Origin of the sequence: Rhizobium sp. Root1334 (assembly GCF_001426665.1) — a bacterium.
In the GTDB taxonomy this organism is placed as follows: domain Bacteria; phylum Pseudomonadota; class Alphaproteobacteria; order Rhizobiales; family Rhizobiaceae; genus Pararhizobium.
In genome coordinates, this window is record NZ_LMEY01000001.1 from 284,378 (window position 1) to 340,085 (window position 55,708).

General features: G+C 60.5%; 57 protein-coding genes (1 of these 57 only partly in view). 22 read left to right on the top strand and 35 right to left on the bottom strand.

Features of this window, described 5'->3' with window-relative positions; translation table 11 throughout:
• Nucleotides 1-38 precede the first annotated feature (38 nt).
• The gene (locus tag ASD36_RS01350) at nucleotides 39-221 is read right to left on the bottom strand and encodes a hypothetical protein (RefSeq protein WP_112834541.1); all 183 of its coding nucleotides are present in this window, start codon (nucleotides 219-221) and stop codon (nucleotides 39-41) included.
• 388 nt (nucleotides 222-609) lie between these two features.
• The gene (locus ASD36_RS01355) at nucleotides 610-897 is read right to left on the bottom strand and encodes a hypothetical protein (RefSeq protein ID WP_060503675.1); all 288 of its coding nucleotides are present in this window, start codon (nucleotides 895-897) and stop codon (nucleotides 610-612) included.
• A gap of 338 nt (nucleotides 898-1,235) precedes the next feature.
• On the opposite strand from ASD36_RS01355, the gene ASD36_RS01360 reads away from it, so the two are divergent.
• Together ASD36_RS01360 and ASD36_RS01365 are read left to right on the top strand one after the other, a co-directional pair.
• A complete protein-coding gene (locus tag ASD36_RS01360; RefSeq protein WP_060503676.1) occupies nucleotides 1,236-2,015 on the top strand; it encodes an SH3 domain-containing protein in 780 nt (259 codons plus the stop codon).
• Between the two features lie 374 nt (nucleotides 2,016-2,389).
• Nucleotides 2,390-3,472 carry a DUF2336 domain-containing protein gene (locus tag ASD36_RS01365; protein WP_060508682.1) on the top strand — a complete coding sequence of 361 codons (1,083 nt, stop codon included), beginning with the start codon at nucleotides 2,390-2,392 and terminating at the stop codon, nucleotides 3,470-3,472.
• A gap of 12 nt (nucleotides 3,473-3,484) precedes the next feature.
• Here ASD36_RS01365 and ASD36_RS01370 read toward each other — a convergent pair whose 3' ends face one another.
• From ASD36_RS01370 to ASD36_RS01385, 4 genes are all read right to left on the bottom strand, one after another.
• On the bottom strand, nucleotides 3,485-3,832 hold the full coding sequence (locus ASD36_RS01370; protein WP_060503678.1) for a DUF1491 family protein: 348 nt from the start codon (nucleotides 3,830-3,832) through the stop codon (nucleotides 3,485-3,487).
• Between the two features lie 70 nt (nucleotides 3,833-3,902).
• Nucleotides 3,903-5,354 carry a methyl-accepting chemotaxis protein gene (locus ASD36_RS01375; protein WP_060508684.1) on the bottom strand — a complete coding sequence of 484 codons (1,452 nt, stop codon included), beginning with the start codon at nucleotides 5,352-5,354 and terminating at the stop codon, nucleotides 3,903-3,905.
• 94 nt (nucleotides 5,355-5,448) lie between these two features.
• Nucleotides 5,449-6,429: a peptidoglycan-binding domain-containing protein gene (locus ASD36_RS01380; protein WP_060503680.1), complete on the bottom strand. Its 981-nt coding sequence runs from the start codon at nucleotides 6,427-6,429 to the stop codon at nucleotides 5,449-5,451.
• Entirely contained in the window at nucleotides 6,401-7,999 is a 1,599-nt protein-coding gene (locus ASD36_RS01385) for an ATP-binding protein (protein WP_164491953.1), read from the bottom strand. The genes ASD36_RS01380 and ASD36_RS01385 overlap by 29 nt, the downstream gene beginning before the upstream one ends.
• Before the next feature lie 552 nt (nucleotides 8,000-8,551).
• Here ASD36_RS01385 and ASD36_RS01390 point away from each other — a divergent pair.
• Together ASD36_RS01390 and ASD36_RS01395 are read left to right on the top strand one after the other, a co-directional pair.
• Nucleotides 8,552-9,001, top strand: coding sequence for a DUF5330 domain-containing protein (locus ASD36_RS01390; protein WP_060503824.1), 450 nt, complete (start codon nucleotides 8,552-8,554; stop codon nucleotides 8,999-9,001).
• Nucleotides 9,002-9,159: 158 nt separating this feature from the next.
• On the top strand, nucleotides 9,160-9,582 hold the full coding sequence (locus ASD36_RS01395) for a SufE family protein (RefSeq protein WP_082512073.1): 423 nt from the start codon (nucleotides 9,160-9,162) through the stop codon (nucleotides 9,580-9,582).
• Here ASD36_RS01395 and ASD36_RS01400 read toward each other — a convergent pair.
• The 10 genes from ASD36_RS01400 to ASD36_RS01445 form a co-directional block, all read right to left on the bottom strand.
• Nucleotides 9,579-10,424: a DUF6456 domain-containing protein gene (locus tag ASD36_RS01400; RefSeq protein ID WP_060503683.1), complete on the bottom strand. Its 846-nt coding sequence runs from the start codon at nucleotides 10,422-10,424 to the stop codon at nucleotides 9,579-9,581. The two genes, ASD36_RS01395 and ASD36_RS01400, sit on opposite strands and share 4 nt — an antisense overlap.
• Complete coding sequence (locus tag ASD36_RS01405; protein ID WP_060503825.1) at nucleotides 10,417-10,695, bottom strand: helix-turn-helix domain-containing protein; 279 nt, start codon at nucleotides 10,693-10,695, stop codon at nucleotides 10,417-10,419. The genes ASD36_RS01400 and ASD36_RS01405 overlap by 8 nt, the downstream gene beginning before the upstream one ends.
• Nucleotides 10,696-11,112: 417 nt before the next feature.
• Nucleotides 11,113-11,544, bottom strand: a complete 432-nt coding sequence (locus ASD36_RS01410; protein ID WP_060503684.1) for a MucR family transcriptional regulator — start codon at nucleotides 11,542-11,544, stop codon at nucleotides 11,113-11,115.
• Between the two features lie 609 nt (nucleotides 11,545-12,153).
• Nucleotides 12,154-12,501 (bottom strand): monovalent cation/H(+) antiporter subunit G, encoded by a 348-nt coding sequence (gene mnhG, locus ASD36_RS01415; protein WP_060503826.1) that lies wholly within the window; start codon nucleotides 12,499-12,501, stop codon nucleotides 12,154-12,156.
• 17 nt (nucleotides 12,502-12,518) lie between these two features.
• Nucleotides 12,519-12,893, bottom strand: coding sequence for a cation:proton antiporter (locus ASD36_RS01420; RefSeq protein ID WP_060503685.1), 375 nt, complete (start codon nucleotides 12,891-12,893; stop codon nucleotides 12,519-12,521).
• Nucleotides 12,890-13,366, bottom strand: a complete 477-nt coding sequence (locus ASD36_RS01425; protein ID WP_060503686.1) for a Na+/H+ antiporter subunit E — start codon at nucleotides 13,364-13,366, stop codon at nucleotides 12,890-12,892. The genes ASD36_RS01420 and ASD36_RS01425 overlap by 4 nt, the downstream gene beginning before the upstream one ends.
• The gene (locus tag ASD36_RS01430; protein WP_060503687.1) at nucleotides 13,363-14,922 is read right to left on the bottom strand and encodes a Na+/H+ antiporter subunit D; all 1,560 of its coding nucleotides are present in this window, start codon (nucleotides 14,920-14,922) and stop codon (nucleotides 13,363-13,365) included. Before ASD36_RS01430 ends, ASD36_RS01425 begins: the two co-directional genes overlap by 4 nt.
• Before the next feature lie 5 nt (nucleotides 14,923-14,927).
• The gene (locus tag ASD36_RS01435; RefSeq protein ID WP_060503688.1) at nucleotides 14,928-15,305 is read right to left on the bottom strand and encodes a Na+/H+ antiporter subunit C; all 378 of its coding nucleotides are present in this window, start codon (nucleotides 15,303-15,305) and stop codon (nucleotides 14,928-14,930) included.
• Entirely contained in the window at nucleotides 15,305-15,724 is a 420-nt protein-coding gene (locus ASD36_RS01440; RefSeq protein WP_060503689.1) for a Na(+)/H(+) antiporter subunit B, read from the bottom strand. Before ASD36_RS01440 ends, ASD36_RS01435 begins: the two co-directional genes overlap by 1 nt.
• Entirely contained in the window at nucleotides 15,721-18,081 is a 2,361-nt protein-coding gene (locus tag ASD36_RS01445) for a putative monovalent cation/H+ antiporter subunit A (RefSeq protein ID WP_060503690.1), read from the bottom strand. Before ASD36_RS01445 ends, ASD36_RS01440 begins: the two co-directional genes overlap by 4 nt.
• 258 nt (nucleotides 18,082-18,339) lie before the next feature.
• Here ASD36_RS01445 and msrB point away from each other — a divergent pair, with 258 nt between their 5' ends.
• From msrB to ASD36_RS01465, 4 genes are all read left to right on the top strand, one after another.
• On the top strand, nucleotides 18,340-18,747 hold the full coding sequence (gene msrB / locus ASD36_RS01450; RefSeq protein WP_060503691.1) for a peptide-methionine (R)-S-oxide reductase MsrB: 408 nt from the start codon (nucleotides 18,340-18,342) through the stop codon (nucleotides 18,745-18,747).
• A gap of 29 nt (nucleotides 18,748-18,776) precedes the next feature.
• A complete protein-coding gene (locus tag ASD36_RS01455) occupies nucleotides 18,777-19,292 on the top strand; it encodes a hypothetical protein (protein ID WP_060503692.1) in 516 nt (171 codons plus the stop codon).
• 31 nt (nucleotides 19,293-19,323) lie between these two features.
• Entirely contained in the window at nucleotides 19,324-19,869 is a 546-nt protein-coding gene (locus ASD36_RS01460; protein ID WP_060503693.1) for an AAA family ATPase, read from the top strand.
• Between the two features lie 185 nt (nucleotides 19,870-20,054).
• On the top strand, nucleotides 20,055-20,924 hold the full coding sequence (locus ASD36_RS01465; RefSeq protein WP_060503694.1) for a DUF4118 domain-containing protein: 870 nt from the start codon (nucleotides 20,055-20,057) through the stop codon (nucleotides 20,922-20,924).
• A 34-nt stretch (nucleotides 20,925-20,958) separates the two neighbouring features.
• Here ASD36_RS01465 and ASD36_RS01470 read toward each other — a convergent pair whose 3' ends face one another.
• Entirely contained in the window at nucleotides 20,959-21,618 is a 660-nt protein-coding gene (locus ASD36_RS01470) for a hemolysin III family protein (RefSeq protein ID WP_060503695.1), read from the bottom strand.
• Between the two features lie 182 nt (nucleotides 21,619-21,800).
• Complete coding sequence (locus tag ASD36_RS01475) at nucleotides 21,801-22,709, bottom strand: LysR family transcriptional regulator (RefSeq protein WP_060503696.1); 909 nt, start codon at nucleotides 22,707-22,709, stop codon at nucleotides 21,801-21,803.
• A 131-nt stretch (nucleotides 22,710-22,840) separates the two neighbouring features.
• Here ASD36_RS01475 and ASD36_RS01480 point away from each other — a divergent pair, with 131 nt between their 5' ends.
• From ASD36_RS01480 to ASD36_RS01490, 3 genes are all read left to right on the top strand, one after another.
• On the top strand, nucleotides 22,841-23,236 hold the full coding sequence (locus ASD36_RS01480; RefSeq protein WP_060503697.1) for a cupin domain-containing protein: 396 nt from the start codon (nucleotides 22,841-22,843) through the stop codon (nucleotides 23,234-23,236).
• A 15-nt stretch (nucleotides 23,237-23,251) separates the two neighbouring features.
• The gene (locus ASD36_RS01485) at nucleotides 23,252-24,241 is read left to right on the top strand and encodes an aldo/keto reductase (protein WP_060503698.1); all 990 of its coding nucleotides are present in this window, start codon (nucleotides 23,252-23,254) and stop codon (nucleotides 24,239-24,241) included.
• Nucleotides 24,242-24,458: 217 nt separating this feature from the next.
• On the top strand, nucleotides 24,459-25,385 hold the full coding sequence (locus tag ASD36_RS01490; RefSeq protein ID WP_244482054.1) for a sterol desaturase family protein: 927 nt from the start codon (nucleotides 24,459-24,461) through the stop codon (nucleotides 25,383-25,385).
• Nucleotides 25,386-25,629: 244 nt separating this feature from the next.
• Here the strand turns inward: ASD36_RS01490 and ASD36_RS01495 are convergent, their stop codons facing one another.
• The gene (locus ASD36_RS01495) at nucleotides 25,630-27,252 is read right to left on the bottom strand and encodes an arylsulfatase (RefSeq protein WP_060503700.1); all 1,623 of its coding nucleotides are present in this window, start codon (nucleotides 27,250-27,252) and stop codon (nucleotides 25,630-25,632) included.
• Between the two features lie 188 nt (nucleotides 27,253-27,440).
• Nucleotides 27,441-27,866 carry a universal stress protein gene (locus ASD36_RS01500; protein WP_060503827.1) on the bottom strand — a complete coding sequence of 142 codons (426 nt, stop codon included), beginning with the start codon at nucleotides 27,864-27,866 and terminating at the stop codon, nucleotides 27,441-27,443.
• 339 nt (nucleotides 27,867-28,205) lie between these two features.
• On the opposite strand from ASD36_RS01500, the gene ASD36_RS01505 reads away from it, so the two are divergent.
• Together ASD36_RS01505 and ASD36_RS01510 are read left to right on the top strand one after the other, a co-directional pair.
• Complete coding sequence (locus ASD36_RS01505; RefSeq protein WP_112834566.1) at nucleotides 28,206-29,069, top strand: VOC family protein; 864 nt, start codon at nucleotides 28,206-28,208, stop codon at nucleotides 29,067-29,069.
• A 149-nt stretch (nucleotides 29,070-29,218) separates the two neighbouring features.
• Complete coding sequence (locus ASD36_RS01510) at nucleotides 29,219-31,399, top strand: right-handed parallel beta-helix repeat-containing protein (RefSeq protein WP_162252437.1); 2,181 nt, start codon at nucleotides 29,219-29,221, stop codon at nucleotides 31,397-31,399.
• Between the two features lie 59 nt (nucleotides 31,400-31,458).
• Here the strand turns inward: ASD36_RS01510 and aztD are convergent, their stop codons facing one another.
• The gene (gene aztD, locus ASD36_RS01515) at nucleotides 31,459-32,664 is read right to left on the bottom strand and encodes a zinc metallochaperone AztD (protein WP_112834567.1); all 1,206 of its coding nucleotides are present in this window, start codon (nucleotides 32,662-32,664) and stop codon (nucleotides 31,459-31,461) included.
• Nucleotides 32,665-33,263: 599 nt separating this feature from the next.
• Between aztD and ASD36_RS01520 the strand changes: the two genes are divergently transcribed.
• Nucleotides 33,264-34,298: a glycosyltransferase family A protein gene (locus ASD36_RS01520; protein ID WP_060503703.1), complete on the top strand. Its 1,035-nt coding sequence runs from the start codon at nucleotides 33,264-33,266 to the stop codon at nucleotides 34,296-34,298.
• A 50-nt stretch (nucleotides 34,299-34,348) separates the two neighbouring features.
• Complete coding sequence (locus tag ASD36_RS01525; protein ID WP_156393793.1) at nucleotides 34,349-35,050, top strand: sugar transferase; 702 nt, start codon at nucleotides 34,349-34,351, stop codon at nucleotides 35,048-35,050.
• A gap of 20 nt (nucleotides 35,051-35,070) precedes the next feature.
• On the opposite strand, the gene ASD36_RS01530 is transcribed toward ASD36_RS01525, so the two are convergent.
• Nucleotides 35,071-35,889 carry a nickel-binding protein gene (locus ASD36_RS01530; RefSeq protein WP_060503705.1) on the bottom strand — a complete coding sequence of 273 codons (819 nt, stop codon included), beginning with the start codon at nucleotides 35,887-35,889 and terminating at the stop codon, nucleotides 35,071-35,073.
• Between the two features lie 361 nt (nucleotides 35,890-36,250).
• Here ASD36_RS01530 and ASD36_RS01535 point away from each other — a divergent pair, with 361 nt between their 5' ends.
• The gene (locus ASD36_RS01535; RefSeq protein WP_060503706.1) at nucleotides 36,251-37,033 is read left to right on the top strand and encodes an alpha/beta hydrolase; all 783 of its coding nucleotides are present in this window, start codon (nucleotides 36,251-36,253) and stop codon (nucleotides 37,031-37,033) included.
• Between the two features lie 113 nt (nucleotides 37,034-37,146).
• Here ASD36_RS01535 and ASD36_RS01540 read toward each other — a convergent pair whose 3' ends face one another.
• Entirely contained in the window at nucleotides 37,147-39,072 is a 1,926-nt protein-coding gene (locus ASD36_RS01540; protein ID WP_060503707.1) for a methyl-accepting chemotaxis protein, read from the bottom strand.
• A gap of 309 nt (nucleotides 39,073-39,381) precedes the next feature.
• Between ASD36_RS01540 and ASD36_RS01545 the strand changes: the two genes are divergently transcribed.
• The 3 genes from ASD36_RS01545 (at nucleotide 39,382) to ASD36_RS01555 (ending at nucleotide 43,637) form a co-directional block, all read left to right on the top strand.
• Nucleotides 39,382-41,475: a S9 family peptidase gene (locus tag ASD36_RS01545; RefSeq protein ID WP_060503708.1), complete on the top strand. Its 2,094-nt coding sequence runs from the start codon at nucleotides 39,382-39,384 to the stop codon at nucleotides 41,473-41,475.
• An 81-nt stretch (nucleotides 41,476-41,556) separates the two neighbouring features.
• Nucleotides 41,557-42,021, top strand: a complete 465-nt coding sequence (locus ASD36_RS01550; RefSeq protein WP_060503709.1) for a hypothetical protein — start codon at nucleotides 41,557-41,559, stop codon at nucleotides 42,019-42,021.
• Between the two features lie 110 nt (nucleotides 42,022-42,131).
• On the top strand, nucleotides 42,132-43,637 hold the full coding sequence (locus tag ASD36_RS01555) for a protein adenylyltransferase SelO (protein ID WP_060503710.1): 1,506 nt from the start codon (nucleotides 42,132-42,134) through the stop codon (nucleotides 43,635-43,637).
• A 312-nt stretch (nucleotides 43,638-43,949) separates the two neighbouring features.
• On the opposite strand, the gene ASD36_RS01560 is transcribed toward ASD36_RS01555, so the two are convergent.
• Nucleotides 43,950-44,189, bottom strand: a complete 240-nt coding sequence (locus tag ASD36_RS01560; RefSeq protein ID WP_060503711.1) for a hypothetical protein — start codon at nucleotides 44,187-44,189, stop codon at nucleotides 43,950-43,952.
• 356 nt (nucleotides 44,190-44,545) lie between these two features.
• Here ASD36_RS01560 and ASD36_RS01565 point away from each other — a divergent pair, with 356 nt between their 5' ends.
• Complete coding sequence (locus ASD36_RS01565) at nucleotides 44,546-46,888, top strand: glucose/quinate/shikimate family membrane-bound PQQ-dependent dehydrogenase (RefSeq protein WP_060503712.1); 2,343 nt, start codon at nucleotides 44,546-44,548, stop codon at nucleotides 46,886-46,888.
• Between the two features lie 127 nt (nucleotides 46,889-47,015).
• Here ASD36_RS01565 and dmeF read toward each other — a convergent pair whose 3' ends face one another.
• From dmeF to bla, 3 genes are all read right to left on the bottom strand, one after another.
• Nucleotides 47,016-48,047, bottom strand: a complete 1,032-nt coding sequence (gene dmeF / locus ASD36_RS01570) for a CDF family Co(II)/Ni(II) efflux transporter DmeF (RefSeq protein WP_060503713.1) — start codon at nucleotides 48,045-48,047, stop codon at nucleotides 47,016-47,018.
• A 32-nt stretch (nucleotides 48,048-48,079) separates the two neighbouring features.
• The gene (gene dmeR, locus ASD36_RS01575) at nucleotides 48,080-48,352 is read right to left on the bottom strand and encodes a Ni(II)/Co(II)-sensing transcriptional repressor DmeR (protein WP_060503714.1); all 273 of its coding nucleotides are present in this window, start codon (nucleotides 48,350-48,352) and stop codon (nucleotides 48,080-48,082) included.
• A gap of 408 nt (nucleotides 48,353-48,760) precedes the next feature.
• Nucleotides 48,761-49,645 (bottom strand): class A beta-lactamase, encoded by an 885-nt coding sequence (gene bla, locus ASD36_RS01580; RefSeq protein ID WP_060508688.1) that lies wholly within the window; start codon nucleotides 49,643-49,645, stop codon nucleotides 48,761-48,763.
• A 375-nt stretch (nucleotides 49,646-50,020) separates the two neighbouring features.
• Here bla and ASD36_RS01585 point away from each other — a divergent pair, with 375 nt between their 5' ends.
• Complete coding sequence (locus ASD36_RS01585; protein WP_060503716.1) at nucleotides 50,021-50,524, top strand: GNAT family N-acetyltransferase; 504 nt, start codon at nucleotides 50,021-50,023, stop codon at nucleotides 50,522-50,524.
• Between the two features lie 85 nt (nucleotides 50,525-50,609).
• On the opposite strand, the gene ASD36_RS01590 is transcribed toward ASD36_RS01585, so the two are convergent.
• The 5 genes from ASD36_RS01590 to ASD36_RS01610 form a co-directional block, all read right to left on the bottom strand.
• Entirely contained in the window at nucleotides 50,610-50,951 is a 342-nt protein-coding gene (locus ASD36_RS01590; RefSeq protein WP_060503717.1) for a type II toxin-antitoxin system HicB family antitoxin, read from the bottom strand.
• Entirely contained in the window at nucleotides 50,948-51,202 is a 255-nt protein-coding gene (locus ASD36_RS01595) for a type II toxin-antitoxin system HicA family toxin (protein WP_060503718.1), read from the bottom strand. The genes ASD36_RS01590 and ASD36_RS01595 overlap by 4 nt, the downstream gene beginning before the upstream one ends.
• A 40-nt stretch (nucleotides 51,203-51,242) precedes the next feature.
• Nucleotides 51,243-52,160, bottom strand: a complete 918-nt coding sequence (locus ASD36_RS01600; RefSeq protein WP_060503719.1) for a cytochrome c — start codon at nucleotides 52,158-52,160, stop codon at nucleotides 51,243-51,245.
• Between the two features lie 87 nt (nucleotides 52,161-52,247).
• Nucleotides 52,248-52,685 carry a cytochrome c gene (locus ASD36_RS01605; RefSeq protein ID WP_060503720.1) on the bottom strand — a complete coding sequence of 146 codons (438 nt, stop codon included), beginning with the start codon at nucleotides 52,683-52,685 and terminating at the stop codon, nucleotides 52,248-52,250.
• A 175-nt stretch (nucleotides 52,686-52,860) separates the two neighbouring features.
• Nucleotides 52,861-53,499: a LysE family translocator gene (locus ASD36_RS01610; protein WP_060503721.1), complete on the bottom strand. Its 639-nt coding sequence runs from the start codon at nucleotides 53,497-53,499 to the stop codon at nucleotides 52,861-52,863.
• A gap of 138 nt (nucleotides 53,500-53,637) precedes the next feature.
• Here ASD36_RS01610 and ASD36_RS01615 point away from each other — a divergent pair, with 138 nt between their 5' ends.
• Nucleotides 53,638-54,348 carry a YafY family protein gene (locus ASD36_RS01615; RefSeq protein ID WP_060503722.1) on the top strand — a complete coding sequence of 237 codons (711 nt, stop codon included), beginning with the start codon at nucleotides 53,638-53,640 and terminating at the stop codon, nucleotides 54,346-54,348.
• Nucleotides 54,349-54,357: 9 nt separating this feature from the next.
• Here ASD36_RS01615 and ASD36_RS01620 read toward each other — a convergent pair whose 3' ends face one another.
• The 3 genes from ASD36_RS01620 to ASD36_RS01630 form a co-directional block, all read right to left on the bottom strand.
• Nucleotides 54,358-54,588, bottom strand: a complete 231-nt coding sequence (locus ASD36_RS01620; RefSeq protein WP_060503723.1) for a hypothetical protein — start codon at nucleotides 54,586-54,588, stop codon at nucleotides 54,358-54,360.
• Nucleotides 54,589-54,679: 91 nt separating this feature from the next.
• Nucleotides 54,680-55,534 carry a metallophosphoesterase gene (locus ASD36_RS01625; protein WP_060503724.1) on the bottom strand — a complete coding sequence of 285 codons (855 nt, stop codon included), beginning with the start codon at nucleotides 55,532-55,534 and terminating at the stop codon, nucleotides 54,680-54,682.
• Between the two features lie 146 nt (nucleotides 55,535-55,680).
• On the bottom strand, nucleotides 55,681-55,708 hold the 3' portion of the coding sequence (locus tag ASD36_RS01630; RefSeq protein ID WP_060503725.1) for a superoxide dismutase. It continues 572 nt past the right edge of the window; 28 of the gene's 600 nt are visible here — the last part of the coding sequence; its start codon lies beyond the right edge, outside the window — the gene reads right to left on this strand; the stop codon is at nucleotides 55,681-55,683.

The window sequence follows — 55,708 nt, forward strand, 5'->3', positions numbered from 1 at the left end:
GCCAGTCCTCACCGTGAGGTTTCAAACCGGAAAGAATATCAATGCTTCTTTGCCCGGCTGGGGGCTGGTTTCGCCGGCGTGTTGTCCGGGTGACCATCCAGCCGCTCGTAGCGGATGCCGGTAAACAACAGGATCAATGCCTTGCTGGGGACAATCGGCCCCATGGATGGTTTTGGCGGTGCCCGCACAAGGCGGTCCTCCAGTCTGATAATTTCTGCCATGCTCGTCTCCAAAAATGGTTGAGACGGATGAACTACCGTACTGATTTCACCCTGCCCGCTTTGCGGGCCGGCGCGTCCCATAGCCTTTCAGCTTCGGGCATCTGCGCCTTTCTCGTTGCTCCTTCTTCCGGGATTTCCGGATGTCATGCCAGTCTACATGCGAGAATGCCGATGGTATCCACCATCCGCTGTCCGATTGAGCCACACGATAGTTAACAGCTCCTTAACGGTCGCAATCTCAAGTCACGCGAAAAAATCGCCCGTGCCGGCCTCCTCTCAAACGGACATGTCCGGCGCCATCGCACCGGACAATCTTCCTGCCTGCAGGAACCATTATGGACGAACCCCGACCCCGCGGGAGTTTCGAAGGGAACACCCCGTGGCGCTTCTATCTTCGGGCCAGCAGGCCGATCACAAAAGAAACACCGGCAATCGCCAGGAGTGTCGACACGGGCTCCTCGCGAATGCGGTCACGCAGGCGTTCCGTCATTACCTCGACCTCCGAAGCCGCCACCGCCTTGGCGCTACTGCCGATGGCGCTGACCGATTCGGTCAGGCGGGCAATCTCGGCGCGCAGCTCGGCCAGCTGGTTTTCGAGATCGGCTTTTGCCGTACCGGCTTCGATCTCGGCGACATTGGCATCGTTGGAAACAGCTGCGAATTTCTTTTCGACCATGGTCTGGGCTCCTTTTTCAATGTTCCCACAACGCATAAGCCCGGATTTGGTTCCCCTGTTGATCGCACCAAACCACGGCTTCCTGCCGCCCGACCGGTCTTCAATTCACTAACTCCCGCCGCCCGCCATCACGGTGCTGCGCGCCCTTCCCGGCCAAGCGCGGAACGAAGCACGAGCCTTGCGCGTTCCATGGCACGGAACATAGAGCCGGACGCTCCAATCACCTCAAAAAAGACACAAAAACAACGGTGTTTGCAGGAAACCGCGCGCTTGCACTGACCAGCGTCCGCCGGATCGATAGGGATGGAAAACCGATGACACTACCGCGACGATATTCATTGAAATCAGCACTCATGGCGATAGCCGCCACGGCGGCGGCTTTTCTGTTGCCCGCTGCCGCTCAGGCGGCTGAAGGTTTTGCGACGGCGAATGTCAACATGCGCTCCGGTCCCAGCACCCGCTACCCCGCTGTCACCGTCATTCCGGTTGGAACTCCGGTCGAAATTCACGGCTGCCTTGCCGACACGCCGTGGTGCGACGTCTCCTTCTATAACGGCCGCGGCTGGGTCGCTGGCCGTTATGTTCAGGCGCAGTACCAGCAGCGCCGCGTTTACGTCGAGCCGGACTATTACGGCACGCTCGGCATTCCGCTGGTGACCTTCGAAATCGGAAACTACTGGGATCGGTACTATCGCAACCGTGACTTCTACAGGGAGCGGGATTACTACCGCCGCGACCGCGACAGGGACCGCTACAATCCGGATCGCCGGCCACGCCGTGATTACAACACGTACGAGCGCCCGCGTTACAACAATACCGACGGCATCGTCATTGAACGTCCGACACGCGACCGTGACCGGGAACGCATCGAACGCCGCCGTGAGGACAACGCCCGGCAGTTCGAAAATGAACAGAACAATCGGCGGGAACGCGATCGCGAGCGCATTGAGCGCCGCAACTATAATAGCCAACAACAGTTCGAGCGAAATAACAACAATCAGCAGCGGATCGAACGCCGTAATAATAGTCAGCAGCAGATCGAACGCGGGAACGACCGGCCCAGATATCGTGGCGATGGCGGCGGAGGTTGCCGTCCGCGCGACGTGAACTGCAACTAGTTCAATCTAAACGACGACAGAACGGGCGGCATTGCCGCCCGTTCCTGTATTCCCCGGCAACATTGGAACTGAAGAGCGCCCAACCACGCACGCCAATTGTACGGGGATAACCGTGCTTCTCTCCTCCGGTAAACGATATATTAACCACGTCATCCTAATCTCGGATCATCATTCAGCCATGATCGGCAGGGTCGGCATGCTTTCGTCGGCACCAATGTTTTCAGCGCCTTAGCGTCGATGATACTGGTAGCGCCAGCGGCGTTCGAAAACGTCCCCTCCGTCCGTGTCTGAAATTTCGCCACCCTTTCGGACAAGCGGCCATGCCGGCTGTTCGAAATCGGGACAATGTGTTGTGCGTATGAGTGGGTGTATCCGTGGCGGACCGGTTTCGTGAGTTGGAAAGACCGCAGGCAGGGCGGCTGAAGGACGTGGTCCTGATGGCGACCGTGACCGGTTTTGAAGGACTGCGCCGCCCCCGCCGGACCGACCTCAAGCAATTCTCCGAACTGTTCGATCCGCTGTTTTCCGCCTCCAGCGACGAGGCGCGCCGTCAGGCCGCCGCCGCCCTTTCCCAATGCCAGCACGTACCGCCATCGGTGGCATTGCAGATCGGCAATGCACCGATTTCCATTGCCGCGATCTTTCTCACCCGCTCCGCCTCGATCGATGATGCGACACTGCTGCAGGTCATCCGCACCCAGGGGCAAGCACACGCTACCGCCATTGCGCGGCGCGACAATCTCTCGGTTCATGTGGTCGATGCGCTCGTCGAGCGCCGCCAGACCGCCTCTGCCCCGGCAAAGGCAGCAGTTCCTGTCCTGCCTGCCTCTCCCACCCCGCGCACTACAGAAGTATCGCAGCGCCAGCCGGAAGCGACAGCCCAGGACATGACCGCGGCCAAATTGCTGCGCGAGGAAAAGCTGCGCAACGACCTGAAGTCGCTGGCCCGGGCGCCCCAGAAAACCACCGCAGCCCTGCCGGTCATCGAGCCGGTGGATTCCCTGCATGAGGCGCTGCTCGTTCGCTTCGCCCGCTCCGGCGAGGCCAATCTTTTTGCCGCCAGCCTGTCGGCGGCGCTGCGCTCGACCGCAGAATTGGGTGAGCGGATTCTGCTCGATATATCCGGCCAACAGCTCGCCACGACGTTGACGGCGCTGGACATGCACGCCGATGACAGCCTCTTCGTGCTCTGCGCCTTCTACCCGGACCTGACCGAGCGTCTCGGCGGCACCACGCGCGGCGAAGCGCTGCTTGCCTCGCTGAGCTTGGAGACCTGTCGCGTCCGCGTCCAGGCTTGGCTACAGTCGGACCAAAAGGATACCACCGGCCCGGCCGGACATCAGGCCTACCTGTCGCCGGATCGTGGCAACGATCCGCGCCAGACATCTTCGCGGCAGGACCCGGCCCGCGCTTCCGCCGATACCCAGCAGAAGCGGACCTTCGGCCGCGGCCGCTGAGTTTTTACAGGGTCAATTCGGTTTTTCGGTCACAACATCGAACAGATCGCCGCGCGCATCCACTTCGATCTCCACCACCCAGCAATCCGGATCGAACCGGATCTCCCGGGCAATCGCCTGATCGACCGCATCGGCGTCGGCCTCTTCTAGCCGGATCTCAAATAGCCGGCCTGGCGCCGGGTCATCGAAGAAGCTCTGCGGTGCTGGCGCATAGAACGTCTCAGTGCCAATGCGTGACCGCTGCCGGATGAAGATCGCACCGGCTTCGCCTGCCCCCTTGCGCAGCACGGCGGCATAACCGCCAAGGCCAAAGACCCGGCGAACAAGGGCAGACACAAAGATTTCTGATTTCAGGCGCATACACGGCTGATACACTCCACGGAGCCTGGGCGCAAACTCCCCCTGCTCCGCTTACCCGCTCGTCCCGCGCCTAGACCCGGATCGCCAGCCGCAACCCGCCCCAGTGGCGGCCGTTGACGAAGATCGGGGCAGAGATATCCTTCATCAGCACGAAATTCCCGGCCCCCATGTCACGCCGGTAGGTCTGCACCAGAAAAGGCTCGGTACTGCGGCCCGCGGCAAGCCCGACCCGGTCGTTGAACATGCGGCGATTGCGGCAGTTTGCGGTGTTCCAGTCCGTGTCGCCTGCGCGCTGCGGATGGGAAAATTTGCGGTTGTGGGTCGGAAGATAGCCATTCTCGTCGATCGGTGCACAGAAGGCGATGCGCTCGTCGGACGTGGCGACCGGTTCAAGGATGGCCGGCAGAACTCGATCGGTAAACTCGGTAAAGCGAGTGGTCATCTGAGGCGGATTGCTGCCCGCAATCTGCCGGTACTGCCGATCAAACAGCGCATCCATGCTGATACTGCCGGACGCGACATGCCGCTCGAACACCTCTGAAATCGTCGCTGCGACAGCGCAGGCGGTGCGGATATGGGGGCTGTCAGGCGTTTCAAGCCCGGCGCTCGCCGTTACCTGGATGATCTTCTCAGACACCGAAACGACGGCATCGACGCGGGCCGACGCCGTCTGCAGCGCGCCGCTCGACGTATGGATCTCGCCAGCGATATCCGTCAGTTGCTCGGCAAAGGCGGCATATTGCCGGTCAACGGCATCGGTCGTTCCGGTCACAGAGGATGCGCTGTCGAGGATCGCCGACATGACCTGTTCCATGCTGGCAAAGGAGCCTTGGATCTCGCCTGCCTTTTCCTTGACGCCCTTGGCTGAGGCCGAGGCCTGCTCACCTGCCGACGTCAACCGCACGATGCGGCTGCGCAGTTCGCCAAGCGTCTTCTGAATCGAGGCGGTGGTCTGCGATGTCTGCAGCGCGAGGGCGCGCACTTCGGCCGCGACCACGGCAAAACCCTTGCCGGCGTCGCCTGCCCGCGCCGCCTCGATCGCTGCGTTCAGCGCCAGGAGGTTGGTCTGACGGGCGATCGTGCTGATCTCGCCGGCAAAGCGGTCGACTTCCGACAACGCGCCGGAGAAAGACGAGATTTCCGCGCCGATTTCCCGCGTCGTCGCGACCATGTGGTCGATTTCGGCTAGCGAGCCTTGCAGCCGCTGACCCTGCTCGCCCAGCACCGTGCGGGCGCTGGTGGCCGAAGCGTCGGTTTCACGCAGCGAGCGGGCGACCTCGCCATTGGCGGCGGCAATCGAGCGGGCGGTGGCGGTAACGCTGGAAAAGATATCGACATGGCGGGCAGACAGCGCCGCGGCATTCTGGATCGCCCCGGCAATATCGACAAGATCGATGCCAAGACCGGCGGCTTCGCGCGCCAGATCGGCGATGACGCGCCCGAGGCCACTGGCGCCCGTATCGCTATCGTCCGCGCCCGGCTGAATTCCGGACACAGGTATGCGCAAAGCCGTCGTCACCATCCCAATTCTCTCCTCAACCCCGCTACAACCTATGCGAACAGGGTTAACGAAGCAAAAACGGGAATTTTAGAGGCATGCAACGGACACGGGAAATTCAGAGAGCGCCGATTTCCTTCATTTTTTTCAGCACCTTGTCGCTTGGCTGGCCGGTTTCGGGCAGCCGGTAGTGCTTTTCGAAATGGCGGATGGCCGAGCGGGTCTGCTCACCGGCGACACCGTCGATCGACACGTCGCTATAGGCAAGGTTGGTCAGACCCTTCTGGATATTCATCACCAGTTCGCTGGAGGCAGGAATATCGACCTTGGGGATATATTGCGGATCGATCTCGGCATTGCGGATTGCCGCTGCGACCGGATCGAGTTCACCCTTGCCACCCTTGACGTTCTCATAGGGCCGCTGCGCGGGTTTTGCCGCGGAAGCCGTCTTGCCACCCGTCTGCTGTGCATTGCCCTGTGCGGCGCCTTTTGCCTGCAAGGCTGCCAGCAGCGTTGCGTTTGCCGAGCCCGTCTCCGGACGGCCCGCCTGTTTTTCAAAGCGCAGGATCGCCGCCGAGGTTTTCGGGCCGGTCTTGCCGTCGGCGGGACCGTCGTAGAAGCCCCGGCGCGCCAGTTCCTTCTGGATACCGGCCACAAGCGCTCCGTCGGCCGCAGGTGTCGCTGCAGGCGCAGACTGGATAATCCCGGAAACGGTTTCAGCTTCCGGCTCCGGTTTCGGCTGGTCGATGCTGGCCGTCTGCTCCCCCTCTTCCTCACGCTGGATGACGAAGGTCGTCACCTTACGGGGTGAAAGGCCATCCTCCTCGGCCGCCGCCTTTGCGGTTTGCGGATCGACAAACGGCAGGCGTGTGCGCATGAAGGGTGAAGGATGCGCGCCCGGCTGGTACCACATGGCATTGGCGGCGACGAAACTGAAGGCAACCGCAAACGCCAGCGAGCCGCCGAAGACGCGCGGATTGCGCGACGCCAGGCGGCCGGCGAAGGTCAGGCCGCGCATCGCCAGGCCCGCGGCCATAAGGCCCGCGCCGCGCTGCGCTTTCTTTTTCTTCTCAGGCTGTTTTCGCTTGCGAGCCGTCATGACCAGCACCCCCGTTCATTCCCTCGGCATCCCTCCGGCTCGCTTCCGGAAAGGACTTGCCGTTCGTCTTTACCCGCGTACGCTCCTTCAGGCGCGGCGGAAACTCCACCATTGTCTGTTCCACAGGTTCCTGCTCGTCGATGCCGACAATGCCGGAACCGTCGAGCGCGATCGTTACCGTGATGACGGTGCCCTCGCCCGGACGGCTGCGGATGTTGAATTCTCCGCCATGCAGCGCCACCAGTCCCTTGACCAGCGACAGGCCAAGGCCGGTCCCCTCGTATTTGCGGGTATAGTCGTTCTGGATCTGCACGAACGGCTGTCCGAGCGACGACAGCTTGTTCTCGGCGATGCCAATGCCGGTATCGCTGACGATCAGGTTGAGATTGCTGCCGGCAATTTCTGCGTCGATGGTGACGAGACCGCCGCGATCGGTGAACTTGATGGCATTGCCGACCAGATTGATCAGGATCTGCTGGATCGCACGCTGGTCGGCATTAACCTCTGCAACATTGCGCATGATCCGGCTGGTCAGCTGCACGCCCTTTTCGCGCGCCTGCAGGCCCAGCATCGCTTCGCAGGCGCTGACGGCATCGGCGACCCGGAACGGTTCCGGCATCAGTTCATAGCGGCCAGCCTCGATCTTGCTCATATCGAGCATGGTGTTAACGACCGATAGAAGATGGGCGCCCGACTGGTTGATCAGCGAGACATATTCGCGCTGCCGGTCGTTTTCGAGCTTGCCGAAATATTCCCCCGACAGGATGTCGGAAAAGCCGAGAATGGCATTGAGCGGCGTGCGCAACTCATGGCTGACCGCCGCCAGGAAACGGGTCTTGGCATCGTTGGCGGATTCCGCAAGCCCCGTCTTGTAGATGGCTTCGGCACGCAGCCGCGCCTCTTCGGACACGTCGCGCGACTGGACGAGGATGGCGAATTCGCCGTCGACCTCGCCAAGCGCCGTCATTTCGCAGCGCATGTGGACGAACTGCTCGCCGCCGGCAAAGACGTTGGGATGCTCCAGCCGGATGTCGATGGTCGCCTGGCGATTGCCCTGGCGCAGCGTATCGATGGCCTGCAGAAACAGGATGCGATCGGAGACGTGGATCTGTTCGATGAACCCCCGGCCGCAGGGATTGCGCATCCAGGCCAGATAGGATTCGGCGTCGCGGCCATGCACGGATGTGACCGAGCCGCGGATGTCGTGGATCGTCACCAGACCGGCAAAACAATCATAATGGCGGGCGCCATTATCGATGGGCATTTCCCGGATTTCGACGGCGGCAGGCGTGCGGCCTCGTTGATAGGCAATACCGCCGACGGTTGCGATCAGTGCCGCAGCACCGACTGAAGCCGCGCCGACCGGCAGGGCCAGCGAAACCGGCAAGACAACAGAGAGCGCGAGGGGAACCGTCGGGAACGCAACGAGAGCCGTGGCTGCGACCGCCCGGATAACGGCGAATTCGCGGCTTGCCTCCGGCTCTCCCGCCACCTGGCGGGGCAGCCAAAGGCGCGCGACGTCATCGACACGCGACGCCATCCTGCCAGCAATGTTACGCAATACTCTCAACGTCTGACCCTGTACGCTCGTTCTTTTCCGGAGCCCGTCATGGCTCCATTCTTTATAAGCAAATCATCATGCACGACCGGAAACGGTTTCATTGAACGATCATCTTGCACATCCGAATTTCGCACTGGCGGCTTAATGAAAGGATAAATGAAACTGCGACAAATCCCGCGAAAGGCCTTCAAAGTCCCATTCCGGGACAAATCGCCGGGGCTTTATCTTTTGTGGTTAACGGGGTGTAAGCGCCGGATTTTAGCGGGTTTTTGCTCCCGCGTTAACCTGTGTGGCACCCCCGCCCGCCGTGAGACCCCGCGTTTCGGGGCTTGACCGGAACCGCTTCGCCTTGAACCTTAATAGCGACTGTTAAAATGCACGATAAATGCCATTCAAATGCCGATAATTCAAATTTTATGAAAAGACGGTGCAAATGCCACTGGTTTTGGCAAAGGCATGTTCCGAATCCCTGCCTAAGGTGTGATGACAAGGCGCCAAGGGAGCGAACCCGGCAGAGACCGGACGCAGGTTTGAGCGCCTGACCAAAGGATGGGCAAGACAATGTGGTTTCTGATCAAGGGAACATTCTGGTTTTCGCTGGTGCTGGTGCTCCTGCCGTTTCTCGATCCGGCAAGCACTTCGACACTGGAGCGCGGCCCCAAGGTCGATGTCGGCGATACGGTCTCGGCCGCCACTGAGGCATTCGGCTACATCAGCGCCATCTGCGTCGAAAAGCCGGATGTCTGCGTCAAGGGAACCGAAACCTTCGTCGCACTTGGCCACCGGGCCCGTGAAGGCGCCAAGATCGCCTATCAGTTCCTCGATCAGCAGTTTGCCGAACCGAGCGACGCCGTGACCACCGGCACCGTTGCCGCCGCCCCGCAGCCTACTATCGACGTCACCACCGATCTCGCCACCGCCGAACAGGCCGCCGCGCAGCCGGAGCCCGTCTTCAACAGAATCCCCGTTCCCGAAAAACGCATCGAGCCGAAGGTTTCGGTTGTGCGCTGACACGCACCCGCAGACCACCACGATTTTACAACTGCCTGAACTGCCGATTTTACGGCCGCCGTGAGGAACGCCCACCCCTCACGGCTTTTCTTTTTGCAGTTCTCATTTGCCAATCCATCGCCTATATCAACGGCATGGACCAGTTGCACACATCGCCGATCACCCCGCTTGCCGAAATCATCGACAATTGCGCCTATCTGGACGATTGGCAGGACCGGATGAGCTATGTCATCGAGCTTGGCCGCAAGCTGCCGGAGATGCCGGACGAAAAACGCACGTCTGAAAACAAGGTGCAGGGTTGCGCCAGCCAGGTCTGGCTGGTCACCCATGCCAGCCCGGCGGCAAGCGACCCGATCCTGACCTTCGAGGGCGAATCAGATGCGCATATCGTGCGCGGCCTGGTCGCCATCGTCCTGTCGATCTTTTCCGGGCAGCATGCCTCCGACATCGTCAAGACCGATGCCATCGACCTGTTTAACCGCATGGGACTGATCGAATACCTGACCGCGCAACGCGCCAATGGCCTGCGCTCGATGATCAAGCGGATCAAGGACGAGGCCGCCCGCCAACTGGCCGCCTAAAGCACAATATCGTTCGCCTGCGGGCGATACCCCTCCGCACCCCACGCATGGCTGCGTTTTGCATCCTTGCGTGGTGGCGTATAGTGGCGGGCAAGCGCCATCAGCGCGGTGCGCAGCATCAGCTTGGCCGAGCGCGCAGGCCATTGCCGCTCCCGCTCGACAATTTCCAAGCCCTTCTGGAAGCAGCAGATATCCAGCGCCACACCGCAGAGTTCTGGACCGATCGCCTCCATTGCCTTTCCGACCCGAAACCGCGCCGACATGGCAGAATCGCTGAGATCGGCAGCACCACCCACGCCGCCCCTGGTCTTCGTCGAGAGCCGCGGTTCGTAAACCATGGTCAGCCGTGGCTGCAAATTCGCGCGGGTAAAATCGGCATGCAGCCGCTCACCCGCCGTAATCGCCTCCGGCGGCAGGAAGGGCTGGCCGGATTTCTCTTTCAGCCGCGCGCAAGCACCGAGCGGCGATTCCAGCTGGTTGACCCGAACGGCCTGGCGGACGCCGTCCAGTGCAACGGTCCCGCTCTCGATTTCGCGGTGCTGTTCCTGAAACCCCTCTTCCGGCATCACAAGCGCGCGGCGCAGGAAAGGCAACGCCTCTGCCGTTGCCCGCATGCAACGACCATCAAGGACGACCAGTCCAAGCGAAAGGGCCTGAGCGACCGTGGTTCCGGAAACCGGGCGCGACAACTTGCCCCCGTGCGAACCCTTGCTGTCTGGAACGAGCGTCACGGCCCCCTCTCCGGGCTCCAGCCGGACAGGGGCGTGGGTAACGACAGTGCGAACGAAGCGAACAAGATCCTTTTGCGCGGCGCGTGCGTCCTTTCCGCTTGTGTCAGGCATGGTCGCGTCCTCCCGGTGCACCGAAGAAGCAGGTGACGACGCGCTCCAGCGCGGCGATGAAGTCATCAAAGGCCTGATCGTCGCGCCGGTCCTCGACGACATTGCAGGCATGGCTGACGGTGGTACGGTCGCGGCCGAAGGAATAGCCGATATCGGTCAGCGAAATCTGCAGCACCACATGGCAGACATACATGGAAATCTGCCGGACATGGCAGCTGGTGCGGCGGCGGTCACGCCGGAGCGGCACGCGCTCGCCGACCATCATCACCATCTCCGCCGTCACCTGCCGCACAAGGCGGCACCGGTGGTGGGCGGCAACAGACAGAACCGGGCCCCATGGATCGTCGAGCGTGCCTGAACCGGGCGGCAGGATGGACTGCGTGACCATGCGCGCTCTTGGCGCCGGCAAGGACGGTTTTAGGGACAAGGGCCGATGAAGAAAGTTACTCAGATGCATGGCTCACTCCTCAGATAGGAATTAATTCATACACCCTAGTGTGATTGCGGGGATGAAAGAAAGCGCGCAGCCACAACCATCCGTTGTTTTTCCATGGTTTTCAAGCTTTTTGAGGAAAATAATAGGTTTATTTTCCTCGCCTTCATTTTTTAGCGTCACCGTTGGAGACAAAAAAGCCGGTCTGTGGGAGCCAGACCGGCTTGGAAATTTTACCGCTGATATCCGCGTAACTTACTTGGCGCGGCGCTTGCGGCGCTGGCCGAGGCCCATTTCCTTGGCGAGACGCGAACGCGCTTCGGCATAGGCCGGAGCGACCATCGGATAGTCTGTCGGCAGGTCCCATTTCTCGCGGTATTCTTCCGGCGACAGGGTGTGATGGGTCATCAGGTGGCGCTTCAGCGACTTGAACGTGCCACCGCACTCCAAACAGGTAATCTGGTCATCCTGAACCGACTTGCGCACCGATACGGCAGGCTTCGGCTTTTCGATCACTACAGCGACAGGAGCCGGGCTGCTCGTGTTGTTCAGCGCAGCATGCACATCACCGATCAGCGTCGACAGTTCGGCGACCGGCACGACATGATTGCTGACATAGGCGGCAACGATCTCGGCGGTCAATTCAACCAGTAGATCATGGCCCGAGCCAAGCGGTAGATCCGTCATTTTTTCTTTCTCCTATCGGAATCACTTCAAACGCGCCCGCGACGGGTTTATCGCGAGCACAACCAAACCATTTTGAGAAAGTGCCCGAACATCACGTTTCCCGCCGAGCCAGATGCACTTTGCTTCTGACAGCGACAGAAAACCACGAGAACCGTATAATACTCCTAATTCTTAGGGATTGGAATCCGTTACCAAAGCGCCGGGACAACCCTGCGCCTCAAAGCAACAATCAATAGTCACAACCCATGCTGGAATTTCAGGATGAAGTAATACGAAAATGGACACTTTGCCTTTACTCGATTAGCATCGATCAGGCAAAAGTCCAACCATAATTTATGCGAGATTTAGCCTCTTGATCTTTAAGAGTCGCGCATATCGCCGCGCAAGCGGAAACATTACGATACATCCGGCCGCAGAGGCTGTGCAGCTTGGCAAGTAATTGGCATTTTACTTGGTATTAACCACATTGTTTCCAGCATTACCAAGAACCGGCCGGTAGACATTCTAGGGAGAAACCCCGGTGTGCGGCATAGTAAGCCGACGCACCCGATCAGAATCGCCCGGACGCATGCATCGCGGCAGAATGCGTTCGATTAAAGGCACGGCGTATCAGAGGCTACGCGATTTCTGCGGAGACGGCTGCGGCATCTGGTCCGTCACCGACAGATTGGTCAGACGATACCCGGCCTGATGGGCGGCCTTGGCAAGCAAATGGGCCGAGAGCGGCGCAGTCAGCAGGAAGAAGGCGAAACCGGCGAGCGCGCGCAGCAGGATGGCGATATCCATCGCGTGGATACCGGCGGCAAGCAGCAACAGACCGGAGCCGATCGTCCCCGCCTTGGAGGCTGCGTGCATGCGCGTGTAGAGATCGGGGAAACGCAGCACACCCAACGCTGCCAGAACGCTGAACAGCGAGCCGATCACCAGGAGCGCGCTGACCACGAGCACCATCGCCATATCGGGATCAGTTGCCATTACCGCCCCACCTTCTTGTTGCGCCGGACCGGCTTGACGCGCTTCGCCTTCTGCGCCGCTGGAAGCGGGCGCCCTGCCCCACCTTGCTTTTCCGGAGAAAGCCCCCGCGCCAGGATGAACCGCGCAAAGGCGACCGTTGCCAGGAAGCCGACAAGGCTGAGCGCAATGGCGATATCGACATAGAGATTGAAGCCGCTCTTGATGGCAAGGACTGCGATCAGGCCGATGGCGATCGCCACCAGCATGTCGAGACCGAGCACCCGGTCGGGCAAGGTTGGTCCGCGCAGGATCCGCACCACCGTCAGCAATAGGCCAAGCGACAGCGCGGCAAGCGCGAAATAGATCGAAGAAGACAGGATGGCGGCGGCGCTCATAGCGGAAAGGCCTCCCGAATGCGGCGTTCGAAGCCGGTGGAAATCGCCCGCTTCTCAGCCGCCGGATCATGGCAATCAAGCGCGTGGACATACAGCGTCTTGCGGTCTTCCGAGACATCGACCGACAAAGTGCCGGGTGTCAACGTGATCAGGTTGGCAAGCAGCGTGATTTCGAAATCGCGCGTCAACGTCAACGGAAAGGCGAAAATGCCCGGCCGCAACTGCATATCGGGCCGAATGACGAGAAGCGCCACCTTGATCGCCGAGAGCGACAACTCCTTGAAGAAGACAGCGGTCAGGACCAAGAGCTTGACGGGATTGACGCGGTGACGGGCAGCGGCAAACTGTTCGCGCACCAGACACAGCGACAGCGCGCCCACGGCAAGACCCAGCAGCAGGTTGGGAATGGTGAAACTGCCCGACACGGCCGCCCAGGTCAGCATCAACAACACGTTGACCATGAGGAATGTCATGACGCACCTCCCGCCGGAAAGACCGAATTGAGATAGGCGGATGGCTCGCTGAGCGTCGATGCTGCCTGCTGGACGAGGTTGAGCAGGGTTTCGGGAAGGAGCCCGATAAGAATGCTCAGTGCCGTCAGGACCAGGAGCGGCAACAGGGCGGTGAATGCCAGCGGCTGCGGCACTGCCGCCGCCGGCGCATCAGCTGGTCGCCAATAGGAAAGCAGGAACACCCGGCCCGTGGCAATCGTGGTGAGAAAGCCGGACAAAAGCAAGATGGCCGCCAGCCACGAAACACCTCCATCGATGGCAGCCTTGACCAGCATCACCTTTGGCCAGAAGCCGGAAAACGGCGGCAGGCCGGACACCGAGAAGAACAGCATCAGCGACAGCGCCGTAAACAGCAGATAGTGACGGTAGAGTCCACCGGCGGGCCCGAGCGAAAAATCGCCACTCAACCGGGCGGCAAGACCGGCTGCCAGATAGAGCGCCGTCATCACCAGCATGGAATGCAGCGCATAGAAAATCACCCCACCGATCGCCTCCGGCCCGCCGATGGCGATACCGGCCAGCATGGCGCCGATACCGGAGATGACGAGATAACCGAGCAGACGTCGGGTATCGTTTTGCGCCAGCGCCCCCAGCGAACCGGTGAGCATGGTCAGCGCCGCGACAATCGCCAGCGCAAGGCTCAACTGTTCAATCTCGGCCGGAAACAGCATGACCCCGACACGGATCAGGGCATAGATGCCGACCTTGGTCAGCAGGCCGGCAAACAGCGCCGACACGACAATGCGCGGCGTATGATAGGAGGCCGGCAGCCAGAAATTCACCGGGAACGCCGCCGCCTTCATCGAGAAGGCGAGAAGATAGAGCGCCGTCAGCGTCACCAGCGGCGCTTGCGCCTGCAAGCCCGGGGCCTTGGCCGCGATGTCGGCCATGTTGAGCGTGCCGAAGATGCCGTAGAGATAACCGGTGGTGATCAGGAACAACGTAGTGGCAACGAGGTTGAGAAAACCGTATTTCACCGCGCCATCGATCTGCTCGCGCTCGCCCCCCAGCACGAGAAGCCCGAAGGACGAGATCAAAAGCACCTCGAACCAGACATAGAGGTTGAAGACGTCGCCGGTCAGAAACGCGCCGCTAACACCCGCCATCAGCAGCAGCAGGAAAGGGTAAAAACCGTAGCGCCTGCCGCTGGCATTGACATCGTCGATGGCGGCGGCCGCACCGACCAGCGCCACCACGGCCGATGTCAGCGCAAACAGCGCACCGGTCAGATCAACCGTGAACGCGATGCCGAACGGCGGCAGCCAGCGGCCCATAACCATCGTCACCGGCCCGCCTTGCGCGACATGCCACAGAAGGGCGGCATCGAGCAGGACAAGAACGGCAAGCCCGGCGATCGCCACCAGCGGCTGCGCCACGCCCTTGTGGCGGATCATCATCAGGATCGCGCCGATCGAAATGCACCAGGCGACCGGCAGTATCACCAGCCAGTCGAGCGCTGCCACCGGCTGAAGAACCAGGGCTGCGGAGAGATCGGCAGGGGAAGAGGAAGCGGCCATGTCTGTCAGTATCCGAGCGGCGGCGGCTGGACATCGTCCGGCTCGGCCACGCGCATAATATCGGTGTTGTCCGTTCCAAGAACGCTGTAGGCGCGCCAGGACAGCACCAAAAGGAAAGCGAAGAACGAAAAGGAAATGACGATTGCCGTCAGGATCAGTGCCTGCGGCAGCGGATTGGCGGTCACACCGGCGGGAACATCCAGCCCCGCCCCAATCACCGGCGGTACCTCGCGCAGGATACGGCCGCTGGTGAAGAGCAGAAGGTTGACCGCATTGCCGAGAATGGCAACGCCGAGCAAGATGCGGATGATGAACTTCGACAACAGCAGGTAAACGGCAACGGCGAGGAAAATGCCGGTCAGAACGGCGAAAACAGGTTCCATCAGTCTTCCCCCCTTTCCTCGAGCGACAGGGCAATCGAGGTGACCGCGCCGACCACGACCAGATAGACGCCGATATCGAAAGTCATCACGCTCGACAGCGGAATCTCTTCGCCGAAAACCACCGGATAGACCCACAGCCCGGTCATGAACGGTACATGGAAAACCATCGACAACAGGCCGGACAATGTCGCCAGCAGCAGCCCGGCCCCGGCGATCGACAGCGGATGAAAGACGATGGCGCGCCGCACCGTCTCGCCGCCAAAGGCGATGCCATAGATCGACAGGGCGGCAACGGCGATCAGGCCGCCGATGAAGCCTCCGCCCGGCTCATTATGGCCGCGCAGCAGCACGAAGATCGAGAACAGCATCATGACGCTGGTGATGACTGGCGTAATGGTCCGGAAGATCAGCGATTTCATCGGCCGGCCTCCTCCGCGTCGGGATCATTGTCGGCGATGCGGCGCATCGATCCGGCCCGCAGGCGCACGAGCGACAGAATGGCCAGCCCGGCGATCATCACCACGGCAATCTCGCCCAGCGTATCGGTGCCGCGGAAGTCGACGATGATGACGTTGACGATATTGGCGCCGTGGGCGATGGTTTTCGAATATTGCGCGAAGAAATCAGACAACGCCGTGTCGAACGGCACCTGTGTCACCTTGAGCAACAGCAGCCCGGCGCCCAGCCCGCAGGCAATGGCGATCGCTGCATCCGGCAGGGTCTCGCGGAACGGACGATGATCGGACGGCGACAGCCTCAACCGTGTCATCACCAGCGCAAGGATCACCACCGCCAGCGTTTCGATCATGAACTGGGTGAAGGCCAGATCCGGCGCGCCGTAGAGCAGGAAGATGACCGCGACCGAGAAGCCCTGAATGCCGAGCGAGACGATTGCCGTCAGCCGGTCCTTGGCGAGAACGACGGCAAATAGGCCGATCACCGCGATGACCATGATCGCCAGTTCGTGCAGAGGAATGGACGGGAAGACCGGCGCCAGCGCCAATTCGCCGAAGACGAACGGCGGCACGAGCAGAACGGCCGCAATCGCTGTGAAAGTCATGGTCATGTAACTGTCCAGCCTGCCATTCTGCAGCCGCCGGGTCACGGCGAAGGAAAAGCGCACGAGACCGCGGATAGCCTGATCGAAGCCACGGTCCGGCCCCCAGCCGATCCAGGCGAGAACGGACGCGACGCCTGCCCTCACCCGCGCCAGGCCAAGGTAAAGTGCAATACCGATAACGCCGGTGATGCCGGACAGTGCCAGCGGAACGCCGATATGCGGCACAAGCGAAATGGTGATCACGCGCGGCTCGCCGGCGATAGCGGATGCCATCGGGGTGGAGATCAAGGCGTGTCCGGCCGCCGATAGCACGGCCGCGACGAGACCGGCCAGCGCCAGCACGGCCGGGCCAAGCCAGAGCAGCACCGGTGCTTCATGCGGGTGCTTTGGCGTTGCCACCAGCTTTCCGGAAAACGGCTTCAGCGCCACAGCGAAGGCGATGGCAAACATCAGCGCGTTGCCGGTGATCACAAGAACCGCAAAAACGATCGAACGAGGATCAGACGACGACAGAGCGGCATAAACCTCTTCCTTGGCCAGAAAGCCGAAGAAAGGCGGCAGGCCGCCCATCGAGATGGCGGCAGCAAGCGCAATTGCGAATGTCAGCGGCATAGCAGTGCGCAGCCCGCCGAGACGGGTAACATCGCGGGTGCCGGTCTCGTGATCAATGATGCCCGCCACCATGAACAGGGCGCCCTTGAACAGCGAATGCGCAACGAGATAGAGCACCGCCGCCTCGATGGCATAGGGCACGCCGAAACCGGTTAGCATCACCAGAAGGCCGAGCGACGACATTGTCGTATAGGCGAGCATCAGCTTCAGGTCCGTCTGGCGCACCGCGAGAAGCGCGCCGATGACGAGGGTCGCGGCACCGAATACCGGCAGAATAAGCTGCCACTCCGGCGTATCCCCCAGCACGGGGTTGAGCCGCATCAACAGATAGACCCCGGCCTTCACCATGGTCGCCGAATGCAGGTAGGCGGAAACCGGTGTCGGCGCTTCCATGGCGTTCGGCAGCCAGAAATGGAACGGAAACTGCGCCGATTTGGTGAAGGCGCCGCCCAGCACCAGTACGAGCGCTGCGAGATAAAGCGGGCTTGCCTTGACCATCGGACCAAGAGACATCAGCGCCGAGAACTGGGTAACACCGGAAATGTTCCAGAGCACGATCAGACCGGCGAGCAGAAACAGCCCGCCGCCGCCGGTAACGACCAGCGCCTGGAAGGCGGCACGGCGCGCGGCTTCGCGATGATGGTCAAAGCCGATCAGCAGGAACGACGTGATCGACGTCAGTTCCCAGAAGACGAACAGCATCAGGAAGCTGTCGGACGCGACGAGGCCGAGCATCGACCCCATGAACATCAACAGGAACGAGAAGAACCGGCCCTGATGCGCATGGCCCTTCAGATAGCCACCGGCATAAAGAACGATCAGCGCGCCGATGCCCGAGATCAGCAGGATGAAACTCAGCGACAGGCCATCGATCAGCCACGAAAACCGGACATTGAAGGACGGCACCCAGGTGTAGCCGCCGGTGATGGGGGTGCCTTGCGCGATTTCCGCCGTAAAACCGGCAAAATGGACAAAGATCGCCGCCGGTATGAGGGCCAGTACCCAGGCGGCATTGTGGCCAAGCATTCGTGTCAGCAAAGGCGCAAAAAGCGCCCCCAGGAAAGGAAGGCAGAGGGCCAGAAATGTCAGGTCGGTGACATTCATGGGTCAGCAGGTTCCTTTCGTGGATAGATGGCGAAAAGCGGGAACGGCGGCAAAGAATGCCGCAGCGTCTACCGTTGGGAATAAGGCAAGCGATGGGTAAACTCAAGGTTACGACGGGATATACAAGCCCTTGTGCCCAGTTGCTGACGCAAAACACTCACGGCATCCAGATACCAATTTTAACGCCGGGCCAGTAACGGCAATTGCCGCAGTGCAAGTTCGTCCTATGTCCTGCGCCATAACGTCACGGAGAGGCCGATGAACGAGAAAAACACCCTGAAAGTCGAGAAAACCGATACCGAATGGCGGGAGCTTTTGACCCCGGAGCAATACCGGATCACCCGGCAGCACGGCACCGAGCGCGCTTTCTCAAGCCCGGATTTCGAAATCAGCAAAACAGGCACCTATCGCTGCGTCTGCTGCAACCGGCCGCTCTATCGTTCGCAGACGAAATTCGATTCCGGAACGGGGTGGCCAAGTTTCTTCGAGCCGATATCCATGGAAGCGGTGACGGAGCATCACGACGTCTCCTATGGGCTGAGCCGGACGGAAATTCGTTGCGCCGATTGTGACGCCCACCTCGGCCATGTCTTTCCCGACGGTCCGCCGCCGACCGGCTTGCGTTATTGCATGAATGGTGTTGCGCTGACATTCGAGCCGACTTAGTCGGCCGATGGAGAAATGGAGAAACAGTTTTGAGATATGCGTTGCTGCTGATCGCCAGCTTTTGGGCCGCAATCCCCGTTCTGGCGGCGGACGGGTGGGTCCGTTATTCAAATCCGCGCTTCGACTACAGCGCTGACGTGCCGCCCGGTTTCACATTGGCGCAGGAAAGCGACAATGGCGATGGCGCAACATTTGAATCAAGGGACGGTGCCAGGTTGTTGATTTTCGGCGCTTTTGTCGAAGAGGGGGCATTCGCTGCCGATATCCGGCAACGCATGGCGTGGGACATGCAGGAAGGCTGGCACATTACCTATGAAAAAGTGACACCAGGATGGGCCAGTTATTCCGGTGCCAAAGGTAGCGATATTCTGTATTCCCGCGCCGTCGCTTTATGTGACGGGAGTGCTGCCTATTTCCAGCTGACATATCCGCGCAAAGCACTGAAGGCCTATAACAACCTTGTCGGCCGCATGGCCAAATCCCTGCGCCCCGCGACCGGATGCAATCAGGCGCCGGCATCGGCACCGGGCGCTGCGCCGAATTGAAAGGGGTCAGGCCCATAACAGAGAGATTTTTATGAACCATTTCGTGGTGATTTCAGGCTGCTCGGGCGGTGGCAAGTCCACCTTGCTTGCAGCGCTTTCCGCTCGGGGATATGCCGTTGTCGAGGAACCGGGCCGGCGCATTGTCGAAGACGAGGCGAAGGGCAACGGATCTGCCCTGCCCTGGGTCAACATGACCGCCTTTGCCCGCCGCGCCGTCGCGATGGCACTTGAGGACCGGAATGCCGCTGGTAGATACCAAGGCTGGGTGTTCTTCGACAGGGGGCTGGTCGATGCCGCCGCAGCACTCGAACACGTTACCGGCGAACCGGCATTGGCGAAGTTCTGTCAGGCGCATCGTTATCACAAACGGGTTTTCCTGGTGCCGCCCTGGCCGGAGATTTATGTGACCGATCCCGAGCGGCGGCACGGCCTCGATGCGGCGGTGGCGGAATACGACCGCCTCCTCAGAGCCTATAGCCTGCTTGGCTATGACATCTGCATCCTGCCGAAGACCGGCATTGCCGAACGGGCGGATTTTGTTTTGCAGACGCTCGCGGCTGACGAACCAGCACTGTAACAAATCGCTACCAGAACCTTGAGCCTGCGACACTCAAGCAGCAGCCCGCGCGCTACGCCGCTGGCGGAACTCCCCTCACCTTTCACTCACGCCCGGATTGCGCCGGGTGTATACTTGCGCCGTCTATCGCAGCGGCGTCCACCGCTCTGGCGGCAGGACCGCATAACATTGGCGGGAGTTGAACAATGGCACGCGTTGAATCCGGGCTTGGCGAAGAGGCCGCTCCCCTGCGAGCGGACAATCCCTTTCTGGTCGAGGCTCCGTCGCAGGCGCCGGCGTTGACGGGTTATTTTGCGTCGGTCCTGATGACTGCCGCCGCCACGGTCGTGGCTGTCGGCCTCGACAGCGGCATCAGCATCCCGAACGTCTCGCTCGTCTTTGTCATACCCGTGATTATCGCCGGCGTTTCCTTCGGGCTCGGAGCCTCCGTCTGCTCGGCGATCCTGGGCGCGCTCGCCTACAACTTCTTCCTGACCGAACCGCGCTACACGCTGGCGGTCAACGACCCGGCCAATATCTGGGCAATCGTCCTGCTCTTTTTCGTCGGACTGATCGTCAGCAGCGTCGCCTTCACCTCGCGCCGCAGAGCGATCAACGCGGCGCAGCTGACGAAACAGGCCACTCTGCTGCAAGACTATAGCCGCGATATCGGCGCGGCCGGCGACGCCAAGGCTGCCGTTTCCATCACCTCCGGGACACTGACGGCATTGTTCGGCGCCCCCGCTGTGGTGATCCTCATGGCCGGGAATGACCTTGTGCCGGTCAACAATCTCGACGGCGCGGAGCTTCAGGCCGCCGATCTCGATGCGGCGCGGGCGTCACTGGCGATGGGATCTGTGGCACGAGCGGGTGTCTATCCGGCCGTGGCCTCGCGGTTTGATTTCTGGCCTGTGCCCACGGTTGTGGGCCAGAGCGCCGTCATCGGGATCGCCTTTGCGACGGACCAGCGGCCTTTGTCCCCCGATACGTCTGTCGATATCATTGCGCGCATTCTGGGCCTGGCGCTCGATAACCAGCATTTGCGGGCTGCCCGCAACGCGCCACAGGCGGATTGAGCTGGCCGCCCAAACCGTTAAGGAGAGGCGCTGCTCAGCTCGCAGCGCTGCTGATGCAGGTGAGAACGGCGGAATAGTGCACGGCGGCGGCGGTGACGACGAAGCCGTGCCAGATGGCGTTCTGGAAGCGCAACCTTTCCCAGACATGGAAGATCACGCCGAGCGAATAGATGATGCCACCCGCCAGGATGAGGATCATCGTCGTCTCCGTCAGCTGCGACAGAAGCGGACCGGCGGCAAAGACACCGCTCCACCCCATTGCAAGGTAGAGCAATATCGCCAGCTTGTCGAAACGGCCGGGAAAGACGCATTTGATCAAGACGCCAACAATGGCGATTGACCAGATGCCGATCAGCATGCCGAACAGAAAAGGATCGTCCCAGCCGCGCTGCAGGAAGGGCGTATAGGTGGCGGCGATCAGAATGAAGATCGACGAATGATCAAAGCGGCGCAGGAACCACTTTGTCTGCGATACGGGATAGAGATTGTAGAGGAAGGAAATCGACAGGGTCGCCACCAGGCCGGCGCCATAGATCCAGGCGGCAACCAGCTGCCCCGACGTGCTCCAGACGCTTGCATAAAAGATCATCGCCGTGACGCCGATCAGCGCAAAGGCGAGCCCGACGCCATGAACAACACCATCGGCGATCAGCTCAGAGCGATCGTAGTTCCACTTGATGCCCTTGATTTCCATGCACGCCTCTCAACAGCCGGTCCGGCTCTCTCATTGCAGTCTGCCGTCAACACGGCCGGACGGCAAGCCAGATAACCATAACAATTTGACAGGCTGTTAAAGGCTGGAACAGGGTCATCGGGATCAACATTTGCGACAGGCGGACATCAACGCATGCTCGGTGTCCCCCGGTGCAAGGAACGTCAGCTGGATGAAGCATACGGGCGATAACGAAGCGCGTTCACCAGCAGGACAAAGGCGGCGGACGGCTGTTTGCGGCTGGGATAATAGAGGTGATAGCCGGAAAACGGCGTGCACCAGTCTTCGAGAACACGGATCAACCGGCCATCGGCAAGGTGCGATTGGACAACGTCTTCCGGCAGATAGGCCAAGCCCATGCCCTCGACTGCCGCATTCACCCGAAGGGCAATATTGTTGAAGACCAGCCGCCCCTCGACCCGCACGCGCAGCTCATGCCCATCCTTTTCGAACTCCCAGACATAGATGCCGCCATAGGTCGGCAGGCGCATATTGATGCAGGAATGGCCGGTCAGGTCGTGCGGCGTCTGAGGCTTTTGCCGGGTGGCGAAATAGGCGGGGGAGCCGACGGCCGCCATGCGCATGTCGGGCGCGATCCTGACCGCGATCATGTCCTTCGCCACCTGCTCGCCCAACCGCACGCCGGCATCATAACGCTCGGCAACGATATCCGTCAGGCCATAGTCGACAATGACCTCGGCATTGATATCGGGATAGTCCGGCAACAGCTTTGCAAGAGCTGGCCACAATACCGCTTCGGCCGCATGTTCGCCGGCGGTGATGCGGATGGTGCCGGCCGGTTTGTCGCGCAATTCGCTGAGCGCCGCCAGTTCGCTTTCGATCTCATCCATGCGCGGGCCGGCGGTATCGAGCAGCCGGGCTCCGGCCGGCGTCGGCGAAACGCTGCGGGTATTGCGGTTGAGCAGGCGCAGTCCCAGCCGCTTTTCCAGCCCGGTAATCGTGTGGCTGAGCGCCGATTGCGACACGCCCAGCCTGGCCGCCGCCCGGGTGAAACTCTGTTCGCGGGCAACGGCGATAAAGGCGGTCAGATCGTTGATCGGCTGGCGCGGCATTCATGAATTCTCCTCATGAGGCTTAGCGCGTTCTAGCACCTAATCGCGGGTAATCGCACGCGCTAAATACAGGATCATCACTTGCATCATCATCGGCCATGACCGGCCAGCCTGTTTGGAAAGGACATCTGATGAACATCAAGCGCAATGGCTCTGCGCCATCCGCCAAAGGCCCCACAGACTATTTTACTGGAACAGTCCGCATCGATGCACCGTTTCAGGGAACAGCCCCCGCCCGCGTCAGCGGCGCAACCGTGACGTTTGAGCCGGGTGCACGCACCGCCTGGCACACCCATCCGCTCGGCCAGACGCTGCTTGTCGTTTCCGGGTTTGGCCGGGTGCAGCGGCTTGGCGGCCCGATCGAGGAGATCCGGCCGGGCGATATCGTCTGGTTCGAGCCGGGCGAAAAACACTGGCACGGCGCATCGCCAACCACCGCCATGACCCACGTCGCCATCGCTGAAGCGCTGGATGGCAAGGTCGTCGACTGGATGGAACACGTCACCGACGAACAATATCAGGCCTAATCAGGAGCAACCACAATGCAGAAACGCACACTTGGAAATAGCGGCCTTGAAGTCTCGGCCATCGGTCTCGGCTGCATGGGCTTGAGCTTCGGCTACGGCCCGGCCACCGAGAAGCAGCAGGCCATCACGCTGATCCGCACCGCATTCGAACGCGGCGTCACGTTTTTCGACAGTGCAGAGGCTTATGGTCCCTACAAGAACGAGGAGTTGCTCGGCGAGGCGCTCGCCCCCATTCGCGATAAGGTGGTTATCGCCACGAAATTCGGCTTCGACTTCAATGCCGAGGGCGGGCAGAGCGGCATGAACAGCCGTCCACAGCATATCCGCGCCGTTGCCGACGCCGCGCTGAAACGGCTGAACACCGATGTCATCGACCTGTTCTACCAGCATCGCGTCGATCCCAATGTGCCGATCGAGGACGTCGCAGGCACGGTCAAGGACCTGATCGCCGAAGGAAAGGTCAAGCATTTCGGCCTGTCCGAGGCAGGCGCCCAGACCATCCGCCGCGCCCATGCCGTCCAGCCGGTCACAGCCTTGCAGAGCGAGTATTCGCTTTGGTGGCGTGAGCCGGAGGATGACATCCTGCCGGTGCTGGAGGAATTAGGCATCGGCTTCGTTCCCTTCAGCCCGCTCGGCAAGGGGTTCCTCACCGGTGCAATCAATGCGCAGACCACTTTCGACGACAAGGACTACCGCAACACCGTGCCGCGCTTCTCAACGGACGCCCGCAAGGCCAACCAGGCGCTTGTCGACCTGCTCGGCGAGATCGCGGCGGCGAAGAGGGTGACCCCGGCGCAGATCGCGCTCGCCTGGCTGCTCGCACAAAAGCCCTGGATCGTGCCGATCCCCGGCACGACCAAGCTGAACCGCCTCGACGAAAACATCGGCGCTGCCGCTGTCATCCTGTCGGCCGGCGATCTCGCGTCCATCCAGGCTGCGGTCTCGACCGTGACAATTCAGGGCGCGCGCTACTCGGCCGAGCATCAGGCGCGGATCAATCGCTGATCCGGAAGGGGTTCAGAGGGCCGCGCCTGATTGGCATCTTCCGGTCGATGCGCGAGTTGCCGGATGGTAATTCCATCCCAAGCGGCTGCAAAGCAAGCGCCGAACCCCTGGGGCAAACCTCCTGTTTGCCCCAGGGGTTCAGATTGACGGAAACCGGCCCCGGGCGAGACAAAGTGACATCGGCCTGGATAAGCGGCTTCACATTCGCTTGAAAGCCGTGCAACGGTCACGGGTGAAGTCCCCGAATCAGGTAATCTTCTGCGCTGGAACGCTTTTTATCGGCGAGCGAAGGGGTCCCTACGCTTACGGGGGCCAAAGCGCAGAAGGAATATCAGGGCGGATGACAGGTTTTTTCGAAGGGCTTGCGGAGTTTTCCGTCCTGCTCGCCGTGCTCTACGGCGTGACCGTAGCGCTGTATTTCCTTCTTGGCTGCAGCATAATCTGGCTGAACAATCGCAACCCTGAGCGCCGTATCCAGAAGAAAAGGCGTGGCGAAAAACGCAAGGCGGCAGAAATTCGCCTGAGCCTTGCTTCCATTCTCGTCACCTGCCTGTCCGTGACAATCGGTCTTTTCGCCCAATACAAGGGCTGGGCCATGCAACCCTGGGACTTCAACTGGTGGACCGCAGTGCCGCTGTTTCTCCTCTGCATGGTACTGTTTGACGCCTGGTTCTACTTTGCTCACCGGCTGCTCCATACCAAATACTTCTATAAGTACCATCTGGAGCACCATCGCAGCGTCGCGCCGACCGTCTGGAGCAATGATTCCATCGGGCTTGTCGATACCGCCCTGTCGCAGGGATTTTATGCGGTCATCGTTTTCATCGTGCCGTTTCCACCCCTTATCGTGCTGGCCAACCGGCTGTTTGATCAGATCAACGGCACCTTCGGCCATGCCGGTTTTGAATATTTCGCCTCGAAGACGGCCCGCCGTCCCTCGCCGCTGCTGTGCACGACATATCACGATCAGCATCACGCGGAGTTCAAGTATAACTTCGCCAACTACTTCTCGTTCTGGGACCGGGCGCTGGGCACGATTTCTCCCGTTTACGATCGCAGGGTAGAGACATTCGAAAAAGAAGCGCCGCCAATCAACCTGAAGCTTGAACGGCAGATCGCGGGGACGCGTAAAGCCGAGACGTGAGCTTTCAGAAGGTGCGCCTTCTCAGCGGATGGAGGAGACCAGCCGTTGCCACGCCCTGGTTCCAAGGATCGCTCCGCCCATGACAAGCTGTCCGGCCGTGCAAAACGATCGAATACCGGGGCGGCACTGAGCCGTCCCGGTATTCCTTGGTTACACACGCTAAAAACAGCTCTGCTGGCCGCGAAACCGCCCGTTCGCTGTGGATAACGATGCGAACACAGGCGGGCCTTGCTACGGCACGCTCTCAGCGCGGCGCGAGTTGTTCCAGCTCGCCGAGCTTCTTGAGCGCCGCCTGCTGCTGCAGCCAACCATAGTTGATGTTGCTGGCATTCAGTGTGCTGCCCATCTGGAACGGGTACTTGTCGAAGTCCTGGAAAAACTCCTTGATCTTCCCCTGGATCGGCACCAGCAACCACATATTGCGGGCAAGGAAATCGACCGCCCCTCCGCCTTCCTCCAGTCCTTTTTCGTACGGATCCATCCGCAGATTGGCGATGAGCGCCCAGGCCGGGGTTTCGCGGACACCGGTGGCAATATTGCCATGCGCCACCGCAAAGCTCAGTTTCCAGTCGTTCCACCGGATGGCATTCAGGTTCCCGCCCTGGTCGAAATAATAGACGGATTCACGCGGCGGGGTTTTGTTTTCGCCCTTCAGCAAGGAGGTCAGGTCGAAGCCGTCGAGATGGACCTTGAAGGTCTTGGTGCCGGCCTGATAACCCGTCTTCATCTGCTCTTTAATGTCGGTGATGCCAGCGGCGGTCGCGAATGTCGGCAGCCAATCCATCAGTGTCACCGGATCGTTGATCTGCGTGCCCGGCTTCACGACGCCCGGCCAACGGACCATCATCGGGATGCGGAAACCGCCTTCCCAAGTGGTGCCTTTTTCGCCGTGGAACATGGTCATGGCGCCATCCGGCCACAGGGCAATTTCCGCGCCGTTGTCGGTCGTGTAGAGCACGATCGTATTGTCGGCGATGCCAAGGCTGTCGAGCTGATCGAGCAACTGGCCAACGTGCCCATCATGCTCGACCATGCCATCGGCATGAATGCCTTTGCCGGTCTTGCCAAGCGAGTCCTTCTTCAGGTGGGTGAAGACGTGCATGCGGGTCGAGTTGAACCAGCAGAAGAACGGCTTATCGGCCTTGGCCTGACGATCAATGAAGTCCTTGGCTGCAGCCAGGAACTCTTCGTCTACCGTCTCCATACGCTTGGTATTGAGAGCGCCGGTATCCTCGATCTTGCCGTCCGCCGTCGACTTGATGACGCCGCGTGGACCATACTTTTTCCTGAACTCGGCGTCCTTCGGATAGAAATAACCTTCGGGTTCTTCCTCGGCGTTCAGATGGTAGAGATTGCCGAAAAACTCATCGAAACCGTGTTTCGTCGGCAGATGCTCATCGCGGTCGCCAAGGTGGTTCTTGCCGAACTGCCCGGTGGCGTATCCCTTCGATTTCATCACGTCGGCAATGGTCGGCATCCAGTCCTGGATGCCGTGTGGATCGCCCGGCATACCGATCGTCAGGAGCCCGGTGCGGAAGGGCTCCTGCCCGAGAATGAAGGACGCACGGCCGGCCGTGCAGCTTTGCTGGCCATAGCTGTCGGTAAAGATCGCGCCTTCGGCTGCGATGCGATCGATGTTCGGCGTGCGGTAGCCCATCAACCCCATCGTATAGGCGCTGATCTGGGGAACACCGATATCATCGCCGAAAATCACCAGGATGTTCGGCACTTTGCCGGAGGGAGCGGCGGCCTGTGCCTGTGCAGTCGTTGTGGTGGCGATATTGCCGACCGCAACGACACCGGCCGCTAAAGCTGTTGTGCCTATAAGGAGATTGCGTCGCGTTACGTTGCTGTCGTCGTAGGCCATGTCATGTACCTTCCATCGAACGTTGATCTGTGGCGTGAATGTGAGATGCACTGCTGACGCCACAACCGGGCATATTGATGCGGGCATGCACAAGTACGTTACAGTAACATTCCGATATCAGGCACAGTGAGCGGTTCGGGAGCCGCGCTCCCGAACGGGTGGTGCACGCGCAAAACCACGGGCTTGCCTTAACGGTCGATCAGCACCGCACATTTGCAATGGCTGGCGACGCGGCTGGCCGTCGAGCCGATAAAATAATCGATCAGCCCTGGCCGGTGCGAAGCGATGATCACCAGATCGCCTTCCACTTCCTCGGCAAAAGTGTTGATGATGCCGGCGGCACCGCCGATGCGGATTTCGACCTTGCCCTTCGTCACGCCGTGTTTTTCCATCAGTTCCGTCAGCGTTTTCTTGGCATGCTCGCGCGATGCCTCGATCAACTCCAAGGGAAAATCAACGATCATGTAGCCCTGGGCATAGGCATTCAGATCCTCGACGACGTTGAGCAGGATGATCTCGCCGCCCTCGTCGAGCAGCGATTGGGCGCGCTCCAGGATTTTCTCGCCGTGCTCCAGATGGTCCATGGCAATCGGCACGATAATTCTCGAATACATGACGGTCTCCTCGGGTTCGCCGCGCCGGCCGCAGCGCGTGATGACAGGCTTTGCAAGGCCGTCACCCTCGCCGCATTGCGCGGATAGATTCAATATAGGTGTGACACGACAAAAGTCACAACCCGCCATACGGTCGCAGGCGATTGTCAACACGTTGAGAACAGTACATCCTCAAGTCAGTATCTTCCGTGAACGCCGCGCGCGCGTCATATAGTTGGGCAGACAACGGACGGGGACAGAACAATGACCAGCTTCAACCGACGCACCTTCATGAAGTTTTCGGCCACCGCATTGGTCACAAGCAGCGCCGTCACCACAGCCAAGGCAGGGAGCATCCCCATGACCGTTCAAGCCGAAGACCACGCCGTCCGCATGCCAGCCTATGTCGATCATTCGCATCTGGTCGTGCGCGATCTACCGATGGTGTCCTCATGGTACCAGGCCATCATGGGCCTGAAGCCGATCGAGAAGACCGCAAGCGGCGAGACGCTCGGCGTTGCCAGCCGTCCGCTTCTGACCCTGACGACGCAAGGCAATGCGGCCGTCGCGCCGCACAATGCGCCGGGTCTGTTTCACACCGCCTTCCTGATGCCGGACCGCACCGAGCTTGGCCGCTGGCTCGCCCATATCGCCCATAACAACGTGCCGCTTCAGGGCGCGTCCGACCATCTGGTCTCGGAAGCCATCTATCTCGGCGATCCGGAAGGCAACGGCATCGAGGTCTACCGCGACCGGCCGCGCAGCGAATGGAATTACCTGCAGGACGGCATGGTGAAGATGGCGACGCTGCCGTTCGACCTGCAGGCGCTCTATGACGAAGCCCCGAAGGACAAATGGGACGGCATGGCCGCCGGCAGCACGATCGGTCATATCCATCTGCAGGTTTCGGATATCCCGCAGGCCAACGCGTTCTTCGGCGATGTGCTCGGCCTTGACCTGATGGCAAGCTATCCCGGCGCCAGCTTCTTTGCCTCGGGCAAATATCATCACCATGTCGGCGCCAATATCTGGAACTCGCGCGGCGCACCGAAACGCCAGGCCAACATGACCGGTCTTTCAGACTACACCGTGCATTTCAATGATCCGGCCAAGCTGCAGAACGCGATTGCCAAGCTCGACGAACTGGAGATACCGGTAACGCGCAGCGGTGATACCGTCTCACTGATCGATCCCTGGGGCATCGGCCTGAAACTGACCGCCTGACAGCGCCGCAGCACCCTGCAAAACGAGTTTTCAACAGGGTGCCTGCGACGGATTGTACCGGCGCACTCCTTAAAATTGACTATTACAGTCAAGTATTCTAATTCGCCCCGGCATCCGCTCTTGCGGACGTGAGTCTAGGGGTTAGTATTTTGAAAAATAAGAGCATTCTTGTATACGCGCTCGCCACAGCGAGCGCTGCGCCACTGCCTTTGTACGCAGCCGATTGGCGCCCGTCGGTAGAAATCGACGGCACCTGGCGCAGTGGCAATTCAAGCGCCAGCGGCGGCTTCTTCCTGCCCATCCTGCTCGATTCGGGCAATGCGCTGTTCATCGATACGCAAGGTGCCTTCATCGAGGGTGGCGTGCAGCGCGGGTCGATCGGCGCGGGCTATCGCATGCGGGCAAGCGACGACTGGGTGGTCGGCGTCTATGGCTATTACGACTACCTGAACAGCGCCTATGACAATTCCTTCAACCAGCTGTCCTTCGGCGTGGAAGCGCTCGGACCGGTGTTCGAAACACGCGCCAACATCTACCTTCCGCTCGGCGACGATCATACGCTTGCCGGAATGGGCCGCGGCGAAGTCAGCGGCGGCAAGCTGATGTTCCGCGAAGGCATGGAACGCGCCCGCCGAGGCGGCGATGTCGAAGCCGGTGTTCGCGTACCGCTGTCTGGCGCCAGCGACAAAATGCAGCTGAAGGTGTTTGCCGGCAGCTACTGGTACGACGGTGACAACATCGACGACAAGCTGGGTGCCAAGCTGCGCGCCGAACTGTCCTTTGCCGACCTGCCCGGCCTTCCCGGTGGATCGACGGTGACGATCGGTGCGTCTGGTTCCTACGATAACGAAGATCACTTCAAGGGTGCGGCGATGGCGCGGTTGCGCGTGCCGCTCGGTGCGACCTCGTCCACCGGCTCGTCAGATCCGTTCGACCCGCTGACGCAGCGCGTCGAGCGCAATCGCACCATCGAGACCCATCGTGGTGCCACCGGCGATCTCGAGAAGGCTATAGTCGAACTGAACGGCCAGACCGCAGGCAATGTTATCGACGTCTCCGCCGCCAATGGAGATGCCGCCGCCATCAACGCCATCATTGCCGCGGCCGGCGACAACGCGCTGATCCTTGCCAACGGCGCGATCGGGCTTGACCAGTCGTTGACGCTCAACAACGGCCAGGTGCTGCTCGGCGGCGGCGGCTTGCTCAGCCTGCGCGGCGCCTCAAGCGGCGGCGAAGGCTGGTTCCGCAACCATGGTGCTGCCACGACGCTGACGGGCTACAATCCCGCCCAGGACGTTGTTACCATGGCATCGAACAGCGCGGTCTCGACACTGTCGATTACAGGTGGCCTGGCCGCAATCGGCGGCACAGATGCCTCGAACCTGATGATCGACCGTGTCGATATTTCCGGCACCAGCCATGACGGCATCCGGTTTGACCGGGTGAACGGTGCGATTATCCAGAACTCCAGCATCCACGACCTCTACATCTGCGAAAGCAGCACGGAATGCGAATTCTCGGTGTTCGACCCGAACCGGGCGCCCTATGCCGCCGTCAGCGCGCATGGAACCAGCAACCTGACGATCCGCGACACGGAAATCGACAACGTGACCTACGGCCTCTTTGCCGGCAGCGCGATCGATGAAAATGATTGGCCGCCGGTTATCACCAACGCCGCCAGCAACATCACCCTGGACAACGTGACGATCTCGCGGTCGCGCCGCGAGGGCCTGCTGTTCGTCGCAGCAAACGATGTGAACCTCAACAAGGTCACGATCGACAACTCCATGCAGGAACGCGACATGGACCTCGTCGTATTGCAGGGAACGCGCGACGTCACCATCACCGACATGGTGCTGAAGGGCGGCATCAATGGTCTGATGATGGTCACCTCCAGCAGCATGCCGGAAGGTGCCGTGACCACGAATGTCAATGTCGATGGGCTGACGATCGACGGCACCCGCAATGCCGGCATCTTCCTCAATCCGGTTTCCGGCATCAGCTTCAAGAACGTGGCGATCACCAATGCCGGGACCTACGGCGCGTTCATCTACGGGAGCGACTGGGACTTCCTTGGCGGGCCGATCAGCGACATCACCTTCGACAATGTCACGATCGATAAGGCCGGCACGGCGGGGCTCTACTTCATGGGACCATCGCTGGATGTCAAAGGTGACGTCACCGTTACCGGCACCCCGTGCGATTGCAAGGTCGATCCGTCCTGGGACGGCAGCCTCGGCGGTTCACTGACACAAGGCCCAGGCTCGGTCCTCACCGTCAATGGCAGCGTACTTGACCAGACAAACTTTGGCGGCCGTTGCGGCGGATAAGGCAAATTGAAATCGCTGTCCGCACCTGATGTCAGGTGCGGACAGCGGTCCTTCGAGGCTTAGTGCGTCGCACCGGAGCCACCGGCCGCAACGATCGCAAACGGCATGCCTTCGACGGAAATGGTCGCGGTTTGCTTCAGCGTTTCAGTGTTGATCATCCGCACCAAGCTATGGCGCGGATCGGTGATCGCGATGCTGTCGCCGGCAACCGCAAGCCGCGGACGCGGATCGCGCCAATGGCCATCCTTGCTATAGGGCTCGGTGACGCCGGCAGACCGGACGATCTTGCCGCTGACGACATCCAGCACATGCAGCTTGCCATCCTCCGTCAGGATATAGGCGTTGCGGACATTGGCCGGATCGAGGATGAAATCGACACGGCGGGTGGGAAGTTCGACCAGCCGATAGGGTGAAGCTGCGTCCGGATCGATCAGCACGACCTTGTCGTCACCGTAATTGCCGAGAAAGAACTGCATCGACCGGCCGCCGAGCAGGGTCGAAACCTTGCCCTCCGGCAGATCGCTGCCATAGGCGACCATTTCCAGCTTCGGCCCATCGAGCCCGCCGGGCCGGGCGACAAGAACGCCTTCGGCGCAACCGAAGGCGACCAGACGTGCCGATGACGCTTCGCCATGCAGCCCAGTGCATGTCGCGACATCACCAACCTGCTTGCCTTCCCGGTCGACAATGCGCAGGCCAAGCCGCGGGGGCAGCTCATCCGGCTTCACATCCGTCGTCATATTGGGCAAGGAAACGAGGATATGCTGCCCCATCGGCACGGCGACGCCATGATGCGCGGCCGTGGTATCGACACTTGCAGCAATTCCCTTGCCTTCCAGCAGCGCGCTTTCCTGAAACAGATCGACCTTGCCGCCACGATCGTAAAAGACCGCCACATCATCGCCATGCGTGACCACATGGCCCGGCTTCTTGCCGGTGATGACGCCGGGCAACAGTTTCGGATCGGAAATTTCGATATCGCGGTGCTCGCCATGATCGGCCAGTGCGATGCCGGACGCGATGACCTGCACTGTGTCCTTGTCGCCCTGCACCGCAAAAACGGTCTTGCCGCTGTCGCTCAGGGACAGTGCGGCGTAACCGCCAAGATCGAACCGGCCGAGTTCCTTGCCGCTGGCCATATCGAGCGCCCGCACCACGGGCTGGGTGTGATCGGCGACGAACAGCCGCCATGTTTCCTGATGATCATCGGCGAAGGCTGGAAGGGGAGACAGCGCCGTCAGCGCCAGAACAGCGGCGGCCCGCATCGGTTTGCCAAGATGGATCGGCATGAGTTTCTCCTGCAATATTTATGTAATAACGTAACATTGCGGATTGTTATAAAGTTACACCCACCTTGTCCATCCAGAAAATACGGCATCTGACATTCTGCGGGTATTTAACGGGTCACTGCGGGATGCAGCTTGATTGGGAAGAAACGCGGATCAGCCGGAACCAAGATAATGCGTCACAAACAAAAGACGCGATCTGGCGAGGCGGCAGAAATCACATTGCAGCGCAGCAAAAATTGTACCGTTCACCCGATGCTACCCTTCGTTGGTCCGCACCAATTCCCCCCAATAAAGGTTCAACGAGACGCGGTTACATTCGCATCAACTACTATTGCTCATCCACAATAACTAGTGTATCCACAGAATAACAAACTTAAAACTATGTTACCAATTGATTACCAAGACAAAATTTCATCATTTTGTCACAAATTCGACGCTTACGCTGCCTGAATTTTAGGCAAAATGCTCAATAATTTTGTTTTATTCGCAATAATTACGCACGCGTATAATCGAATTATAAAAAACAACCAGAAATAGAGAGTGTTAATAATAAATATAGTGTGAGGCTTAAAGTGATGACCAATATCGCTGTCATAATACCTTTCTATCAGGCAGAAGACGGAATCCTGCGCAGGGCTCTCGATTCAGTTGCGCTGCAGCAATTGCCCCCCGGCGTTGCGCTGAAGATTGTTGTCGTCGATGACGCCTCGCCGCACCCCGCCAGTGACGAGCTTGACGGATTCTCGTTCAAGTGCGGGCACTCGCTCAACGTCATCACGCAGGTCAATTCGGGCCCTGCCGGAGCACGGAATGCCGGTCTCGACAGCCTTGCCGGCGAAGAGATCGATTTCGTCTCGTTCCTCGACTCCGACGATATCTGGACTCCCCTGCATATCCAAAGGGCATTGTCGGCGCTGCGGAAGAGCGATTTCTTTTTCTGCAATCACGTCAGAAGCAAACATTACGGCGACTATTTCCGTTGCCTGCCCGAGACATGGCAGGCCCTTAGCCAAAACCGGGGGGCAGGTCAGTCGCAGCTGGTCAAGGTCTTCGGTGCGGGTGAACTGACGCGGACAATGATCCGCGAATGCCCGCCGCAGACATCAACCGTCGTCTACAATTTCCGCAAAAACCCGACCCTTCGCTTCAACACCTCGCTCAGAAGTGCCGGAGAAGACCACATCTTCTGGATCGAGTTGTCGATTGACAACGCAACGGCGGTCGATGTTCGTGTCAATGTGAGCTGTGGCGAGGGACTTAACCTTTATTGGTCAAACGTTTCCTGGGAAAGCCCGAAATCGATCAGTATCCAGGGCTGCCTTGCCATCCAGTACAACTATATGCGCAACAACAGCCGCATCTATTCCATGGATGCTGAAACCATCGCCTTCAGGCAGAGACTGTATGAGGGCGCTTATGTCTATGCGCTCCTGCGCGGAGCCGCGAAGCGGTTTCTTCCGGACCCCAAGGTCTTCACCAAGCTGGTATCACACTATCCGGCTTTTATCCTGCGCTGCCCGACAAACCTTGCCTTCTTCGTCATGAACAGGAAGGTGATGACCGATGTGACTTCGGTAAAAAACGTCCCTAGCGCGGACCTCGCCGCGTAGGAGGTTTCATTTTTTGGTGGCGCCCTGCCTTGCCTTCCGAGCGCTCTGCCTTGGACAGCAAAGCAGGTCTTGTGGAAAACCCAAAACATTTCGAGCGCAAAATGATATCATCGGCGGCAAGAAACGGTAAATATTCCCTCCTGCATATTGTCAATCTTCAGTACAGACCAACTGGAGGATTCACCAAGCGTTTCCTGGATGTCTTCATTTCACTGTCGATCATCCTGGTATTCCTGCCAATCATCCTGATGATCGCGGCGCTGGTGAAGCTATCAACCACAGGATCAGTCATCTGCGGCCATGCCGAGATCGGATATGATGGCGTATCCCTTGTCCGCCTGAAGTTTCGGACATCGTCTCCTCCCGGAGGCGAGGATTTCGCTCAATACCTGACAACAACGCCGGAAACGCTGTGGGCACGCAAGCATCAGCCGGACGTCTCGCTTCCGCCGATGGGTGCAGTTCTTCAACAATTGGGTCTGGACGGGCTGCCGCAGCTCTTCAATGTCCTGCGTGGCGATATGAGCATCGTCGGCCCCTCGCCGTTGACTATGAGGGATATCGAGCGATACGGGTCCAATACCTCATCCTATATCAAGTCCCGCCCCGGCCTGATCGGCTACCGGTTGAACAGCGGTCTCGACGCCCATTATCTACGCCGCCTGCAACTCGATAGCGACTACGCGGATAATTGGACGATGGTGACGGATTGCAGGGAAATCTGGCGGTTTCTCACTGCCGCGCGGCAGTAGCGGCAGTTTGGAAACGCGCATCATAGGCCCGCCCATTCGCATCGGAAGGCCAGGACGGGCTTTGAAAAACCTTTGAGCCGGCGGCGTTTTGCCTGCGTGAAAAGATCGGCGGCACCATACTCCCGGAAAATGTTCTCCGACACCAGGATCTGATCTCCGGAGGCCGCATCACACAGGCGGGCTGCCAGTTGCACTGTGGAACCGAACAGATCGTTGCTGTCCTCGACGGGCTCGCCGCAATCCAGCCCGATGCGGATATGAAGCGGCTCGGCATTGCCGCTATTGTAGCGCTCGAATTCCTGCTGGATCGCTCTGGCGCAATCGACCGCTGCTTTTATCGAGGCAAAGGCCGCCATGACGCCGTCACCGGTGTGCTTCACCTCGCGGCCGGAAAACTGTTCGAGGCACCTGCGCACCACCGCGTCGTGGGCCCTGACCAGTTCGGCCGCCATCCGGTCACCAAGCCGCGCCGTCATCGCTGTCGAGCCGACAATATCGGTGAACAGGATCGCCCGGTGGCCGGAATCCATTTCGGCCGAAGATTGCCCCGGGGCCGGCACCGGGTCATGTATCCGGCCCAGAAACGCCTCGACCGCCGACAGGGCAACCTCGACGATCTCGCCGGAAACCAGACCGTGCGCCTCGCGGTGAACGCATTGGGCCGCTTCGGCGTCCGGCGCGTCCATCAGGCAAAACGCGGTCCCACGCCGCTGGTCGAACCAGTAGGTCAGAAACTTGACGCCGTACTGATCCTGAATCTCAAGATCCTTGCTATGTGCCTCGGCAACGTCTGCGGCCGTGGTTCCCGAAAGGTCATGCCGGTCGATGAAGATAGGCATCTGTGCGCTCCCGCCCCGAGCCCTGCACCTGTTCCTGGGTTATAGTCTACGGTCTGGAGGCAACGCCGTCTATATTTTAGTATAGCCTTATCTAAAGGAGCGGGACGTACCCTCCAGTTTCCCGCGCCCTGCTCTGCAACCCCATGACGAATCTCAACAGTCCTTCACGACGAGACCCGCACAGCAAGCCAAGGGGAAACGGTGGGCTGCCGGTGAAGGAGTGCCGCAGGCGGCAGCGCGAGCGCTGAAACGCAAAGGGGAGGACACAACGGCCCCCTAGTGAAACACGCCGCAAAATTCAGTTGCAAAACTGCCGCTTTCGTTGAGATCTGTATGACACCGCATGCGATGAAATACTGAAATGGTGGTCGGCCTCGTGAAGATTGAAACGTTTTTTATCCCGTCCTGTGAGGCAGATGCTCAATTGGAAATTGTTGCAGCCAAACCTGACCATGATGGACCTTATCCGACAGTTGTTTTCAACCATGGCTCGACCGGACGGGGGCAGAATAAATCCTTTTATACAAGGACAATCAGTCCGCAGGTCGTGGCAAACTATTTTGTCGAACGGGGCTGGATGACTCTCTTTCCGCAGCGCCGGGGAAGAGGAAAATCAGGGGGGAATTACGGGGAAGGGCTTGCTTTTGACGGCTCCGGCTATTCTTGCGACGCTGCAATCGCAATCGCGGGCTTCGAGCGGGCTGTCGAAGATATCGATGCTGTCGTCCGCCACCTGCGTGCGCGGTCTGATGTGCACCAGGACCAGCTTGCCATCGGCGGCGTGTCACGCGGCGGCATTCTCTCGATCGCCTATGCGGGCATGCGTCCGCATGTTTTCCGGGGCGCGATCAACTTCAACGGTGGCTGGCTCGGCCAAGTCTGCCCCGCCCATGAAAGTGTCAACCCGGCGCTCTTTGAACGGGGCGCGCCAAGCGGAATTTCAACGCTCTGGCTGCACGGAAGTCATGACCAGTATTATCGAATCGCGCACTGCAGGGGGAATTTCGAAAAGTTTCTGTCAGCCGGAGGACAGGGAAAATTCGTTGCCGCCCGGATGGGCCATGCCTTGATGTTCAAGCCAGCCCTGTGGAAGAACCATCTTGACGGCTACATGGATGCGATTGCCGTGCCGCATTCTTCTTAGGTTCGCGGTGACATTAAACGCGTGTGGTCGAACCGGCCGTATTCCACTTTTGCATCACGGGCTGGGGAGGACACGGCGCCCTCCCCATTTTTATCGCAATCACCAAACCGAAATCAGGCTGCGTAACGTGTGCGCTGATGCTGCGCCGGCTGGCTGTGCGAGAAGCGGTTTTCCTCTTCCAGCTTGAAGCGGGCCAGCAGCGCCTGCAGCTGGCGGCTTTCGTCGGCGAGTGTCTCGCTGGCTGCCGTGGTTTCCTCGACCATGGCGGCGTTCTTCTGGGTCATCTGGTCCATGTGGTTGACCGAGGTGTTGATTTCGGCAAGCGCGGTTGATTGTTCGCGTGCGGCAGTGGCGATGCTTTCGACATGATCGTTGACGCGCAGCACGAGGTTTTCGATTTCAACCAGTGCATCACCGGTTGCCCGCACCAGCGAGACGCCCCCTTCGACCTCGGATGTCGAGGCCCTGATCAGCGTCTTGATCTCCTTGGCGGCATTGGCCGAGCGCTGTGCCAGTTCGCGAACTTCCTGGGCAACGACAGCAAAGCCGCGGCCGGCCTCGCCTGCGCGTGCCGCTTCGACACCGGCGTTCAGCGCCAGAAGGTTGGTCTGGAAGGCGATCTCGTCGATGACGCCGATGATCTGGCTGATCCGGCTGGACGAGCCCTCGATACGGCTCATGGCGGTGACGGCGTTGCGGACGATCTCGCCGGATTTTCCGGCACTTTCCTTGGTTTCGCGCACCATGTCTCGGGCCTCGATGGCGCGTGCCGAGGAGGTGCGCACGGTCGCGGTGATCTCGTCAAGCGCTGCCGCGGTTTCCTCAAGCGCTGCGGCCTGCTGCTCGGTGCGCTTCGACAGATCATTGGCGGCGGAGCTGAGTTCTGCCGAGCTGTCCTTGATGGTGCCGGCGGCACCGCGCACATTGTTCATGGTCGAGCGGAGCGTCACCATCGTGGCGTTGACGTTCTGCTGCAACTCGGCGAATGCGCCCTGGAAATGGCCTTCCATGCTTTCCGACAGATCGGCATCGGCAAGCGCTGCGATGACGCGGCGCACTTCATTGACGGCAAGATCGATACTGCCAACCAGTTCGTTGACGCTGCCGGCAAAACGGTTGAGGTCGTCGTTCTGGTAATCCTTGCCGATACGGCCGGTGAAATCGCCGGCGACCGCCGCTGCAACAACAGCGCTGATGCTCGACTGCAACTCGCTGCTGAGCGCATTCAAGGCTGCTTCCTGCGCCTTCATATCGCGCATCGCCAATGCGTTGCGGCGGAACACTTCGACGGCTCGAGCCATTTCGCCGATCTCGTCCTTGCGGGTGGCATCGGTGCCGGCGCTGTCAAGATTGCCTTCGGCAAGACAGCTCATCGCGGCGGTCAGATCGCGAACGGGGGCGGCAATGCCGCGGCGCGCGACCAGCAGACCGATCACGGCACCGGCGAGAATGCAGGCTGCAGCAATGCCGAGGCCGATCATCAGCGCCGTGCGGGAGGACTCCAGTGCATCAGCACGGGCAGCCGCCAGCGCGTTGCCGGAATAGGTGCTGTATTCCTTGACGGCGACCGTCACGGCCTTTTGCGCATAAAGAACCTGGTCCAGCAAGCCGCGGATGCTGGCCGCATCGTTGGGATTGGCCTGTGCATGGTCGATCATGCCACGGATATCGGTGAAATAGCTCTCGAGCGCACCGCGAATAGCCTGCAGCAGCAGAACCTGCGTCTCATCCGCTCCTACCTCGATCTTGGGCAGGCGTCCCAGCATTTCCTTGGCACGGGTCTCGGCCTCAGTGCGGAATTCCTCGGCTCCGCCCGGTTTCAGGGCGAGCTGGTAGGTCATACGGCTGATGGCGATGACATCAACGCGCAGATCCATCGCCTCGCGAGCAACCTCTTCCTTCATTCCGACGGAGGTAAGCGTGTTTTCGAGGGACACGACCCCTCTTGCTCCGACGGCGGCGATAACCACGGAGGACAGGATCATGACAGCCATGACCAGGCTTATCTTCAGAAGAATGGAAAGATTGCGAAAACTCATGTCGGAACTCCGGCTGGGCAATTGACCGCGCGCTGAACGAAAAAATGGAAAAGCGAGGCATGATGCCTCTGGCAAAGCGCAGCAGGGACATCGCGCCGGAGCGCAATCTGAAGTAATTGCGCTAACACCAAGTTAAAGCTGGCAATCAAGACGTTGCAGCGGCCTCATAAACACGAGCAATCGCACCGGAACCGTTCACTGCCACCTCAAGTTGCCTGCCTCGGCCAAGGCCAGGACGAGTTTCAGCTTGAACCTTGCCCGGCCGGTCTCTATCTCGGACACAGACCCCTCGCATCCCCGGAGATTTCCTTGTCCATCTTCAAGAACCTGCCGCCTGCTCCCGCCGCGCCGAAAAAGCCAGTCACGGATACCCGCCATGGCATTACCAGGACGGACGACTATGCCTGGCTGCGCGCCGATAACTGGCAGGCGATGTTCAAGGACCCCTCGATCCTCGACCCAGCAATCCGTCAGCATCTGGAGGCCGAAAACACCTACATGAAGGCGGCGATGGCCGATACCGAAGCCCTGCAGAAGACGCTGTTTGCCGAGATGAAGGGCCGCATCAAGGAAGATGACAGCTCGGTTCCGATGAAAGACGGGCCGTTTGCCTATGGCACGTTCTACGTTACCGGTGGCGAACAGCCCTCCTTCTTCCGCACACCACGTGACGGCGGCGAACGCAGCGTGCTTCTCAACGGCGACAAGGAAGCCGAGGGCAAGGCCTATTTCCGGCTGGGCGGCGTCGATCACTCGACCGATCACAGCCGGGGCCTGTGGAGCTACGACGACAAGGGCTCGGAATATTATACGCTGCGCGTCCGTGACCTTGCGACCGGCGAGGACCTTGCCGATGTCATCGAAAACACCGGCGGCGGCGGCGCCTGGGCACCGGATGGCAAGAGCTTCTTTTACACGGTTCTCGACGACAATCATCGCCCATCAAAGATCTTCCATCACATCGTCGGCACGCCACAGAGCGATGACCGGCTGGTCTACGAGGAAGAGGACCCGGGCTTCTTCATGGGTGTCGGCGGCTCGATGCTCGACGATTTCATCTACATCGACATCCATGACCACGAGACCAGCGAATACTGGCTGCTTCGGACCTCTGATCTCTTGGGTAAACCGAAGCTGGTGGCGGCGCGCGAAACCGGTCTTGAATATTCGCTCTCGGAGGGCGGCGATGTCTTCTACATCCTGACCAACGCCGACGGCGCCAAGGATTTCAAGATCATGCAGGCGCCGGTTGACAATCCGAATCGAGAGAACTGGACCGACGTGGTGCCGCACACCGCCGGACGGCTGATCATCTCGCATGGCGCCTATGCCCGCCATCTCGTCTGGCTGGAGCGCGAGGGTGGTCTGCCGCAGATCAAGATCCGCGACCGCCGCACCGGCGAGGAACATGCAATCGCCTTTGCCGAAGAGGCCTTCTCGCTCGGTCTGCAGGGTGCCGCCGAATACGATACCGACGTCATCCGCTTTTCCTATTCGTCGATGACCACGCCGAACCAGCTCTACGATTACAACATGGTGACGCGCGAACGGACACTGCTGAAGACGCAGGAAGTGCCATCGGGCCACAATCCCGGCGACTACATCACCCGCCGCGTCATGGCACCAGCCTCCGACGGCGCCGAAGTACCGGTCACCCTGCTCTACCGCAAGGACACACCCCTCGACGGCTCCGCCCCCTGCCTGCTCTATGGCTACGGCGCCTATGGCATTGCCATTCCGGCCTCGTTCAACACCAATTGCCTGTCCCTGGTGGACCGGGGCTTCGTCTATGCCATCGCCCATATCCGCGGCGGCAAGGACAAGGGTTTTCAATGGTACGAAGACGGCAAGATGGAGAAGAAGGCCAATACCTTCAAGGACTTCATAGCAGCGGCCGACTATCTGAATCAACAGAAGTTCACGTCCTACGCCAACATCATCGCCGAGGGCGGATCGGCCGGCGGCATGCTGATGGGAGCAATCGCCAATATGGCGCCGGAGAAATTCAAGGGCGTCATCGCCGCTGTCCCCTTCGTCGATGTCTTGAACACCATGCTCGACGACACGCTGCCCTTGACGCCGCCAGAATGGCCGGAATGGGGCAACCCGATTGCTTCCAAGGACGCTTATGAGCGCATGGCAGCCTACTCCCCTTACGACAACGTCTCGGAAAAGCCCTATCCGGCGATCCTGGCGCTGGGCGGCCTCACCGACCCGCGCGTCACCTATTGGGAACCGGCCAAATGGGTGGCCAAGCTGCGCGAAAAAACCACCGGCTCCGAGCCGATCCTGATGAAGACCAACATGGATGCCGGCCACGGCGGCGCCTCCGGCCGCTTCCAGCGGCTGGAGGAAATCGCGTTCGAATATGCGTTTGCGATCAAGGTGGCGGGGAAGATGTAACCCGTCCTACCGCGGACTTTGGCAAGCCCGGCACATGCCCCAAAGAATAAATCTCCCTGCAACCTTGCAGGGAGATTGGCCATGAAGATCGGTGACAGCATCAGCAACTACTACCGCCCGCAGAATGGCAACCAGGGCGCGGCGTCCTCCGGCCTAGCGCTCAACATCGATGGCGGCGGCGGTAATGAGCGCACACAGGCGCCGACCGTTTCGATCGGCTCGTCAGGCTCCTCCGCATCTTTGTCTTCCGCTCTCTGGCTGTCGATGGCCGACAAGCTGGAAGGTGGCGCCGTGGCGGCAGCGCCGAAAGACAGCCCGGCCGACGAATTCATGGACTGGTCGAAAATGTCGCTGGCCGAAAAGATCCGGGCGCAAATCCTCGCCGACAAGGATTTGACGGAGGAAGATATTGCCGCCATGGACGCTGACGCTCGCGCGGCAATCGAGGCGGAAATCAAGGAAGCGATCAAGCGCCAGCTGGAAATCCCTCAGGATGGTGGCACGGCGCAGGCCGAGGCGGCTGGAGCTGATTTTATCAAGGCGTGATGGCTTGCTGTCCGGCTGGCCACCTGCAGGGGTAATCGTGTCAGCGGGCCTTCTCCTCCTGCCGCTCGAACGCCCTTGCCGCAGACCCGCCCTGCTCTTACCTTAGCCGCATGACATTATCTGCGCACGAAAAAGCGGCCGGCGCCGCACCCATTGCCTTCGACAACAGCTATGCCCGGCTGCCGGCGCATTTCCATGCGGCGGCCAATCCGACGCCCGTTTCCGAGCCATGGCTGATCAAGTTCAATCGGCCACTGGCGCTTGAGCTTGGCCTTGACGCCGAAGCGCTGGAGCGCGACGGGGCGGCGATCTTTTCAGGCAACACCATTCCCGAGGGCGCCGAGCCGCTGGGCATGGCCTATGCCGGGCATCAGTTCGGTCAGTTCGTACCGCTGCTCGGCGACGGGCGGGCGATCCTGCTTGGCGAAGTCATCGATACCCACGGCAGGCGCAGCGATATCCAGCTGAAGGGTGCGGGCAAGACGCCGTATTCCCGCCGCGGTGACGGGCGCGCAGCCCTTGGCCCGGTGCTGCGCGAATATATCGTCAGCGAGGCGATGTTTGCACTCGGCATTCCCGCGACCCGGGCGCTGGCGGCCGTCGTCACCGGCGAGCCGGTCTACCGCGACCGCGTTCTGCCGGGTGGCGTCATCACCCGCGTCGCGGCCAGCCATATCCGCGTCGGCACGTTCCAGTTCCTGGCGGCACGCGGCGACACCGAGGGGCTGAAGGTTCTGGCAGATTATGTCATCGACAGACATTATCCCGAAATCAAAGGTCATGAGCGGCCCTATCCGGCGCTGCTCGAAGCCGTGATCGAGAGGCAGGCCTCGCTGATTGCCCGCTGGCTGTCTGTCGGCTTCATCCATGGCGTGATGAACACCGACAATTGCGCCATTTCCGGCGAAACCATCGATTTCGGCCCCTGTGCCTTTCTCGATGCCTATGATCCGGCCAAGGTTTTCTCCTCGATCGACCGGGGCGGGCGTTACGCCTATGCCAGCCAACCGGCGATCGGCCAGTGGAACATGGCACGGTTTGCCGAAACTCTCTTGCCGCTGCTTGATCCCGAACCATCCGAGGCCGTCAATCTCGCCAATGACGCCATTGCCGGCTATGGGCCGCGGTTCCAGAACCATTGGCTCACCGGCATGAAGGCGAAGATCGGACTGCACACCGAGGAAGATGGTGATCTCGATCTGGTTCAGGGGCTGCTGAGCGCCATGCACCGCAACGAGGCCGATTTCACGCTGACCTTCCGCAGGCTGTGCGATGCGGCCGAAAGCAGCGCCCATGACGGACCGTTGCGTGACCTCTTCGCCAATCCCGCTGATATCGACGCCTGGCTTTTCGCCTGGCGCGAGAGGACCGGACGGGAACCGCTGTCGGATGCGCAGACGGCAGCGGCAATGCGCGCCGTCAACCCGGCCTTCATTCCGCGCAACCACCGCATCGAGCAGGCGATCCGTGCGGCGGAAGACGACGGCGATTTCTCGTTGTTCGAAGCGCTGAACGACGTTCTGGCAAACCCCTATGCGGACCAGCCGCAGTTCGCCTCCTATACCGCCCCACCGGCCCCGTCGGAGGAAGTGCTGAAGACGTTCTGCGGGACGTGAGAACAGCTGACTCTTAATCAGCGGGTCGTAGATCGCCGACGAACTTTGAGTACGATAATCTGGCGAGAGCAGCACCTACTCTCCGTCATCCTCGCCCTTGTGGCGGGGATCCAGCGACCCGGCGTCCGCCGGATCAAAAAGCCCTTCAGCCCAAGGGCTTGGGCTGGCTGGATTTCTGTGACATCCCTCGGGTCAAGCCCGAGGACAGAGATGGCGGAGGATTTAGCAATCGCCTATTTCCCAAGCAGCCTGCCGAACAGTGAGCGGACGAGTTTTTCAACAGTCTGAGAGACTCGTTCGCGGTTCTTCCGGTCACTCCCAGCCGCTTCCCCCAATTGCCGCGCAGCCATACGGTGGTAGGCGGTTTTCGAAATTGGTTTTCAGCTGGGCGCAGCCCCATTTGCGCAAGGGTTCCGGCATCCGGCTGTTGAGTTCGATGCCGACTTCGTCGAGCGGGTCGCTGGTATTGGTGACATAGAGCAGCCAGCGGCCGCCGATCACCCCCACCACGGCCACCACCATAACCAAGAGAACCATCAGCAGTTTCTTCATTTCGACCCTCGTTGTGAATCAACATTGCCGTTGACCTAGCCTATTTCCCGGCCGTGCCGAAATCCTTTTAAATCCCGCGGGATGCTGTCAGTCATCCGCCCGCCGCCACGTCGAATTTTGATGGCTGTGCCGAAATGTGGCCATTGAAAGGCAGGGGCACCGCGTTATGTATCAGGATACGCGCGCGAATTGAAACTCTTTCCGCCGCGCACCCGACAGAGGATCACCGCGCAAATTCCCTCCGGCGCGATGGCCAACCTTGAGACCGGACTGCCTTTTCCCAGAGGCGTTGGACCCAATGCCTGCCGCAGGCGGCACTTGCCGCGCGGCGCGGCTTTCCATAACGGGAGATATCCATGTTGATTTTATTGACGGCCATCGTCTTCGCGCTGATCGGGCTTGGGCTCGGCGGCGGCGGGCTTTGGCTCATCATGCTCGGCGGCAGCTGGTATTATGCCATTGCCGGTCTCGGCTTCCTCATCACCGCTTTCCTGCTGCTTGCACGGCGGGGTGCCGCGCTCACCGTCTATGCGCTCCTGATCATCGGTACGCTCGTCTGGGCGATCTGGGAAGTCGGCTTTGACTGGTGGCAACTCGGCCCGCGCGGCGGCGTCATCATCCTGCTTGGCCTATGGCTGTTACTACCGGGCATCCGCCGTGGCCTCGGCTTTGCCAGCCCGACAGGCGAAGCCTATCCGGCCAGCGCCCTACCGCTCGGTCTCGCTGTTCTCGCCTCGATTGTTGTTGCCGGTTATTCGATGACACAGGATCCGCTTGATCTTGCTGGCGAACTGCCAGTCGGCACCACAACGGCCGCGGTCGATCTCGGTGGCAATGTGCCGGATGGCGAATGGCATCAGTATGGCCGCACACCGTACGGCCAGCGTTATTCGCCGCTGGCGCAGATTACGCCCGAGAATGTCGGGACGCTGCAGGTCGCATGGCAATATCAAACAGGCGACGTGAAACGGCCGGACGATGTCGGCGAGACCACCTATCAGGTGACGCCGCTCAAGATCCGCGACACGCTCTACATGTGCACGCCGCACAATCTCGCCATCGCGCTCGACGCCGCGACCGGCAAGGAAAAATGGAAATTCGACGCCAATTCCGGCATGAACCCGGACCGGCAGCACCAGACCTGCCGCGGCGTCAGCTATTATGCCGATCCGGCTGCCGTTGCCGGCAGCCCCTGCGCCGAACGGGTCTATCTGCCGACCGCCGATGCACGCCTGATCGCGCTTGATGCCGCCGATGGCAAGGTCTGCGAAAGCTTTGCCGACAAGGGCACGCTGCATCTGGAAACCGGCATGCAATACAATCCGGCCGGTTATTATTATTCTACCTCGCCACCGGTGATCACGGCTGGCAAGATCATCATCGGCGGCGCCGTCAACGACAACTATTCGACGCAGGAACAGTCGGGCGTCATCCGCGCTTTCGACGTCAATACCGGCGCCCTGGTCTGGAACTGGGACAGTGGCAACCCGGACGTGACGACGCCGCTGCCGGAAGGCCAGACCTACACGACCAATTCGCCCAACAGTTGGTCGGTGTTCAGCTATGACGACAAGCTGAACCTCGTTTATATCCCGCTCGGCAACCAGGTGCCCGACCAGCTGGGCATGGGCCGTTCGGAGCATGTCGAGAAATACTCGTCCTCGATCGTGGCGCTGGATATCACCAGCGGCGCAGTCCGTTGGGTGCGCCAGACGGTGCATCATGACCTCTGGGACATGGACGTTCCGGCCCAGCCGGTTCTGCTCGACATTACCGGCAAGGACGGCCAGCCGGTTCCAGCGCTTGTCGGCCCGACCAAGCAGGGCGATATCTACGTGCTTGACCGGCGCACCGGAGAACCGATCATTCCGGTCAAGGAAATCCCGGCGCCGAGCGGCGCCATCGCGGAGGACTTTACCGCGCCGACCCAGCCGATCTCCGATCTCACTTTCTCGCCGCCACCTTTGACGGACAAGAACATGTGGGGCGTGACGATGTTCGACCAGCTCGCCTGCCGGATCGACTTCAAGCGGCTGAAATATGAAGGCCGCTACACGCCGCCGTCGCTGGAGGGCAGCCTGATCTATCCCGGCAATTTCGGCACCTTCAACTGGGGCTCCGTTGCGGTCGATCCGGAACGGCAGGTGATGTTCGGCATGCCGACCTATCTGGCCTTCACGTCGAGACTGGTGCCGCGCGACCAGATCCCGGCCAAGGGCCAGGATGAGAAAGGGTCCGAGCAGGGCCTCAATCGCAATGACGGCGCACCTTACGGTGTCTTCATGGGGCCATTCCTTGGACCACTCGGCATTCCCTGCCAGGCGCCGCCATGGGGCTATGTCGCAGGAGCCGACCTCAAGACCGGCAAGATCGCCTACAAGCACCGGAACGGCACCGTGCAGGACATGACGCCGCTGCCTTTGCCCTTCAAGGTCGGCGTACCCGGCATCGGCGGCCCGATGATCACCAAGGGCGGCGTCGCCTTCTTGGGGGCAGCCGTCGACAACTTTATCCGCGCCTATGACCTGACGACCGGAAAGGTGCTGTGGGAAGGCCGCCTTCCCGCCGGTGGCCAGTCGACCCCGATGAGCTATGCCACAGACGACGGCACCCAGTTCGTGCTGATCGTCGCCGGCGGCCATGGCTCGGTCGGCACCAAGCCCGGCGACTACGTGATCGCGTACAAACTGGCGAAGTAGTCCAGTCTTCAACACATGGAAAAGCCGGCGGGGCGACCTGCCGGCTTTTCTGTGTGGTCAGTGCTGCCAAACGATTCTGCAGCGAACCGCCTTGGGAGGCGGTTCAGGGGCTTCACCCCGATAAACCCTACGCCGCGACCGGCGTCACCTCGACGGTCAGATGCGACAGGCCAGCGAGCTTGGCCAGCTTTTCCTTGTAGAAGGCCGGCGGGTGCGGGTTGGCCGTGGCGATGGCGACGATGGCGGCGTTGTGGCCGGGGCCGACCTGCCAGACATGCAGATCGGTGATTTTTTCCTGCGGCGTTTCGATCCTTTCGCGGATTTCCGTCTGCAGTTCCGTCACGGTATCGGTCGCATCGACGAGAATGAGGCCCGTCTGGCGGATGAGACCATAGGACCAGTGGGCGATAACCAGCGCGCCGACAATGCCCATGGCCGGATCGAGCCAGAGCCAGCCATAGATGCTGCCCGCCAGAAGGGCGAGAATGGCGAGTACCGAGGTCAACGCGTCAGCCATCACATGCAGATAGGCGGACCGCAGATTGTTATCGGTGCCGGGCGCCGCATGGCCATGGTGGGCATGCCCCTCGTAGCTATGGCCAGAATGGCCGTGATCATGGTGTCCGCCCGCCGGTTGGGCTTCATGATGGTGCGAATGATGCGCGTGACCACCATGGGAATGTCCGCCATGCGAGTGCCCCAGATGATCGTGGTCATCCTTGAGCAAGAAAGCCGAGACGAGATTGACCGCCAGACCGATCACCGCAACGGCAATCGCCTGCGAAAAGCTGATCTGGACGGGGTTGGCGAGGCGCAGCAGGCTTTCCCAGCCGATCAGAAGGGCGATCAACGCAAGGACAATGGCGCTGGCGAAACCGGCGAGATCGCCAAGCTTGCCGGTGCCGAAGGTGAAGCGTGGATTGCGGGCCTGGCGCCGTGCGTAGAGGTAGGCGAGCGCCGTGATCAGCATGGCGCCCGCATGGGTGGACATGTGCAAACCATCGGCGACCAGCGCCATCGATCCGTAAAGATTGCCAGCGATGATTTCCGCCGCCATCATCGTTGCGGTCAGCGCAATGACCAGCCAGACGCGGCGTTCGTTGCGCCGATGACCGGCGCCCAGAAAGACATGTTCGTGAACCAGATTTTCTGTCGGCACGGGCCTATCCTTTCAAGGTCAGCGGCTGCGGCTCAGCGCACGTAAGTTCTCAAGACAGCGGAGAGTTCATCGACGGCCCGGGCGCGCTCGACATCACTTTCCGCCAGAAGCACATGCTCGCGCAGGTGATCTTCCATCACCTCACCGGTCAGCCCGTTCAGCGCGCCACGAATGGAGGACAGCAGCTGCAGGATATCGCCACAGGGCGTCTCCACCTCCAGCGCCCGCTCGACAGCTTCAAGCTGCCCCTTCAGGCGGCGTACCCGCGCCAGCAGTTTTGGTTTTTCACGAACGGTATGGGACATCAGCACCTCAATATAGGATAGTGGGGTATACTATACTCCCATGAAAGAAAAGCCCTCCGGACGACGCAGAGCGGCGGAGCGAAGCGCACCTGCCCGTCCATGCTGGTGTGACGGGGCGTGCGGGATCATGGCCTACGACGTGGAGAGGGCGATCTATGCGGGTTGCTAAAACCCTGGCCGGCCCGATGCGCGGCTGGGAAAGATGGACTAGAGGAAGCGCCCTCACCCTCCGCCATCCTCGCCTAGTGGCGGGAATCCAGTGACCCGACGTCCCTCGGGTCAAAAGACTCTTTCAACCCAAAGACTTGGGCTGGCTGGATCTCTGTGACGAACACAGAGATGACGGCGGTTGGAAGTGCGCTTGGTCTCCTCAAACGGCCACACGCAATTTTCAAAACCGGCAAGTGTTTAAGCCACCATCCCAGCGATCAGCTTGCCGACTTCGGCAAACACCGGCTCAAGCTCCTTGGTCGGTTTCGTGCCTTCGGCGATATAGACCGAGGCAAGAATCGTGTGGCCTTCAGCGGGACGCATGAAGCCGATATCGCCGGCCTCGCCGCGGCCGCTGGTGCCGGTTTTTTCACCGATGGTCCAGTCCTTCGGGAGCCCTGCCCGCAAGCGCCGGTCGCCTGTCGTATTGGCGACGAGCCAGGCAGAAAACTGATCGCGCGATGCGGGTGAAAGCACGTCCCCGATCAGAAGCTTGCCGAGCGTCTCCGTCATCGCCTTTGGTGACGTCGTGTCGCGCGGATCGCCGATCTTTGCCTCGTTGAGTTCCGGCTCGATCCGGTCGAGACGGGTGGTCTCATCGCCGATCGAGCGCAGCCAGTCCGTCAGCCCCTTCGGACCACCAAAGCTCGCCAGAAGCAGGTTGCCGGCGGCATTGTCGCTGTAACGGACCGTTGCATCGCACAGTTCGCGCACCGTCATACCGCCGCCGACATGTTTTTCCACGATCGGTGAATAGGACAGAAGATGTTTTTTCGAGATCGGAATCCGCCGGTCGAGCTTTTCTTCGCCCTTATCGGCACGCGCCAGTGCGAAGGCAGCGGCCAGCGCCTTGAAGGTCGAGCACATGGCAAAGCGTTCATCCGGCCGGTGGGCAAAGGACGCCTTGGTTTTCGTGTCGAGGACATAGACGCCGAGGCGGCCGCCGGTGCGTTTTTCCAGCGCGGTCAACTGCTGTTCGATGTCATTGCTCGCAGCAAGGACCAGATTTGGCGCAAAACCGATGCTGGGAAGAAGCAGGCCGGAGCCGATGATGAAGGACCGGCGATTGAACGTGAACGACATGCGATAGGGTCTCCGTGGATGACTGCGCTGACGGACCAACATCTTGATCAGAATGACGAATATTAGCCATCCCTCAACCAGATACTGTGCGCTTGAGCCAATGGGTAGGCAGCGATTGTGGCCGGTCTTGGCCGGAAACATGGCCGTTCAGAATCTTGTTTCAGCCTTAAAAATTAACAGGCCCGAGAATTCCCGTTGACATTTCGTCGAAAAAGGCGACATTGCCCGCCATGATCAGAACCGCGAACATCGCCCGTTGGTATTTTACGCTGCTCCCATAGGTGCGGCTGTCTGATCTCGTTCAACAAGCCGCCATCAGGCGGCTTTTGTTTTTGGATGGCACCTGATGGCGCAAAAGCCATAAGGAGCCTTGAAATGCTGCAGACTGCCACTCCGACATCCCTTCTCCATCCCGCCACACGCGCGCCGATGGTCACGATCCGTACCGCCAAGCAGCGCGACCTGCCTGCCCTGCGCGAACTGATCACCGAGCTTGCCGCCCATCATGGCGATGCCGCCGCTGTGACCCCGGAAAATCTCGAGCGTGACCTGTTCGGCCGCATGCCCTGGATCACCGCGCTTGTCGCCGAGGCCGCTGGCGAACTGATCGGCTACGCCATTCTCGTGCCGCTCTACCGTGCCCAGCAGGGTGCGCGCGGCATGGAACTGCACCATCTCTACGTCCGCCCGGCCCATCGCGGCACCGGCATCGGCCGTCATCTGGTCGCCAAGGCCCGCGAACAGGCCCGAATGGCCGGCGCCACCTATCTCTCGGTCAGTGCCGCCACCGGCAATTTCCAGGCACATCGTTTCTACGAATCGGAAAACTTCACGCCCGGCCCGGTGACCGGCATGCGCTATCTGCAGACACTCGCCTGAGGCGGGTCATTTCAAGGCAGCAGCATTATGGCGATGGGCGCGTTCGCAAGGGCGCGCCTTGGCCCTTCAGGGACGGAAACAGCCTTTATGCCGCTTTTGCCGCCGCTGCTTTTGCCAGCACTTCGGCTGCCCATTGGTTGAGGCTCTTTCCCGACAGTTCCGCCGCCTTGGCGGCCTGGGCATGCACATCCGGGTCAACGCGAAACATCATCTTGCCGGAATACGATTTTTGCGGATCCTTGCCGATCTTCGCGCAGGTGTCGATATAGTCATCGACAGCCTCGTGGAACGCCGCCTTCAGATCGGCAACCGTATCGGCATGAAACCCGACGCCATCGGTAATGCCTGCGATACGGCCGAAAAAGACTTCGTCTTCCGCGTCATAGTCGATCCGCGCTGCGTAACCCTTGTAGGACATGATGTTCATGGTCTTACTCCTAGACGCAGCAGAAAGTCCCGCGCCGCCCGAACCTGATAGCGCTTTGCTTCTTTCGCCGGATGCGGACGATGGAAACTCTCCACCTCGCTTGCGAAAGAAAACCTGACGCGCGAACCGTTACCTTCGATCAGAGTACACCCAGCCGCCAGAAGCAGGCTTTCGATATCGGCCCAATCGATCGTTCCGGACACAGGCTCCTTGAAGATCGCGGCAAGCGTTTTCCTATGCTTGCTGTTCATGCTAGCATTCTACTATCTGATAGCATGTTATGCAAGCACGCTACTCCACCACCGGCACCGCCTTCAGATACGCCGCAATCGCCTCCCGGTCGGATGCCGGAAGCTTGGCCATGTTCTGCTGGACCTCGACCATCGAGCCGCCGGCCGAATCGAATTCCGGTGTGAAGCCGGTTTCGAGGTAGTTGACGATATCGCCTTCGCTCCAGGAGCCGATGCTCTTCGAGCCCGGCGTGATGTTGGGGATGCGGCCCTCGCCTTCCGGATTGGGCGCGCCCGCCAGCCATTGTGCCGTTTCGAAGCCACCCAAGCTATTGCGCGGCGTGTGGCATTCGCCGCAATGGCCGGGGCCTTCGACGAGATACTGGCCGCGGGCGATTTTAGGATCGCTGGTATCAACGGTGACACGCGGCTTGTCGCTAAGGAACAACAGTTTCCAGCCGCCAAGTGTCAGGCGGATATTGTACGGAAACGGCAGATCGTGTGGTGGCGCCACGTTGGCGCTCTTCGGCAGGGTTTTGAGGAAGCCCCAGAGATCGTTGATATCCTTCGGTGCCATCCGAGCGTAGGAACCGTAGGGGAAGGACGGGTAAAGATGCTCTCCGTTCCTTCCGACGCCGCGTGTCATGGCGTCACCGAATTCCGCCAGCGTCCAGCTGCCGATGCCTGCCGTTTCATCCGGGGAGATATTGGGCACATGAAAGGTGCCGAACGGGCTTTTCAGCGGCAATCCACCGGCGAGGACCAGCTTGGCGTCGCCTTCGGATTTCGCCGCCGCATGACAGCTGGTGCAGCCGCCTGCCCAGAATATCTGTTCGCCATTGGCAACATCCGGTTCACCAAGGTCGGCCCAATGCGATGCGGGCCATGGCTCGGGCTTGGTCAGAAACCAGGCGGCGCCACCGGCGATCGCGCCGAAGAAAACCACCGTCGTCACCAGTTTTCGAACCCGCAAACCCATCACCCGCTCCTATTGCCGGAAAACACATTTGGCGCGCCGGGCCGGGCGCGCCAAAGATCGTCTTTTAGGGGAACGAGGCCCGCCGTGTCATTTCTTGATGCGGTAGGCCTGATGACAGTCGCCGCAATTCTTGCCGATGACGCCAAGGGCTGCTCCGACGCCCGCCTGGTCAGCCGGAAGCTGGGCAAGCGCCATATCGGTGTCTGCACCGAGCTTGGCAGCCTTGGCCTTGAAGTCGTCCATGCTTTCCCAAATCTTCGGGCTGGCTTCGGAATTGGCTTCCGAGCCTGCCGGGAACTGATCCGGAAATGCCTTGATATTGGTGCTGATCGTCGTCAGCGCCGTCTTGACGATCTCGGCGTCATACGGCTTTTCGCCCTTGGCGATACCGGCAAGCGCGCCCATCGATCCGCCGACCTGCTTCATCAGTCCTTCACGGACCTTGACCGGATCATCCGCAGCGATGACGGCGCTTACGCCACAGCCTGCAATCACCATGGCCGTCAATATTGTTTTCAGCTTCATCCATGTCTCCCGGTCAGACACGGCCGCAGCGCTCCGGCGCGGCCTTCCTGTCAATGCGCCGGCATGATTGCATGTTGCGATCCCGAAGGAAGTAACATTTTTTTGAAATCAAGTTTATTACATTCATCGCAACGGCTTGAATTAACAGGAGTATTTTACTCATATTATTGGCAGATCAGCCTTGCGACACCCATCCGTGCCAGGCCGTCAGCGCTGCCACCGCAATCAAAACCACGCCGACTGTCTTGCCGATGATCGCCGTGACGCGCGGGCTGGAGACGATGACATCCCGGCTGCGGCCGGCCGCCAGCGCCAAGCTGCCATAGACGGCGAGCTGGGTCAGCGAGATCATGATCGCCATGATCAGCGCCTGCGACCACACCGGCCCGAACTGGGGTTTCAGGAACTGCGGATAGACGGCGAGCATGAACAGATAGGCTTTTGGATTGAGGATACTGGTCAGCGCGCCGCGCCGGAAGCTCGTCCAGAGCGACAGCCGGGATCCGGTCTCGACCGAGGCGATCGCGATGCTGCTGCGGGCAAGCGACAGGCCGATCCAGGCGATATAGGCTGCCCCTGCAAGCAGGAGCACATTGAACAGTTCAGGCACCAGGTGCAGCAGGAAGCCGACGCCGAGCGCCGCATAGAGCGTATGGAACACGCCGCCCGCCATAATGCCGGCTGTCGCCGTCAGGCCCGAAGCCCGGCCGCCGGTCAGTGCATTGGCCATGACGAACACCATATCCATGCCGGGCACGATAATGATGCCGAAGAGAAGCGTGAAGAACAGCCAGAGATTTTCCGCGTAAGTCATGTCAGTTATCCGTTGATCGAGAGAGAGGCGCATTTTGCACAACGCTTTTTTTTCAAGCGCTTGCCAACATGCTATACCCTCACCCAACTGACAGGGTTCTGTCAGGAGCGTTTCGCCTGATGCAAGAAAAGGTGACCCATGCGCAAGGCATCGCGCCTGTTCGAGATCATCCAGATTCTGCGGCTTGCCACGCGGCCGGTGACGGCGGCTGAGATCGCCGAAACGCTGGAAGTGACGGTCCGCTCGATCTACCGGGATATCGCCGCCCTTCAGGCGATGCGGGTGCCGATCGAGGGCGGGCGCGGCATCGGCTATATCATGCGGCCCGGCTTCGACCTGCCGCCACTGATGTTTTCGATCGAGGAAACGGAGGCAATCGTGCTGGCCCTGGCGCTGCTTGAGCGCACCGGCGATGCGGAACTGAAGGACGCTGCCCGGCGGGTCAACCAGAAGATTGCCGGGGCCATACCGGTGCCGCTGCGCCAGACATTGCAGTCCAAGGCCCTGCATGCCTGGGGTACGATCGCACCGCCGCCGTCAGGGCTCGATCTGGCGCTGGTGCGCCGGGCGATCCGCGACGAACAGAAACTGACGCTCGACTATCGCGATGAACTCGGCCGCGCCAGTGAACGCACAGTCCGGCCGCTGGCACTGATCTATTACTCCACCACCGCGGTCGTGGTCGCCTGGTGTGAACTGCGCCAGGCCATCCGCAATTTCCGCGCCGACCGGGTGGAAAATTGCGACGAGACGCAAGAGAATTTTCGCGGTGAAGGCGACGGCCTGCGGGACATGTGGATCAAGGGGTGGCGGACCGGGTCACCGGCCCCTCCACTGGGCGTCAGCTGAAGAATACGCTTATTTCGTCGCCCCGTGCGCCGGCCCCTCTTCCTTCACCTGCCGCGGCGTCGGCGCCGTAATCACGCCGTGGTCGGGATCGTGCACATCCTGGCCTTTCGAACCATCGGCGGCGGTTGTCCGTTCGCGTTCGCGGCTGGTGCGCAGCGTCTCACGCAGGCTCACCGCCTCCTCGATGAGTGCAGTCAGCTCCCCTTCGGACAGGTCGGATAGATCAAAGGTCTTCGCCATAGTCGTCTCCTCGGCTTGATTGGACCAGAGGTAAACGCACGACTCGGCAAAACGGCTCACGCTGATGGAAATTTTCAGGCGGTGGCCCGCGTCAGGCGCCGAGCCGTATCACCCGGCTCTCTTCCCGCCCAAACCCTTCGATCTCCATCCGGTCCTGAAAGACCGCGACGATCGCAAAGGTGTTTTCGTCCGGCGTGTCGACCATGCCCTTGAACGTCACGAACGGACGGCCGCCGACCTCGCCGAAATTGCCGACATGGTTGTGGCCGCAGAAATAGCCGCGAAAGCAGGCAAAACCGGTGAGCAGGTCAACGATCCGCGCGCTATCCCACATGTTGTGGCTGTTGGGCGGAAAGACAGGATAGTGGCCAAGCACAAGAACGGTTTCGCCATCGGTCTCAGCTTTCTCCATCACCTGCTTGAGCCACCCGAATTGTTCGTCGCTGAGCGAACCGTTCCAGGTCTGCGCATTGATGGCGCCTTCAGCGACAAGTGCCTCCAGCCGCTCCACGGCCAGCGTTGTGCACGGATCTTCTGGCGGCGCTGAAAACGTACTGACATCATTGCCATCCAGGACGACGAAGCGCCAGGAGCCAATGGCAAAATCATAATAGCGGGCGGGCATGCCGAGCCGTTCCGCCACATGACCCAGATGTTCCGGCGCCACTGCGAAATCGTGATTGCCGAGCAGGAACAGGGCCTTGTGGCGCAGAGCTTCATAGACAGGCAGGATATCGTCAAAACTGTCCCAATCGCGATCGATGATATCGCCGAGCGTCATCACAAAATCGAGATCAGCCGCGTTGAAAATCGTTATGGCGTCGGCAAGCTTGGCGAGGCTTTGGGCATAATGCCGGTTCATCGCCTCGTGCGGCGCAATATCGGCATATTGCGGGTCGGCGACGATGCCGAAGCGGAGCACAGGTATTTCGGTGTTGTTTTGCATCGCGCCTGCCTAGAACCGGCCTGTGACAGCCGCATGACATCTGCGCGTGAAAACGGCAAATCTCAAGACGGTACAGGACCTTGCCAAAACGAAAACACCCGGCGCTTGTGACGCCGGGTGTTTTCGCAATTCGATAAGCGGGTTGCTTATGCTGCGGCTTCGTAAAGCTCGAGC

What these genes read in the sequence shown, in the direction of transcription:
- ASD36_RS01350 (WP_112834541.1), bottom strand. Translation starts at nt 221, where the DNA reads ATGGCAGAAATTATCAGACTGGAGGACCGCCTTGTGCGGGCACCGCCA.
- ASD36_RS01355 (WP_060503675.1), bottom strand. Translation starts at nt 897, where the DNA reads ATGGTCGAAAAGAAATTCGCAGCTGTTTCCAACGATGCCAATGTCGCC.
- ASD36_RS01370 (WP_060503678.1), bottom strand. Translation starts at nt 3,832, where the DNA reads ATGCGCCTGAAATCAGAAATCTTTGTGTCTGCCCTTGTTCGCCGGGTC.
- ASD36_RS01375 (WP_060508684.1), bottom strand. Translation starts at nt 5,354, where the DNA reads ATGGTGACGACGGCTTTGCGCATACCTGTGTCCGGAATTCAGCCGGGC.
- ASD36_RS01380 (WP_060503680.1), bottom strand. Translation starts at nt 6,429, where the DNA reads ATGACGGCTCGCAAGCGAAAACAGCCTGAGAAGAAAAAGAAAGCGCAG.
- ASD36_RS01390 (WP_060503824.1), top strand. Translation starts at nt 8,552, where the DNA reads ATGTGGTTTCTGATCAAGGGAACATTCTGGTTTTCGCTGGTGCTGGTG.
- ASD36_RS01400 (WP_060503683.1), bottom strand. Translation starts at nt 10,424, where the DNA reads ATGCCTGACACAAGCGGAAAGGACGCACGCGCCGCGCAAAAGGATCTT.
- ASD36_RS01405 (WP_060503825.1), bottom strand. Translation starts at nt 10,695, where the DNA reads ATGGTGATGATGGTCGGCGAGCGCGTGCCGCTCCGGCGTGACCGCCGC.
- ASD36_RS01410 (WP_060503684.1), bottom strand. Translation starts at nt 11,544, where the DNA reads ATGACGGATCTACCGCTTGGCTCGGGCCATGATCTACTGGTTGAATTG.
- mnhG (WP_060503826.1), bottom strand. Translation starts at nt 12,501, where the DNA reads ATGGCGATGGTGCTCGTGGTCAGCGCGCTCCTGGTGATCGGCTCGCTG.
- ASD36_RS01420 (WP_060503685.1), bottom strand. Translation starts at nt 12,893, where the DNA reads ATGAGCGCCGCCGCCATCCTGTCTTCTTCGATCTATTTCGCGCTTGCC.
- ASD36_RS01425 (WP_060503686.1), bottom strand. Translation starts at nt 13,366, where the DNA reads ATGACATTCCTCATGGTCAACGTGTTGTTGATGCTGACCTGGGCGGCC.
- ASD36_RS01430 (WP_060503687.1), bottom strand. Translation starts at nt 14,922, where the DNA reads ATGGCCGCTTCCTCTTCCCCTGCCGATCTCTCCGCAGCCCTGGTTCTT.
- ASD36_RS01435 (WP_060503688.1), bottom strand. Translation starts at nt 15,305, where the DNA reads ATGGAACCTGTTTTCGCCGTTCTGACCGGCATTTTCCTCGCCGTTGCC.
- ASD36_RS01440 (WP_060503689.1), bottom strand. Translation starts at nt 15,724, where the DNA reads ATGAAATCGCTGATCTTCCGGACCATTACGCCAGTCATCACCAGCGTC.
- ASD36_RS01445 (WP_060503690.1), bottom strand. Translation starts at nt 18,081, where the DNA reads ATGAATGTCACCGACCTGACATTTCTGGCCCTCTGCCTTCCTTTCCTG.
- msrB (WP_060503691.1), top strand. Translation starts at nt 18,340, where the DNA reads ATGAACGAGAAAAACACCCTGAAAGTCGAGAAAACCGATACCGAATGG.
- ASD36_RS01460 (WP_060503693.1), top strand. Translation starts at nt 19,324, where the DNA reads ATGAACCATTTCGTGGTGATTTCAGGCTGCTCGGGCGGTGGCAAGTCC.
- ASD36_RS01465 (WP_060503694.1), top strand. Translation starts at nt 20,055, where the DNA reads ATGGCACGCGTTGAATCCGGGCTTGGCGAAGAGGCCGCTCCCCTGCGA.
- ASD36_RS01470 (WP_060503695.1), bottom strand. Translation starts at nt 21,618, where the DNA reads ATGGAAATCAAGGGCATCAAGTGGAACTACGATCGCTCTGAGCTGATC.
- ASD36_RS01475 (WP_060503696.1), bottom strand. Translation starts at nt 22,709, where the DNA reads ATGCCGCGCCAGCCGATCAACGATCTGACCGCCTTTATCGCCGTTGCC.
- ASD36_RS01480 (WP_060503697.1), top strand. Translation starts at nt 22,841, where the DNA reads ATGAACATCAAGCGCAATGGCTCTGCGCCATCCGCCAAAGGCCCCACA.
- ASD36_RS01485 (WP_060503698.1), top strand. Translation starts at nt 23,252, where the DNA reads ATGCAGAAACGCACACTTGGAAATAGCGGCCTTGAAGTCTCGGCCATC.
- ASD36_RS01495 (WP_060503700.1), bottom strand. Translation starts at nt 27,252, where the DNA reads ATGGCCTACGACGACAGCAACGTAACGCGACGCAATCTCCTTATAGGC.
- ASD36_RS01500 (WP_060503827.1), bottom strand. Translation starts at nt 27,866, where the DNA reads ATGTATTCGAGAATTATCGTGCCGATTGCCATGGACCATCTGGAGCAC.
- ASD36_RS01505 (WP_112834566.1), top strand. Translation starts at nt 28,206, where the DNA reads ATGACCGTTCAAGCCGAAGACCACGCCGTCCGCATGCCAGCCTATGTC.
- aztD (WP_112834567.1), bottom strand. Translation starts at nt 32,664, where the DNA reads ATGCGGGCCGCCGCTGTTCTGGCGCTGACGGCGCTGTCTCCCCTTCCA.
- ASD36_RS01520 (WP_060503703.1), top strand. Translation starts at nt 33,264, where the DNA reads ATGACCAATATCGCTGTCATAATACCTTTCTATCAGGCAGAAGACGGA.
- ASD36_RS01530 (WP_060503705.1), bottom strand. Translation starts at nt 35,889, where the DNA reads ATGCCTATCTTCATCGACCGGCATGACCTTTCGGGAACCACGGCCGCA.
- ASD36_RS01535 (WP_060503706.1), top strand. Translation starts at nt 36,251, where the DNA reads ATGGTGGTCGGCCTCGTGAAGATTGAAACGTTTTTTATCCCGTCCTGT.
- ASD36_RS01540 (WP_060503707.1), bottom strand. Translation starts at nt 39,072, where the DNA reads ATGAGTTTTCGCAATCTTTCCATTCTTCTGAAGATAAGCCTGGTCATG.
- ASD36_RS01550 (WP_060503709.1), top strand. Translation starts at nt 41,557, where the DNA reads ATGAAGATCGGTGACAGCATCAGCAACTACTACCGCCCGCAGAATGGC.
- ASD36_RS01555 (WP_060503710.1), top strand. Translation starts at nt 42,132, where the DNA reads ATGACATTATCTGCGCACGAAAAAGCGGCCGGCGCCGCACCCATTGCC.
- ASD36_RS01560 (WP_060503711.1), bottom strand. Translation starts at nt 44,189, where the DNA reads ATGAAGAAACTGCTGATGGTTCTCTTGGTTATGGTGGTGGCCGTGGTG.
- ASD36_RS01565 (WP_060503712.1), top strand. Translation starts at nt 44,546, where the DNA reads ATGTTGATTTTATTGACGGCCATCGTCTTCGCGCTGATCGGGCTTGGG.
- dmeR (WP_060503714.1), bottom strand. Translation starts at nt 48,352, where the DNA reads ATGTCCCATACCGTTCGTGAAAAACCAAAACTGCTGGCGCGGGTACGC.
- bla (WP_060508688.1), bottom strand. Translation starts at nt 49,645, where the DNA reads ATGTCGTTCACGTTCAATCGCCGGTCCTTCATCATCGGCTCCGGCCTG.
- ASD36_RS01585 (WP_060503716.1), top strand. Translation starts at nt 50,021, where the DNA reads ATGCTGCAGACTGCCACTCCGACATCCCTTCTCCATCCCGCCACACGC.
- ASD36_RS01590 (WP_060503717.1), bottom strand. Translation starts at nt 50,951, where the DNA reads ATGAACATCATGTCCTACAAGGGTTACGCAGCGCGGATCGACTATGAC.
- ASD36_RS01595 (WP_060503718.1), bottom strand. Translation starts at nt 51,202, where the DNA reads ATGAACAGCAAGCATAGGAAAACGCTTGCCGCGATCTTCAAGGAGCCT.
- ASD36_RS01600 (WP_060503719.1), bottom strand. Translation starts at nt 52,160, where the DNA reads ATGGGTTTGCGGGTTCGAAAACTGGTGACGACGGTGGTTTTCTTCGGC.
- ASD36_RS01605 (WP_060503720.1), bottom strand. Translation starts at nt 52,685, where the DNA reads ATGAAGCTGAAAACAATATTGACGGCCATGGTGATTGCAGGCTGTGGC.
- ASD36_RS01610 (WP_060503721.1), bottom strand. Translation starts at nt 53,499, where the DNA reads ATGACTTACGCGGAAAATCTCTGGCTGTTCTTCACGCTTCTCTTCGGC.
- ASD36_RS01615 (WP_060503722.1), top strand. Translation starts at nt 53,638, where the DNA reads ATGCGCAAGGCATCGCGCCTGTTCGAGATCATCCAGATTCTGCGGCTT.
- ASD36_RS01620 (WP_060503723.1), bottom strand. Translation starts at nt 54,588, where the DNA reads ATGGCGAAGACCTTTGATCTATCCGACCTGTCCGAAGGGGAGCTGACT.
- ASD36_RS01625 (WP_060503724.1), bottom strand. Translation starts at nt 55,534, where the DNA reads ATGCAAAACAACACCGAAATACCTGTGCTCCGCTTCGGCATCGTCGCC.